Annotated in this window: 49 protein-coding genes (1 of these 49 cut by a window edge); 15 read left to right on the top strand and 34 right to left on the bottom strand. The window is 62.0% G+C overall.

Annotated elements, in window-relative coordinates; translation table 11 throughout:
• Window positions 1-9: 9 nt before the first annotated feature.
• From JFN91_RS13275 to JFN91_RS13260, 4 genes are all read left to right on the top strand, one after another.
• Window positions 10-576, top strand: coding sequence for a tetratricopeptide repeat protein (locus JFN91_RS13275; RefSeq protein WP_199389674.1), 567 nt, complete (start codon window positions 10-12; stop codon window positions 574-576).
• A 12-nt stretch (window positions 577-588) separates the two neighbouring features.
• On the top strand, window positions 589-2,019 hold the full coding sequence (locus JFN91_RS13270) for a nicotinate phosphoribosyltransferase (protein ID WP_199389673.1): 1,431 nt from the start codon (window positions 589-591) through the stop codon (window positions 2,017-2,019).
• A 46-nt stretch (window positions 2,020-2,065) separates the two neighbouring features.
• Entirely contained in the window at window positions 2,066-2,698 is a 633-nt protein-coding gene (locus JFN91_RS13265; protein ID WP_199389672.1) for a nicotinamidase, read from the top strand.
• A 151-nt stretch (window positions 2,699-2,849) separates the two neighbouring features.
• Entirely contained in the window at window positions 2,850-3,917 is a 1,068-nt protein-coding gene (locus tag JFN91_RS13260) for a 3-deoxy-7-phosphoheptulonate synthase (protein ID WP_199389671.1), read from the top strand.
• 169 nt (window positions 3,918-4,086) lie between these two features.
• Here the strand turns inward: JFN91_RS13260 and serA are convergent, their stop codons facing one another.
• The 10 genes from serA to trpE all read right to left on the bottom strand — a co-directional run bounded on the left by serA (window position 4,087) and on the right by trpE (window position 17,434).
• On the bottom strand, window positions 4,087-5,685 hold the full coding sequence (gene serA / locus JFN91_RS13255) for a phosphoglycerate dehydrogenase (protein WP_199389670.1): 1,599 nt from the start codon (window positions 5,683-5,685) through the stop codon (window positions 4,087-4,089).
• Between the two features lie 112 nt (window positions 5,686-5,797).
• On the bottom strand, window positions 5,798-6,418 hold the full coding sequence (locus JFN91_RS13250; protein WP_199389669.1) for a phosphoribosylanthranilate isomerase: 621 nt from the start codon (window positions 6,416-6,418) through the stop codon (window positions 5,798-5,800).
• A gap of 51 nt (window positions 6,419-6,469) precedes the next feature.
• Window positions 6,470-7,825 carry a TrpB-like pyridoxal phosphate-dependent enzyme gene (locus JFN91_RS13245; RefSeq protein ID WP_199389668.1) on the bottom strand — a complete coding sequence of 452 codons (1,356 nt, stop codon included), beginning with the start codon at window positions 7,823-7,825 and terminating at the stop codon, window positions 6,470-6,472.
• Window positions 7,826-8,121: 296 nt separating this feature from the next.
• Window positions 8,122-8,922, bottom strand: a complete 801-nt coding sequence (trpC, locus tag JFN91_RS13240; RefSeq protein WP_199389667.1) for an indole-3-glycerol phosphate synthase TrpC — start codon at window positions 8,920-8,922, stop codon at window positions 8,122-8,124.
• Window positions 8,923-8,925: 3 nt separating this feature from the next.
• A complete protein-coding gene (trpD, locus tag JFN91_RS13235) occupies window positions 8,926-9,984 on the bottom strand; it encodes an anthranilate phosphoribosyltransferase (protein ID WP_199389666.1) in 1,059 nt (352 codons plus the stop codon).
• Between the two features lie 149 nt (window positions 9,985-10,133).
• Entirely contained in the window at window positions 10,134-10,706 is a 573-nt protein-coding gene (locus tag JFN91_RS13230; protein ID WP_199389665.1) for an anthranilate synthase component II, read from the bottom strand.
• 233 nt (window positions 10,707-10,939) lie between these two features.
• Window positions 10,940-11,386, bottom strand: coding sequence for a response regulator (locus JFN91_RS13225; RefSeq protein ID WP_199389664.1), 447 nt, complete (start codon window positions 11,384-11,386; stop codon window positions 10,940-10,942).
• 115 nt (window positions 11,387-11,501) lie between these two features.
• The gene (locus JFN91_RS13220; protein ID WP_199389663.1) at window positions 11,502-13,388 is read right to left on the bottom strand and encodes an ATP-binding protein; all 1,887 of its coding nucleotides are present in this window, start codon (window positions 13,386-13,388) and stop codon (window positions 11,502-11,504) included.
• A 133-nt stretch (window positions 13,389-13,521) separates the two neighbouring features.
• Entirely contained in the window at window positions 13,522-15,567 is a 2,046-nt protein-coding gene (locus JFN91_RS13215) for a response regulator (RefSeq protein ID WP_199389662.1), read from the bottom strand.
• Between the two features lie 391 nt (window positions 15,568-15,958).
• Window positions 15,959-17,434 (bottom strand): anthranilate synthase component I, encoded by a 1,476-nt coding sequence (trpE, locus tag JFN91_RS13210; protein WP_199389661.1) that lies wholly within the window; start codon window positions 17,432-17,434, stop codon window positions 15,959-15,961.
• Window positions 17,435-17,567: 133 nt separating this feature from the next.
• Between trpE and JFN91_RS13205 the strand changes: the two genes are divergently transcribed.
• The 3 genes from JFN91_RS13205 (at window position 17,568) to JFN91_RS13195 (ending at window position 21,494) form a co-directional block, all read left to right on the top strand.
• Window positions 17,568-18,629, top strand: a complete 1,062-nt coding sequence (locus JFN91_RS13205; protein WP_199389660.1) for a 3'-5' exonuclease family protein — start codon at window positions 17,568-17,570, stop codon at window positions 18,627-18,629.
• 231 nt (window positions 18,630-18,860) lie between these two features.
• On the top strand, window positions 18,861-20,795 hold the full coding sequence (htpG, locus tag JFN91_RS13200; protein WP_199389659.1) for a molecular chaperone HtpG: 1,935 nt from the start codon (window positions 18,861-18,863) through the stop codon (window positions 20,793-20,795).
• Window positions 20,796-21,005: 210 nt separating this feature from the next.
• Window positions 21,006-21,494: a hypothetical protein gene (locus JFN91_RS13195; RefSeq protein WP_199389658.1), complete on the top strand. Its 489-nt coding sequence runs from the start codon at window positions 21,006-21,008 to the stop codon at window positions 21,492-21,494.
• Window positions 21,495-21,748: 254 nt separating this feature from the next.
• Here the strand turns inward: JFN91_RS13195 and JFN91_RS13190 are convergent, their stop codons facing one another.
• From JFN91_RS13190 to JFN91_RS13160, 7 genes are all read right to left on the bottom strand, one after another.
• On the bottom strand, window positions 21,749-23,995 hold the full coding sequence (locus tag JFN91_RS13190) for a PAS domain-containing hybrid sensor histidine kinase/response regulator (protein ID WP_236015128.1): 2,247 nt from the start codon (window positions 23,993-23,995) through the stop codon (window positions 21,749-21,751).
• 227 nt (window positions 23,996-24,222) lie between these two features.
• Window positions 24,223-25,101 carry a response regulator gene (locus tag JFN91_RS13185; RefSeq protein ID WP_199389656.1) on the bottom strand — a complete coding sequence of 293 codons (879 nt, stop codon included), beginning with the start codon at window positions 25,099-25,101 and terminating at the stop codon, window positions 24,223-24,225.
• A gap of 191 nt (window positions 25,102-25,292) precedes the next feature.
• On the bottom strand, window positions 25,293-25,940 hold the full coding sequence (locus JFN91_RS13180) for a TPM domain-containing protein (protein ID WP_199389655.1): 648 nt from the start codon (window positions 25,938-25,940) through the stop codon (window positions 25,293-25,295).
• Window positions 25,941-26,816, bottom strand: a complete 876-nt coding sequence (locus JFN91_RS13175; protein ID WP_199389654.1) for a TPM domain-containing protein — start codon at window positions 26,814-26,816, stop codon at window positions 25,941-25,943.
• A gap of 117 nt (window positions 26,817-26,933) precedes the next feature.
• Window positions 26,934-27,518, bottom strand: a complete 585-nt coding sequence (locus tag JFN91_RS13170; RefSeq protein WP_199389653.1) for a LemA family protein — start codon at window positions 27,516-27,518, stop codon at window positions 26,934-26,936.
• Window positions 27,519-27,745: 227 nt separating this feature from the next.
• Entirely contained in the window at window positions 27,746-28,966 is a 1,221-nt protein-coding gene (locus JFN91_RS13165; protein WP_328746992.1) for an amylo-alpha-1,6-glucosidase, read from the bottom strand.
• A complete protein-coding gene (locus tag JFN91_RS13160) occupies window positions 28,963-29,670 on the bottom strand; it encodes a metallophosphoesterase family protein (protein WP_236015127.1) in 708 nt (235 codons plus the stop codon). The genes JFN91_RS13165 and JFN91_RS13160 overlap by 4 nt, the downstream gene beginning before the upstream one ends.
• A 76-nt stretch (window positions 29,671-29,746) precedes the next feature.
• On the opposite strand from JFN91_RS13160, the gene JFN91_RS13155 reads away from it, so the two are divergent.
• Window positions 29,747-30,028 (top strand): hypothetical protein, encoded by a 282-nt coding sequence (locus JFN91_RS13155; protein WP_199389720.1) that lies wholly within the window; start codon window positions 29,747-29,749, stop codon window positions 30,026-30,028.
• Window positions 30,029-30,068: 40 nt separating this feature from the next.
• Here JFN91_RS13155 and JFN91_RS13150 read toward each other — a convergent pair whose 3' ends face one another.
• The 12 genes from JFN91_RS13150 to JFN91_RS13100 all read right to left on the bottom strand — a co-directional run bounded on the left by JFN91_RS13150 (window position 30,069) and on the right by JFN91_RS13100 (window position 42,800).
• The gene (locus JFN91_RS13150; RefSeq protein WP_199389651.1) at window positions 30,069-31,463 is read right to left on the bottom strand and encodes a serine hydrolase domain-containing protein; all 1,395 of its coding nucleotides are present in this window, start codon (window positions 31,461-31,463) and stop codon (window positions 30,069-30,071) included.
• A gap of 338 nt (window positions 31,464-31,801) precedes the next feature.
• Window positions 31,802-31,930 (bottom strand): hypothetical protein, encoded by a 129-nt coding sequence (locus JFN91_RS22295; RefSeq protein ID WP_268898705.1) that lies wholly within the window; start codon window positions 31,928-31,930, stop codon window positions 31,802-31,804.
• A gap of 209 nt (window positions 31,931-32,139) precedes the next feature.
• The gene (locus JFN91_RS13145) at window positions 32,140-32,976 is read right to left on the bottom strand and encodes a cytochrome c3 family protein (RefSeq protein WP_236015125.1); all 837 of its coding nucleotides are present in this window, start codon (window positions 32,974-32,976) and stop codon (window positions 32,140-32,142) included.
• A gap of 144 nt (window positions 32,977-33,120) precedes the next feature.
• On the bottom strand, window positions 33,121-34,020 hold the full coding sequence (locus JFN91_RS13140; RefSeq protein WP_199389649.1) for a cation diffusion facilitator family transporter: 900 nt from the start codon (window positions 34,018-34,020) through the stop codon (window positions 33,121-33,123).
• The gene (recJ, locus tag JFN91_RS13135; protein WP_199389648.1) at window positions 34,014-35,729 is read right to left on the bottom strand and encodes a single-stranded-DNA-specific exonuclease RecJ; all 1,716 of its coding nucleotides are present in this window, start codon (window positions 35,727-35,729) and stop codon (window positions 34,014-34,016) included. Before recJ ends, JFN91_RS13140 begins: the two co-directional genes overlap by 7 nt.
• Window positions 35,730-35,996: 267 nt before the next feature.
• Window positions 35,997-36,572, bottom strand: coding sequence for a tetratricopeptide repeat protein (locus JFN91_RS13130; protein ID WP_199389647.1), 576 nt, complete (start codon window positions 36,570-36,572; stop codon window positions 35,997-35,999).
• Between the two features lie 9 nt (window positions 36,573-36,581).
• Window positions 36,582-37,490: a protein translocase subunit SecF gene (gene secF, locus JFN91_RS13125; RefSeq protein ID WP_199389646.1), complete on the bottom strand. Its 909-nt coding sequence runs from the start codon at window positions 37,488-37,490 to the stop codon at window positions 36,582-36,584.
• 12 nt (window positions 37,491-37,502) lie between these two features.
• The gene (gene secD, locus JFN91_RS13120; protein WP_199389645.1) at window positions 37,503-39,101 is read right to left on the bottom strand and encodes a protein translocase subunit SecD; all 1,599 of its coding nucleotides are present in this window, start codon (window positions 39,099-39,101) and stop codon (window positions 37,503-37,505) included.
• A 36-nt stretch (window positions 39,102-39,137) separates the two neighbouring features.
• Window positions 39,138-39,464 carry a preprotein translocase subunit YajC gene (gene yajC / locus JFN91_RS13115; RefSeq protein WP_183347036.1) on the bottom strand — a complete coding sequence of 109 codons (327 nt, stop codon included), beginning with the start codon at window positions 39,462-39,464 and terminating at the stop codon, window positions 39,138-39,140.
• Window positions 39,465-39,541: 77 nt separating this feature from the next.
• Window positions 39,542-40,657, bottom strand: a complete 1,116-nt coding sequence (gene tgt, locus JFN91_RS13110; protein WP_199389644.1) for a tRNA guanosine(34) transglycosylase Tgt — start codon at window positions 40,655-40,657, stop codon at window positions 39,542-39,544.
• A gap of 9 nt (window positions 40,658-40,666) precedes the next feature.
• On the bottom strand, window positions 40,667-41,692 hold the full coding sequence (queA, locus tag JFN91_RS13105; protein ID WP_199389643.1) for a tRNA preQ1(34) S-adenosylmethionine ribosyltransferase-isomerase QueA: 1,026 nt from the start codon (window positions 41,690-41,692) through the stop codon (window positions 40,667-40,669).
• Window position 41,693: 1 nt separating this feature from the next.
• Window positions 41,694-42,800: a SpoIID/LytB domain-containing protein gene (locus tag JFN91_RS13100; protein WP_199389642.1), complete on the bottom strand. Its 1,107-nt coding sequence runs from the start codon at window positions 42,798-42,800 to the stop codon at window positions 41,694-41,696.
• A 343-nt stretch (window positions 42,801-43,143) separates the two neighbouring features.
• Here JFN91_RS13100 and JFN91_RS13095 point away from each other — a divergent pair, with 343 nt between their 5' ends.
• From JFN91_RS13095 to JFN91_RS13080, 4 genes are all read left to right on the top strand, one after another.
• The gene (locus JFN91_RS13095; RefSeq protein WP_199389641.1) at window positions 43,144-45,255 is read left to right on the top strand and encodes an HD domain-containing phosphohydrolase; all 2,112 of its coding nucleotides are present in this window, start codon (window positions 43,144-43,146) and stop codon (window positions 45,253-45,255) included.
• 91 nt (window positions 45,256-45,346) lie between these two features.
• A complete protein-coding gene (locus JFN91_RS13090) occupies window positions 45,347-46,309 on the top strand; it encodes an ABC transporter ATP-binding protein (RefSeq protein WP_199389640.1) in 963 nt (320 codons plus the stop codon).
• The gene (locus JFN91_RS13085; RefSeq protein WP_199389639.1) at window positions 46,306-47,292 is read left to right on the top strand and encodes an ABC transporter ATP-binding protein; all 987 of its coding nucleotides are present in this window, start codon (window positions 46,306-46,308) and stop codon (window positions 47,290-47,292) included. Before JFN91_RS13090 ends, JFN91_RS13085 begins: the two co-directional genes overlap by 4 nt.
• Before the next feature lie 63 nt (window positions 47,293-47,355).
• Window positions 47,356-47,640 (top strand): ArsR/SmtB family transcription factor, encoded by a 285-nt coding sequence (locus JFN91_RS13080; protein WP_199389638.1) that lies wholly within the window; start codon window positions 47,356-47,358, stop codon window positions 47,638-47,640.
• 42 nt (window positions 47,641-47,682) lie between these two features.
• On the opposite strand, the gene JFN91_RS13075 is transcribed toward JFN91_RS13080, so the two are convergent.
• From JFN91_RS13075 to JFN91_RS13060, 4 genes are all read right to left on the bottom strand, one after another.
• Window positions 47,683-49,023 carry a TldD/PmbA family protein gene (locus tag JFN91_RS13075; RefSeq protein ID WP_199389637.1) on the bottom strand — a complete coding sequence of 447 codons (1,341 nt, stop codon included), beginning with the start codon at window positions 49,021-49,023 and terminating at the stop codon, window positions 47,683-47,685.
• Between the two features lie 103 nt (window positions 49,024-49,126).
• The gene (locus JFN91_RS13070) at window positions 49,127-49,576 is read right to left on the bottom strand and encodes an N-acetyltransferase (RefSeq protein ID WP_199389636.1); all 450 of its coding nucleotides are present in this window, start codon (window positions 49,574-49,576) and stop codon (window positions 49,127-49,129) included.
• Entirely contained in the window at window positions 49,573-51,234 is a 1,662-nt protein-coding gene (gene recN / locus JFN91_RS13065) for a DNA repair protein RecN (RefSeq protein ID WP_199389635.1), read from the bottom strand. The genes JFN91_RS13070 and recN overlap by 4 nt, the downstream gene beginning before the upstream one ends.
• Window positions 51,235-52,101 (bottom strand): NAD(+)/NADH kinase, encoded by an 867-nt coding sequence (locus JFN91_RS13060; RefSeq protein ID WP_199389634.1) that lies wholly within the window; start codon window positions 52,099-52,101, stop codon window positions 51,235-51,237.
• 137 nt (window positions 52,102-52,238) lie between these two features.
• On the opposite strand from JFN91_RS13060, the gene JFN91_RS13055 reads away from it, so the two are divergent.
• From JFN91_RS13055 to pfkA, 3 genes are all read left to right on the top strand, one after another.
• The gene (locus tag JFN91_RS13055; protein WP_199389633.1) at window positions 52,239-54,734 is read left to right on the top strand and encodes a glycogen/starch/alpha-glucan phosphorylase; all 2,496 of its coding nucleotides are present in this window, start codon (window positions 52,239-52,241) and stop codon (window positions 54,732-54,734) included.
• 51 nt (window positions 54,735-54,785) lie between these two features.
• The gene (locus tag JFN91_RS13050) at window positions 54,786-56,054 is read left to right on the top strand and encodes a replication-associated recombination protein A (protein WP_236015136.1); all 1,269 of its coding nucleotides are present in this window, start codon (window positions 54,786-54,788) and stop codon (window positions 56,052-56,054) included.
• A 99-nt stretch (window positions 56,055-56,153) separates the two neighbouring features.
• Complete coding sequence (gene pfkA, locus JFN91_RS13045) at window positions 56,154-57,113, top strand: 6-phosphofructokinase (RefSeq protein WP_199389631.1); 960 nt, start codon at window positions 56,154-56,156, stop codon at window positions 57,111-57,113.
• Between the two features lie 231 nt (window positions 57,114-57,344).
• On the opposite strand, the gene JFN91_RS13040 is transcribed toward pfkA, so the two are convergent.
• Window positions 57,345-57,671 carry the 3' portion of a VOC family protein gene (locus tag JFN91_RS13040; RefSeq protein ID WP_199389630.1) on the bottom strand. The gene runs 54 nt beyond the window's last position, so the window shows 327 of its 381 coding nt (coding positions 55-381); its start codon lies off the right edge, out of view; its stop codon occupies window positions 57,345-57,347.

Here is a 57,671-nt window from a genome sequence, read left to right as displayed (position 1 = left end):
AGGAACGCCATGAGATACCGCGCCGGCACCTGCGTTGCACTGTTGCTGTTCACAGGATTGGCCACCGGTGGACTGATCCCCAAGCAGCAGTCTATCCACATCGAACAGGAGGAATACCTCGATGCCGATGACTGGTTCCAGGCCGGGGTGGAACTCAACAGCGAGGGGAACTACCAGGAGTCGACCGAGGCATTCAGCAGGAGCGTTGCCTTGGCCCCCAGTAACGCCCTGGCCTGGCTTAACCTGGGCACATCGCAGGCCCTGACTGGTGACTACAAGCGTGCCATCGACTCACTCAAGAAATCCATACGGCTCGACAAATCTCTGGCACTCGCGTATTCCAACCTCGCTGAAGTCTGTTTCAGGGCGGACCGCTACCAGGAAGCTGCCGATGCTTACAGCTCTTTGCTGAAACTGTGGCCGGGCAATGCCAATGCGCTGTACAAGCTGGGCCTGACACATCTGCTGCTCAATGAGACAGAAAAGGCCCAGGGAGAATACCTATCCCTCAAAATAGTGGACCCCGAACTGGCGGAAAAACTGCATCATGCGATAATTCAGGGTGCTGGTAATTGAAAGGAGGGCACCATGACTTATTCGGCGTTGCTGACCGACCTGTACGAACTGACCATGCTGGCGGGCTACCACGACCAGGGGATGCACGAGCGACCCGCGGCCTTCGATCTTTTCTTTCGCCACAACCCGTTTCGCGGCGGCTACGCGGTGTTCGCCGGACTCGATACAGCCCTTTCCTTCCTGGAAGAGCTTTCCTTCAGCCACGAGGAACTTGCCTACCTCGACAGCCTCAAGATCTTCAAACCCGCCTTTCTCAACTACCTCTCTGAGTTCCGCTTCACAGGCAACGTCACCGCGCCGCCTGAGGGGACCGTCGTCTTCGGCGGAGAACCGCTGCTCACCGTGGAGGGCGGGCTCGCCGAGGCGCAGTTCGTGGAGACGGCACTTTTGAACATCATCAACTTCCAGACCCTGGCTGCGACCAAGGCGGCCCGCATCACGGTCGCGGCGGGCGCCGCCACCGTGCTCGAATTCGGGTTGCGCCGCGCACAGGGTCCCGACGGTGGACTTTCCGGAGCCAGGGCCGCCTTTATCGGCGGGGTGCGCTCCACCAGCAACGTGCTGGCCGGGATGCGCTACGGCATCCCGGTACGTGGCACACATGCCCACAGCTGGATCATGGCCTTCCCTGACGAGCTCACCGCCTTTCGAACCTACGCCAAGGAGTTCCCGGACAGCTGTGTCCTTTTGATCGACACCTACGACACCCTGAAGAGCGGCCTCCCCAACGCCCTCATCGTGGCGCGCGAGTTGAAGGAGCGCGGCCACGACCTCGTCGGCGTCCGTATCGACTCGGGCGACCTCGCCTACCTCTCCCGCCAGGTCCGCGCCGCCTTCGACGACGCCGGCTTCCCCGGGGTGAAGATCGTCGCCTCCAACGAACTGGACGAGCACGTGATCGAATCTATGCGCCGGGAAGGAAGCAGGATCGACATCTACGGAGTCGGCACCCGCCTGTCCACCTGCGCCGGCGAGGGGGGAGGCGCCTTGGGCGGCGTCTACAAGCTCGTCTCCATGGACGGGGAAGCCAAACTGAAACTCACCAGCGACGTGGCCAAGGCCACCCTCCCCGACCGGAAAAAGGTGCTGCGCGCCATCGCCCCGGACGGCTCCTTCATCCTGGACCTGATCGCGTTGCAGGACGAGGAAATCCTCCCCGGCGCGCTGGCCTTCGATCCCGCCAACCCGGTACAGCACGTCAGGATTCCGGACCAGGCGCGACTGGTAGACCTGCGCCACGTGGTGATGAAAAACGGCAGCAGGTGCGCACCGTCGCCGGACCTGGCCAGCAGCGCCGACCTCGCCTCGGCCCAGCTACAACTGCTGCCGGAAGGCTGCCTGCGCCTGGTGAACCCGCATATCTACAAGGTATCCATCAGCGCCGGCGTCAACACGCTGCGCCTGAAGCTGATGAACCAGGTCCAGAGCAAATACCGCAATTAGCGCCGGTCGGCAGCTGCGCCGAGGTAACCGGCAAAGGAGGTACGCGATGCAACGCAGAGCCGCCCTGCTCGTGGTCGACGTACAACTCGACTTCTGCCCGGGAGGCGCACTCCCGGTGCCCGACGGTGACCAGGTGGTGCCGGTCCTCAACCTCTACCTCGAACTCTTCAACATGAGGAGCGTGCCGGTCTTCGCGTCCCGGGACTGGCACCCGCAGCAGAGTAAGCACTTCAAGGCACAGGGCGGGATCTGGCCACCCCACTGCGTGCAGGGCGCTCCGGGGGCCGACTTCCATCCCGGATTGAGGCTGCCGGAAGGGACCATCGTCATCTCCAAGGGAATGTCCAGTTGGGACAACGGCTACTCGGCCATGCAGGGAACCACCGAGAACGGCACCCCCTTCGCCATGCTGCTGCGCCGCATGGAACTGGACCGGCTCTATGTCGGAGGGCTGGCGACGGATTACTGCGTGAAGGAGTCCGTGCTGGAAGCGCTCAAGGAGGGGTTTGCGGTGACGGTACTGACCGATGCCATCCGCGGCGTAGAGATGAAACCCGGGGACTCGGACCGGGCGTTGCAGGAGATGATGGCAGCCGGCGCCGACCAGGCGACCTTCCCCACGGTCCGGAGCACCCTGCTCGCCGACGGTGAGGCGCGCCCTCCTGCCAGGACGGGGTGAAGTACCCAGTTCCTCTCAGCTTTTTATACCTGCACCATACAAAAATATGCTCCCGGCAAAATTCAGTGCCGCCGGGGCATTTTTTTTTGACAGCGTGCCGGAAACGCGCTAGATTACGCCACATTAAAAACTGCTAGCGCGGGAGCATACCATGATTAAGACGAACAACCTCAAGGTAAAAAGCATCACCCCGATCATTGCACCGACCGATCTGAGGCAGGTTTTCCCGATCTCCGAGCAGTCCGGGACCTGCGTGAGCGAAAGCCGGGCGGCCATCGCCAAGATACTCAGGGGCGAGGACAAACGGCTCATGGTTGTGGTGGGCCCCTGCTCCATCCACGACCCCAAGGGTGCCCTGGAGTATGCCGAGAAACTCGCGGCCCTGTCCAAGGAAGTTTCCGAGGAACTGCTCCTGATCATGCGCGTTTATTTCGAAAAGCCGCGTACCACCATCGGCTGGAAAGGTCTCATCAACGACCCGGGCATGGACGGCACGCACCTCATCTCCAAGGGGCTGGGCATCGCCCGCGGCCTTCTGTGCAAGGTGACCGAGATGGGGCTCCCCGTCGCCACCGAGATGCTCGATCCCATCACGCCGGAATACCTGGCCGACCTCCTCTCCTGGGGCGCCATCGGCGCAAGGACCACCGAGTCCCAGACCCACCGCGAGATGGCCAGCGGCCTCTCCTTCCCGATCGGCTTCAAAAACGGCACCGACGGCAACCTCCAGATCGCCATCGACGCCATGAAGGCCGCGCTGCACCCGCACAGCTTCCTGGGCATCAACCGAGACGGACTCACCTCGATTCTGCAGACCACGGGCAACCCTGACGTCCACATCGTCCTGCGCGGCGGCAACAAAAAGCCCAACTATTCGCCGGAGGATATCGCCAAATCCGAGGAGATGCTCGCCAAGGCCGGCCTCAACCCGACCCTGATGGTAGACTGCAGCCACGGCAACTCGGAGAAGAAGTTCGAGCGCCAGACCGAGGTGCTGAAATGCGTGGTCGACCAGATCGTCGCCGGCAACCGCTCCATCTCCGGGGTGATGATCGAGAGCTACCTCAAGGAAGGAAACCAGCCGATGCCGAAGAACCTTACGGACCTCACCTACGGCGTTTCCATCACCGACAGCTGCATCAGCTGGGAAACCACCGAGAAGGCGCTGCGCGAAGCGCACCAGAGGTTGAAGGCGTGCGGCGGGAGAAAGATCGCGTAAGAGCAAATCCCCCCTGCCCCCCATTTATCAAGGGGGGACGCTTTAGCACGTTCAGCAATTGATTGGCAAACGTCCTCATTGTTCCATGGGTCGTGCTGCTGATCCCTAAAAAAGAAAAGGCCCCCGAGCTTGCGCCGGGGGCCTTTTTGGTTCCTGCTTTAGACCCGCCTTACTTCGCGGTGATCAGGTAGAGCGGCTTGACGAAGGTCGCGTCGGTGGCTGCCCTCACCTCTTCCACCACGTCCGCGGGGACGGCGGAGTCGAGGGAGAGGATGACCATCGCCTCGCCCTTCTTCTCGCGACGGCCGAGGTTCATGGCGGCGATGTTGATCTCGTGCTTGCCGAGGATGGTGCCGATCTTGCCGATGATGCCCGGACGGTCGCCGTAGGCCAGGAGCAGCATGTGCTCTTCGGGACGGAAGTCCATCTGGTAGTCACGCAGCTTGACGATGCGCGGTACCCCTTCGAAGACGGTGCCGGAGATCAGGCGCTTCTCGCCCGGGCCTTCGATGGTCACGGTGATCATGTTGGAGAAGTCTTCGGAGTGGGTGGACTTCACCTCTTCAACCACGATGCCCATGTTGTCGGCCACGAGCTGCGCGTTGACCATGTTCACTTCCTGCTCGACCCTGCGGTTCAGCAGAGAAGCGAGGCCGCAGACGGTGATCGGGGTGCAGTCGTACTGCGCCAGGCCGCCGGTGTAGGTGAAGGTGATCTTGTTCAGGTTGGTGTCGACCAGCTGGATGATGAAGTCGGCCAGCACGTTCACCAGGTTCAGATAGGGACGCATCTGCCCCATGAGGGAGGCGTCGAACTTGGGGATGTTGATGGCGTTCTCGATGGGCTGCTCGTCCATGTAACGCAGGATTTCCTTGGCCACGTCGACCGCAACATTGACCTGCGCCTCGAAGGTGTTGGCGCCCAGGTGCGGGGTGACCACCATCTTCTCGTGGCCGATCAGCTTCTTGAGGATCTCGGAGTCGGGCGGCTCCTGGCTCCAGACGTCGAAGGCGGCGCCGGCGACGCGGCCGGAGTCGAGCGCTTCCAGCATCGCCTCTTCGTTGATGATGCCGCCGCGGGCTGCGTTGATGATGATGACGCCGTCCTTCATGGCGGCCAGTTCCTTCTTGCCGATCATGTTGTGGGTCTCGCTGGTGAGCGGGGTGTGGACGGTGATGATGTCGCAGTTCTTGATGATCTCGTCAAGGGTGACCAGCTTGACGCCGAGGTCATGGGCGCGCTTCTCGGCGATGTACGGGTCGCAGGCGAGGACTTCGCATTCGAAGGCCTTGAGGCGGGTGGCGACGCGGCCACCGACCTTGCCCAGACCGATGACGCCGGCGGTCCTCCCCTTCAGCTCGTAGCCGGTGAAAGGAGCGCGTTTCCAGGCGCCACCCTTGAGGGAGCCGTTGGCCTTGGTTACGTTGCGGCAGAAAGAAAGCAAAAGCGCCATGGCGTGCTCGGCCGCGCTGTTGGTGTTGCCGAAAGGTGCATTGACCACGATGACGCCTTTGGCGGAGGCGTAGTCCACGTCGACGTTGTCGACGCCGACGCCGGCACGGGCGACGAGCTTCAGGTTGGTCGCATGATCGAGCAGGGGCTTGTCCACGGTGGTGCCGCTTCTGGTGATGATAACGTCGTAATCACCAATGATCGAGTAAAGCTCCTCCTTCTTCAGTCCCAGCTTGATGTCCATCTGCACGCGCGGGTCGCGCTGCAAAATCGCCAGTCCTTCCTGAGCCACCTCATCGGTTACGATAATCTTCATTGCCACTCCTTTTTTTGGGTTGGAAACCGGTTCTGCGTTCAACGTTCACCGTTGTACGTACTCATTTACTATGGGCCTGCTATGTCTTTGTTACTGATCCTTTTGATATGTATCAGACCGGGTGCGGGTGCTTCGCCAACTGGATGAAGCGGCGCACCTTGCCGGGATCCTTCTTACCGGGAGACGCCTCGACGCCGCTGGAGACGTCCACCCCGTAAGGGCGCACCCGCGTCACCGCTTCCGCGATGTTGTCGGGGGTAAGCCCGCCGGCCAGCACTATGCGCCCCTGCCCTTTTGCGGTAATGGCACACTCCCAGTCGAACACTTCGCCGGTCCCGCCGTAGGCGTTGGGCGAATAGGCGTCGAGCAGGTAGGCGGAGACGTGGTACTCGGCGAGCGGGGTCAGACTCTCGGGCCCGCGCACGCGGAACGCCTTCATCACCCTACGGTTCACCAAGCGGCAGTATTCGGGGCTCTCCTCACCGTGCAACTGGATGATGTCGAGACCGCAGCAGTCGGCGGTGCTGTTGACCACATCGATATCGGCGTTGACGAAAAGGCCGACCACCTGGATGAAAGGAGGGAGCTTCGCGATGATCTTCTGGGCGGCCGCCGCTCCGATGAAGCGGGGGGACTTGTCGAAGAACACGAAGCCCAGCGCATCAGCCCCGGCATCGACGGCCATCAGAGCATCGTCCTCCGATGTTATGCCACAAATCTTTACCTTTGTCATGCGCGTATACCCTTAGAATTACTCAACTTACCTAAACCAAAACCATTGGCGTTACAGGCTCACATTGGGGAGCCGCTCCAGGGATTGACGGATCGATTCCTCCGGATACTCGTAGTCTTCGAGCCGGCCGGAGAGGTAGGCGTCGTAGGCGCCCATGTCGAGCTGGCCGTGCCCGGAAAGCCCGAAGAGAATGGTCTTCTCCTTCCCCTCTTCCTTGGCAAGCACCGCCTCGTCGATGGCGGCACGCAGCGCGTGAGAGGATTCCGGTGCGGGCACGATGCCTTCGGTCCTGGCGAACAGAAGCGCTCCCTCGAAGCAGGCGTTCTGCCTGTACGACTTCGCCTCGATCTCACCGGCGTGGTAAAGCTGCGAGATGAGCGCGGACTCGCCGTGGTAACGGAGGCCGCCGGCGTGGATCCCCGGCGGCATGAAGTCGTGCCCCAGGGTGTACATCTTGGTGATGGGCGCAAGCTTCGCGGTGTCGCCGTAGTCGAAGGCATAGACCCCCTTGGTGAGGGTCGGACAGGAGGCGGGCTCCACGGCCAGGCAGCGCACCTTCTTGCCGTTGGCGCGGTCCATCAGGAACGGGAAGGCAAGCCCGGCGAAGTTGGAACCGCCGCCACAGCAGGCGATGACCACGTCCGGGTAGTCCTGGGCCAGCGCCATCTGTTCCTTCGCCTCGAGACCGATCACGGTCTGGTGCAGGCAGACGTGGTTCAAGACACTCCCCAGCGCATAGTTGGTGTCGTCGTGGGTGGCCGCGTCCTCGACCGCCTCGGAAATGGCGATGCCCAGGCTGCCAAGGTTGTCCGGGTCGTGCGCCAGGATGCCGCGCCCGGCATTGGTGAACTCCGACGGGGACGGGATAACGGTGGCGCCCCAAAGCTGCATCATGCTCTTGCGGTACGGCTTCTGCGTGCAGGAGACCTTGACCATGTAGATGGTGCACTCCAGGCCGAACATGGAACAGGCTAGGGCAAGGGAACTCCCCCACTGCCCGGCGCCGGTTTCGGTGGCCAGCCTGCGGATGCCGGCTTGCTTGTTGTACCACGCCTGCGGGATGGCGCTGTTGGGCTTGTGGGAACCCGCCGGCGAAACGCCCTCGTACTTGTAGTAGATCTTTGCCGGCGTCTGCAGCGCCTGCTCCAGTCTGTGCGCCCTGAACATCGGTGACGGCCGCCAGATCCGGTACTTCTCGCGCACCTCTTCCGGGATGTCGATCCAGCGCTGGTTGGACATCTCCTGCTCGATGAGGGACATCGGGAAGATCGGGGTCATGTCCTCAGGCGTGACCGGCTTCAGGGTGGCCGGGTTGATCACCGGCTCCAGCGGCCCCGGCATGTCGGGGATGATGTTGTACCACTGTTTCGGGATGCGGGACTCGTCAAGCAAGAACTTGGTATTCATAGCCACTCCTTTGTCAGTTGGAACATTTCAATTCAAATCATTTACCTTGGCTGGAGAAGCAAATCCCCCTGCCCCCCCTTTCACAAGGGGGGAACGCTGGGGCGCGTGCAGCGCGTTGCGGGCTATCTTTTCCTGGTTCCCATGCTCCAGCTTTTCCTGGTTCCCAAGCTCCAGCTTGGGAACCTCATATGGCGCAAAGCTCCAGCTTTTGCATCCGAGGGAAGTTGGAGCTTCGGAGAGGCTTTGCGTTCCCAAGGCGGACCTTGGGAACGAGATCACTCCCTGCCCCCAGCCATTTACCCCAGCAGCTCCGACAGCTTCGCACCGACGTCGGGTTCGCGCATCATGGATTCGCCGATCAGGAAGGCATGCAGGCCTTTCTCGGTGAGACGCACGATCTCGGGGCGGGTGTTGATGCCGCTCTCGGCGACGATGATCCGACCGGCGGGAATCTGGGCCGCCAGGCGCTCGGAGGTCGCGATATCGACCTGGAAGGTGCGCAGGTCGCGATTGTTGATACCGATCATGCTGCAGTCGGTCTGCAGCGCCATCTCCAGCTCCTTCTCGTCGTGCACCTCGAGGAGCACGTCCATGGAGAGTTCCTTGGCGAGACTATGGAAGTCGCGCAACTGCGGCACGTCGAGCATGGCGGCGATAAGGAGGATGGCGTCGGCGCCGGCGGCGCGGGCCTGGTAGATCTGGTACGGATCGAAGATGAAGTCCTTGCGCAAAAGCGGCAGCGAGACCTGCTCACGGATCAGCGCGAGGTAGCTCAAATGCCCCATGAAGAAGTGCTCGTCGGTGAGAACCGACAGGCAGGTGGCGCCGTTGTCCTGGTAGGTAATGGCGATCTGAAGCGGGTCGAAGTCGGCGCGGATCAGCCCCTTTGATGGGGAGCCCTTCTTGACCTCGGCGATGATGGGGGTCCAACCGGAACCAAGCGAGTTGAGGATGGCGTTCTGGAAACCGCGGGGGGTGTCTTCGAGGTCGGCCAGGCGGTCCATGATCTCGTTGAGCGGGACCGCCCGCATGGCCTCATCGAGCTCGCCCTGCTTGTAGTCGACTATCTTCCTGAGTACGTCGGGTACCTGGGTCATCTGCTATTGAACCTCGTTGGTGAGCGCTACCAGCCGCTCCAGTTGTTCCAGCCCGCGCCCGGAATCGATGGTTTCGGCAGCGAGCCGGATCCCCTCTTCTACGCTGACAACCTTGCCGGTGGCCACCAGGGCGAAGGCGGCGTTCAGCAGGACGATACGGCGCTTGGCTCCATCCTTGCCGGCCAGGATATCCCTAACGATGACGGCATTGCCCTGGGCGTCGCCGCCGTGCAGTTCGGTGAGCGGGGCACGCTCCAGGCCGAACTGCTCCGGGGTGATCTTGTAGACCTTGACGCCGTCGGGGCCGACCTCACCGATGGTGCTCTCGCCGGTCAGGGTTACCTCGTCCATACCGTCGCTGCCGTGCACCACGTAGCCGCGGCGGCAGCCGAGCTTTTTGAGGACCAGGGCCAGCTTCTCGACCAGTTCCTCCCGGTAGACGCCGAGCACCTGACAATCGGCGTTGGCAGGATTGGTGAGCGGCCCCAGGATGTTGAAGATGGTACGGACGCCGATCTCGCGGCGGGGTCCGATGGCGTGCTTCATGGCACCATGCAGCGCGGGGGCGAACAGGAAGCCGATGCCGATCTCGGAGATGCAGCGTTCCACCGTTTCCGGGGTCACGTCGAGGTTGACGCCCAGCGCCTCGAGAACGTCGGCGGAGCCGCAGGAGGAGGATACGGCACGGTTGCCGTGCTTGGCGACCTTGACGCCGCAGGCGGAAACGATGAAGGCGACGGTAGTGGAGATATTGAAGGAGTTGGTGCCGGAACCGCCGGTGCCGCAGGTGTCGAGGATGGTCTCACGGTCGAGGTTGATGTCGTCGCGGTCGATGCCGAGGACGCTCTTCCCGACCCGGATGGGAAGGGCCCGGTCGCGCATGACCCGCGCTGCGCCGGTAATCTCGTCGACTGTCTCGCCTTTCATCCTGAGAGCGGTGATGAAGGCCGCGATCTGGGCCGGGGTGGCCCCGCCGGACATGATCTGGTCCATGACCTCGATCATATCGGCCTCGCTGAGATTCTCCCGCTCCACAACACGTGCAATGGCCCTACGAATCATAGCAGCTCCTTCCAAACGGAATTCAAAGACACAAAAAGCTAAAAGCTCACCACAGAGGACTCAGAGGTGCTCAGAGGTACACAGAGTAAAACCTTGAGGATTTTCCCTCTGAGACCTCTGTGGACCTCAGTGACATCTGTGTTCCGGGTTTACAGCCTGGACATTTTCAAGAAGTTGCGCAAGAGATCCATGCCGCCCTCGGTGAGGATGGACTCGGGATGGAACTGCACCCCCCAAATCGGCAGCGTGCGGTGGCGCATCCCCATGATCTCACCCTCGGCGACCCAGGCGGTGATCTCCAGCTCGGCCGGCAGCGTGTCGCGCTCCACGATCAGGGAGTGGTAGCGGGTCGCAGCGAACGGGTTGGGGAGCCCCTCGAAAAGCCCCTTGCCGTCGTGCAGGATCGGCGATGTTTTGCCGTGCATCAGCGTGGCGCTCTTGATGATGTTGCCGCCGAAGGCGTAACCGATGGACTGGTGGCCGAGGCAAACACCAAGGATCGGAATCTTGCCGGCGAAGTGGCGAATCACCTCGACCGAGATGCCTGCCTCAGCAGGTGAGCAGGGACCGGGGGAGATCACGATGCGATCAGGCGCAAGCGCCTCGATCTGGGCGATGCTGATCTTGTCGTTGCGGTGAACCTTCACCTCCTCACCCAACTCGCCAAGGTACTGGACGATGTTGTAGGTAAAGGAGTCGTAATTGTCGATCATCAGGAGCATAGCTGGCAACCCGCTGGCAACGGGCGGATGGCGCGAAAAGCGACTCGAACCCCACCCGTTTGCTGTTAATTGGAAAGGAGGAAATATATAGGTTTTGCGGCAAAAACTCAAGAAAATCCGACAGGAAAAGCGCAAAAAGAGAGGAGATAAACAGGCCGTCGGGGGCAAAAACGCCATTACCCCAGTGGCAGGGGAGGGAATATTTACCCTCCCTAAAAGATTATTTACCGAGGCTAGCTCGTGGGGCGCCTGTTCCAGGCAAGCCAGTAGAAGCCGAGGTCACGCAGCAGGTTGCTGAAGGAGTCGAAATCGACGGGCTTGGTGAGGTAGCTGTTGGCGTAGTGGTTGTAGGCCTGGGCTAGATCGCGCTCGGCGGCAGAGGTGGTCAGAATCACGACTGGGATGGCCTTCAGTTGATCCGATGCCTTCACCTGTTTGAGAACTTCGATACCGTCCACCTTGGGCAGGCGCAGGTCGAGCAGCACCAGGTGCGGGCGCGGGTAGGCGCTTTGGTCCGCGAAACGGCCGCGGTTGTTGAGGTAATCCAGGGCAGCCTCGCCGTCCTCGACGTGGAACAGGTGGTTGACCAGCCCGGCATCGGTCAGGTTGCGGATCGCCAGTTCGGCGTGATCAGGGTTGTCCTCGACCAGCAGGATGCACAGTGGTTCGCCTTCTATCATGGTTCACTCCTTTCAAGCCAAATCAAACACCCAAAAAGCGTTTAACAGGGATAACTGCGGATAAAAGGGATGGTTAAAACAAAGCGATAAAAGGTCGTTATCCCTTTTATCCCTTTTATCCCTGTTCGATTTGAACCGTTTCGGGTGGCCGGGTGCCCAGCGTGAAACAGAAGGTACTCCCCTGCCTTATCCCCTCGGACTCGACCCAAAGTTTGCCGCCGTGGAATTCCACGATACGCCGCGCCAGTGCCAGACCGATTCCGGTCCCATCGGAACGGGCGTCCAACTGGTTGAACAAACCGAAGATGGTCTCCTGGTACTGCGCTGGGACCCCGATACCGTTGTCGCGCACCGTGAAAACCGCCCTATCCGCGTCCTGGCGCATGCCGATCTCGATGCGAGGCTGTTGCTGCTCACCCTTGTACTTGATGGCGTTTTCCACCAGGTTCTGCAGCACCTCGCCGATGCGAGGCTGATCCCCCCACACCGTGGCAAGACCCGGCTGTAGCGACACCTCCACACCGGCCTGCTGGATAGGACCGGAAAGCTGGCCGAGCACGTCTTTGGCCAGCATGTTCATGTCGATCAGCGACGGTGCGTTGACGATGCGGCCGATGCGGGAGAGTTCCAGCAGATCGCTCAAAAGAGACGACATCTTGTCGGCGGCTCCCATGATGCGGCGCACGTCGCCGTCCAGCCGCTGCAGGTTGCCCCCTTCGATGTCCTTGAGCACCGCACCGGCAAACCCCTTGATGGTGATGAGCGGGCTTTTCAGGTCGTGGGATACGGTGTAGGTGAAACGTTCCAATTCCGCGTTCTTCGCCTCCAGCTCTGTCTCGCGTTCCATGCGCTCGCGCACTTCCTTCTCGAGGAGCACCGCCTGCTCGCGCAGGGCCTGGTTGGCAAGTTTTCGGTCGGTGATGTCGCGGTTGCTGCCCCGGATGCCGTTCTCGGCGCCGCTGGCGGTATATACCAGCCGGCAGATATGGGCGATCCAGCGAACCTCGCCATCCTTTCGGACAATGCGGAAATCGATCGGCCTTGGGGTGCCGTGAAAAGAGTCCCGGACGTGGCTCTCGTAGTACGCCCGGTCTTCCGGGTGCACGATGCGGTGCAAAAGCTCGGGATCTGCGTAAAACTCCTCCCGGCTGTAGCCGGAAAGCTCAAGACAGGAGGGAGAGACGTACCGGAAAGAATGATCCGGTCCCTGCCAGTATTCCCACCCCTCCGTGTAGTCCGCCACGGTGCGGTAACGGTCCTCGCGCTCCTCGATGGCGCGTGCGCTGCGGCCGAGAACGCGCGCGCCGGTACCAATGAGCCCGACTCCCAGCAGCCAGATAAAGCCGTGGCTTACCGCCGCACCGGTGATGACGTCATCCATCACGGCTGAATCGATGTCCAGTGGCACCGAAGCGCTAACCCCGCCCCGGATGTCGCCGACGCGATATCCCTGGGCGGCGTGACACTTCAGACAGGGAGGCTCGGTGACAAACGGGCGCATCAGCCGCATGTAAGGGCGGCCGTCCATGACCTGGACCTCGCTCACCTCTTTCACCCCGCTTTCAAACCGCTTTAGGGCCTGGGCTTCCCACGGATCGGGTTTATTTTCGGGCCGGATCGGTTTGAGACTGGTGATGTGACCGCGTACCAGGTTGTGCTGGCTGTCGGCGAGTTCGAACACCTGCCGGGTCATATACGCCGGATTGACCAGCGTCAGCGCCTTTCCGGAGGCTGTGGTGACGTCCCGCTCCGGAATGCGCTTCAGGTACGGGTTGGGAGGGCTCAGCTGCGATGCGGGAACATAGACGCCGCCATGCCGGGTCGCCCAGCGCCGGTACAGCGTATCTTTCTCGAAGGTGGCGCGCGCCTCGGCGCGGCCGATGGCCAGCACCGTTTGCTGCTCGCCCCGGTAGAACCAGTAAAAGGAGAAGGCGATGCCTGCGCTCCAGAACAGGACCAGGACCAAGGCAAAGCGCCGAATTTTGTGAACCTGCGTGACCATGCCAGCAACCTCTTTAGAGGGCAGACTAAGACTTAGACTAAGACTGAGATTAAGACTAGGACTAGGACTTAGAAAAATCGTGCCCTTAATCTTTGTCCCAATATTTATCTGCTTCACTCCATCTTTATCTGCTTCACTCCCGGTCCAGCATCTCCCGCACCTTCTTCAGCAGCACCATCGGTTTTACCGGCTTCATGACCAGCTCGGCCCCTTCCTCCAGGTCGCTTCTGCTGCGGATGATGTCGGCCGTGTAGCCGCTGGTAAAGAGAATCCTGGCATCGGGCTGGTCTTCAAGGATGGTCTCGGCGGCTTCCTTACCATTCATGACCGGCATGATGATATCCATGAGCACTAGTTTTATGTCCGGGTTTTCCTTGAAGCGCTGCACCGCCTCCAGCCCGTTGGCGGCATGGATGATGGAGTAGCCGTACTGCTTGAGGATGGAGGAAACCAGGTCGAGGACGTGCAGATCGTCCTCCGCAACCAGAATGGTCTCGGTGCCGCGCACCTCCGGTTCCGCTGCCTGAACGCTTTTTTCCGGTTCCGCGGCGTTGATGGCGGGAAGGTAGATCCTAAAGGTAGTGCCGATGCCGGGCTCGCTGTAGACGTTCACGAACCCCTTGTGCTGGGCGATGATGCCGTAGACGATGGCAAGGCCAAGCCCGGTCCCCTTGCCCACCACCTTGGTGGTGAAGAAGGGATCGAAGATCTTCTTGCGGGTGCCCTCGTCCATCCCCTGGCCGGTATCGGAGATGGTAAGCAGGGCGTACTGACCGGGGATGCCGAAGCCGTGGGCGTGCACGAAGGCGGCGTCGATCTCTTGGCGCTCGGTCTCCACGAAGAGCCTCCCCCCCTTGGGCATGGCGTCGCGGGCGTTCGCCGCCAGGTTCATCAGCACCTGTTCGATCTGCCCGCTGTCCACCACGGCCCATAGTGCCCCCTCGCCGAATGAGGTGGTCAGGGCGACATCTTCGCCGATGATCCGCTGCAGGAACTTCTCGACCCCCTTGACGATGTCGTTGAGGTTGGCTGGAGCGGCCTTCACCTCGCCCTTGCGGCTGAAGGCGAGCAGGCTGCGGGTCAGGTTGGCGGCCCGGTCCGCGGCCGCCGAGATCTGCATGACTTTGTCGCGGGCGGGGTTGTCCTCGGGGAGGTCCAGTTTGAGCAGTTCGCAATAGCCGCCGATGACGGTGAGTATGTTGTTGAAGTCGTGGGCGACCCCGCCAGCCAGCACGCCTACCGCCTCGAGCTTTTGCGAGTGGCGCAACTGTTCTTCGAGCTTCATCCTCTCGGTGATGTCGAGGGCTATGGCCAGCAGGCGCTCGCACCCGTCCACGGTGATCCGCTGGCAGTAGTATTCCCCCTTCAGGGTCCTGCCGTCCTTCGCGTGCAGGGTCACCACGGTCCCGGCCACGCGTCCTTCCTCTTCGAGCTTGTCGAGCAGCGCCTTCCGGTCGACGGGGTTGATCCACCCCAGCGAAGTGGAGGTGCGCCCCAGCACTTCATCGCGGTTGTAGCCCGAAAGCTCCACGAACTTGCGGTTCACATCGAGGAATATGCCCTCTTCGATGTCGGTGATCACCATGATGAGTGGCGCGCTGTCGAACGCCTTGTGGAATTTCTCCTCGCTCAGGCGCAAGGTTTCCTGGGCCAACTGGCGCTCGGCTATCTCCTTTTTCAACAGCTGCGCCTGTTCCAGGAGGGCCTCCTGGGCCAACTGGCGCTCGGCCACCTCGTGTTCGAGCCGGTGGCTTTGCAGCTTGAGCGCCTCCTCCGCCCGCTTGTGCTCGAGCATGTGGTCCCACTCCCGCAGGGCGCGTTCCACGATGCGCGGCATGGCGTCGAAGATCTCGGGCATCTTCACGACGTAGTCGATGGCGCCGGATTTCATCACTTCAACCGCGACCTGCTCGTTGCCGTGCGAGGTCATCATCACTACCGGCGCAATACCGGCCGACTGCGCCACCAGGTCGCCGCCTTTGCCGTCGGGCAGGAGGTAGTCGGTGAGCACGATGTCGTAATTCCTGCTGCGGATGCGGTCCACCGCCTCCTTGACCGTGGCGGCGACGGTCAACTCGTACTGGCCGGACAGGTCGCTGAATCCCCGCCGGATCAACTCCGCGTGGGCATCATCGTCCTCAACAACGAGGATCTTCTTGATGGGACTAGACGAGGCCATTCTCTCAGCTCCTGCTCTTTGTTCCAGAAAAGCTCTCATAGCAATTCATCAAACCAAGGCCTCCATGCTCTTGCATCGAGTGGGATCAAACATTTGATCGGGAAAATTTTACAATATTTTTGCCGTTAGTCTGTTTCTTGATAGACATTTTAAAATTAAATTTAACCAACAATGCATTGCATTTTGGATATCATGTCCTTCACTGACAGTAGGTACGATCTACATTGAGGACAAACTAGCCATAAAAACGACGGTTGTTTGCATTGGAATGGTTCTATGAGTACACGGGGGGGGAGAGGTAAAGAGAAGACAGAGCAACAAAAAGGGCGCCCGGAAAATCCGGGCGCCCTCATCACGGCGATGTTGTTAGCGGTACTTGGTAAAGCGCGGTTCAGTCGAGCCCGCGCTCGGCCATTTCGATGGCCTTCACAACGGCCTTGGCCTTGTTGACGGTCTCCACGTACTCGGCAGCGGGGTCGGAGTCGGCCACGATGCCGGCGCCGGCCTGCAGGTGCACCTTGCCGTCCTTGATCACCAGGGTCCTGATGGCGATGGCCATGTCCATGTTGCCGGAGAAGGAGAAGTATCCCACCGCGCCGCCGTACACCTCGCGCCGCACCCCTTCCAGTTCGTCGATGATCTCCATCGCCCTCACCTTGGGGGCCCCGGAAAGGGTCCCCGCCGGGAAGGTTGCGCGCACCACGTCGAAGGCGTCGTGCCCGGGCGCCAGTTCCCCCTGCACGTTGGAAACGATGTGCATCACGTGCGAGTAACGCTCGACCACCATGAGTTCGGAAACCTTGACGCTGCCGATCTCGCAGACGCGCCCCAGGTCGTTTCTGCCCAGATCGACCAGCATGACGTGCTCGGCGCGCTCCTTGGGGTCGGCCAACAGGTCCTGCGCCAGTTCCTCGTCGGCGGCGGGAGTCGCCCCGCGCGGGCGGGTGCCGGCGATGGGGCGCAACTCGACCAGCTCACCCTCCTTACGCACCATGACCTCCGGCGAGGCGCCCACCACCATGGTCTCGTCCAGGCGCAGGAAGAACATGTACGGGGACGGGTTCAAAGTCCGCAGCACGCGGTAGATATCGAAAGGGTCCACGGTGAGATCACCGGAGAAGCGCTGGGAGAGCACCACCTGGATGATGTCGCCGCTTCTGACGTACTCCTTGGCGCGGGTCACCCACGACTCGAACTCCTCGCGCTTCACGTTGGAGGTAAGTTGCACCTTCCCCTGCGCGGGTTTTTTCTCGCCGGCCGGCAGCGGCTTCTTGAGGCGCTCGATCAGCCCCTCGATCTTGCCCACCGCCTCGGCGTAGGCGGCCTCGGGGGTGGTGCTGCCGTCCAGGTGCGCGTTGGACACCACCTTGATCTTCTGGCTCAGGCTGTCGAAGATGACCATGGTGTCGGTGATGATGAAGTAGGCGTCGTAGGTGTTGATGAGGCTCGGGTTCTGGTCCGGCAGGGTTTCGAAGTGACGCACCGCGTCGTAACCCAGGTACCCCACCGCGCCGCCGAAGAACCTCGGGATGCCCGCGACCTCGACCGGTTGGTAGCGTGCCATGTAGTCCCGGACGTAGTGCAAGGGATCCGACACCTCCACGCGGCGCACCTCGCCCCCCTCCACGATCTCGACCCAGTTGTCCTTGCCGCGGATGACCACCGCCGGGGAGGAGCCCAGGAAGGTGTAGCGTCCCCATTTCTCGCCACCCTCGATACTCTCCAGCAGGAATCCGAAGCGGCCGTCGTCGATCTTCTTGAAGGCCCCCACAGGGGTATCCAGGTCGGCCAGGATTTCCCGGTAGACCGGGATCAGGTTGCCTTGTGCGGACAGGGTCTGGAACGTCGCGAAATCGGGGCAGTACATGAGGCTCCTTTGATTGGCGTGCGAGGTGTGGGGTAGGCTATCCCCTTGCAGGGAAACGAGTTTTGGCCCGACCTTAGTAACATAACGATGAAAAGGTGTCAAGGAAGGGGGAGTCTGGTAGAATCTTGTGCTAATGAAAACACCCAAGACACTGGTCATATTAAGAGAGCGCTACTTCGCCTTCGCATTGAAGGTGGTGGACCTGATCGTCCGTTTCAAGCGGACCACAGAGAAGATGTTCCTCTCCTGGGAAAAGTGGGTGAAACCGGAGGGGGACATCGCGCTCGAGAAGCTGGTCTCCCGTTTCCCGCGTTACCTCACCCCTCCCTCCGGCAGCGTGCGCTGCGGTCCCGGCTGGTATCCGCTGGTGTGGGACCTCTGCACCGCCATCGAGGCCATGGAACACCTTGCCATGCCCAAGATCGGCCATTTCAAGGCGGAGGAGAGGCTCGGCGGCCTCTTCGTGAGGGTCGGATCCCGCTCTTCGATCGTCAAGGAACTGGCCAAAGACGTTGAGCACAAGGCAACGGCCATCTGCTCCGAGTGCGGGGCCCAGGGATCGCTGCAACTCGGCCACGGCTTCGCCAAGACCCTCTGCCCCGCCCACGCGAAAAAGCGCAAACCGCAGAAGGCGAAGCAGGTCCCCATCTCGCCGGAACTTGCCGCAGGGGAACCGATGCTGCTGTTCCTGGACACCGAGTTCACCGACTTCGACTACCCGCAGTTGATCAGCATCGCGCTGGTCTCCGAGAGTGGAGAGAGTTTCTACGCCGAGCTTGCCAACGGCTGGAGTCACGAGGGATGCTCCCCCTTCGTCACCGCCAACGTGCTGCCGCAGTTGACCGGCGGCGAATTTTTCCAGGAGCGGAGCTACGCCAGGCGCAGGCTGGCCGATTGGGTCGCCTCCTTCGGCGTTCCGGTGCGAGTGGTGTGCGACGCGCCAGGGTTTGACTGGGTCCTCATGGTGGATCTGCTGCACGACGCCTTCCCGAAGAACCTCTACCCCGCCCCGATCCACTACTACTCCGAGAGTTTTCCCGGTCTGTTCGAACTGCTGCAGAAGGCCCATGCCGAAGCCTACAACGAGTTCCCGCCCCACCACGCCCTGCACGACGCCGAGGCCCTGCGCGAGGCCTGGGAGGTCATGAAGGAGCACCTGCACCCCGCGATACTGAAGCAGTACCTGAAGTTGTAAGGCGTAACCCAAAAGCTGATCACAGAGGACACAGAGGAAAAGCCAAAGCGGTCACAGAGAAAAACGCAAGAAGGTTTTAAACCTTTTGGTCTATTCTCTGTGCCCTCTGTGGACCTCCGCGTCCTCTGTGGTGAGGCTTTTAGTCTTTTTCTTCCCTCCCCCTTGAAATCCTCCCCTGCAGTGATTATGTTCCCCGGACCATTCACTAAGACCAAAGGAGACCACCCAGACATGGCTAAAACCGTCAAGAAGTTCGAGACCGAGGTCCAGCAGCTTTTGGACCTGGTGATCCACTCCCTCTATTCCAACAAGGAAATCTTCCTCAGGGAGCTCATCTCCAACGCGTCTGACGCCATTGACAAGATAAAGTTCGAGTCCCACTCCAACATGGAACTGCTGGAAGGGAACGCCGACTGGAAGATCAAGCTGCACGCAGACAAGGAAGCGGGCACCCTCACCATCACCGATAACGGCATCGGCATGAGCATGGACGAGGTGGCCGACAACATCGGCACCATCGCCAAGTCGGGCACCAAGAACTTCGTGGCCGCCCTCAAGGAGCAGAACCTCGCCGACAACCCGGAGCTGATCGGCCAGTTCGGCGTCGGCTTCTACGCCTCGTTCATGGTGGCGGACAAGGTGGTCCTCACCACCCGCCGCGCGGGCGACAAGCAGTACGGCTGCCGCTGGGAGTCCACCGGCGACGGCTCCTACTCCATCGAGGAGTGCGAGAAGGAGACCCGCGGCACCGAGATCGTGCTGCACCTGAAAGACGACATGAAGGAGTTCCTGGACGAGTGGAAGATCCGCTCCATCGTCAAGAAGTACTCCGATTACGTGCAGTACCCCATCGTGATGGACATCACCCGCAGCGAACCCGTCAAGGACGCCGAGGGGAAAGTCATCGAGGGTGGCGGCACCATCGACAAGACCACCGAGGAAACCCTGAACTCGATGAAGGCGATCTGGACCCGCCCCAAGAGCGAGATCACCGAAGAGGAGTACGAGGAGTTCTACAAGCACATCTCGCACGACTACGACAAGCCGCTTTCCACCATCCACTACTCCGCGGAAGGCGTCAGCGAGTTCAAGGCCATCGTCTACATCCCGTCCCACAAGCCGTTCGACCTGTTCCTGCGCGACCACAAAAAGGGCGTGCACCTCTACGTGAAGCGGGTCTACATCACCGATAACTGCGAGGCGCTGCTGCCGGACTACCTGCGCTTCATCAAGGGCGTGGTGGACTCCTCCGACCTGCCGCTCAACGTCTCCCGCGAGATCCTGCAGGAAGACGTGCAGATCAAGCGCATCCAGAAGTCGCTGGTGGGCAAGGTCCTCTCCACCCTCGCCGAGATGAAGGAGAAGAACCCCGACGACTACCTGAAGTTCTACGGCGAGTTCGGTCCGGTCCTGAAGGAAGGGATCCACTTCGACTACGCCAACAAGGAGAAGCTGCAGGACCTGCTCCTGTTCGAGAGCTCCAAGACCGAGAAAGGGAAGTTCGTGTCGCTCAAGGAGTACGTCGAGCGCATGCCCGAGGGGCAAAAGGAGATCTACTTCATCACCGGCATGTCGCGCGAGTCGGTTGAAAACTCCCCCTACATGGAGGCGCTGCACAAGAAGGACTACGAGGTCCTCTACATGACCGACCCGGTCGACGAGTGGGTGGTGCAGGCTATCCACGAATACCAGGAGAAGCACCTGAAGGCGATCGACAGGGGCGACCTGGAGCTCGACACCGAGGAGGAAAAGAAGGAGAAGGAGGCCAAGAAGGAGGAGGCCAAGAAGGAGTTCGGCGGCGTCATGGAGTACATCCAGGAAACCCTGAAGGACCGCGTGAAGGAAGTGCGGTTATCTTCCCGTCTGACCGAGAGCGCCTGCTGCCTCGTGGCCGACGAGATGGGACTCAACGCCAACATGGAGAAGATCCTGAAGGCGATGAACCAGGAAGTACCGGAAGGAAAGCGCATCCTCGAGCTCAACCCGGAGCACCAGATCATGCAGGTCATGACGGCCATGTTCGAGAAGGACAAGACCAACCCGAAGCTCGCCGACTACAGCGAACTCCTCTTCGACCAGGCCCTCCTGACCGAAGGTTCCCCGATCAAGGACCCGCTGCGCTTCACCAGGCTGGTCAGCGAACTGATGGTGGCAGGCGGTAAATAACGCCACTTCAGACACATGAAAAAAGCCGGGAGGTTCCGCGACCTCCCGGCTTTTTTGTGTTTAGGCTCACAAAATCAACACTTTTCAGCATGTTAATTAGTTTTTGTAATTTACACACCTACAATTTTAATTTATATATTCCTACACCAACATGGGAAAACCCGTGTGGATATGCTATGGCAACGCTTTGCATGCACAAGGAGGACTCAGATGACGAAAAGACTTTTCGCCCCCGTGGCGGCCTTACTGCTCGTTTTGGTAGCTTCCACCGTCGTTCTCGCCCAGGATCTTAACACCCGCTACGGCAAGATCTCCATCGTCGCTTATGACCGCAACGGCAACCTCATCATGGACGACGGCACCAAGACGAACTACAAGAGGATCCAGTACCTGCTGAACGACAAGCTCATCCATGAAGAGGTGGACGAGTCTGTCGCCAAACCGGTTCCCGAACTGGTCCGGGTATTCCAACAGAGCCAGTCCGACGCCGTGCTGGTACTGACCGACACCGGCGAAACCACCGGTACCGGCGCCATCCGCTTCATCGACGTGACCGACGCGGGAGCCAAACTCTCCAACGTCTTCGCCGACTGTAAGGGGGAGCCCCGCTACTCCCGTAAGGGTGATGTGATCCGGGTCTTCTTCAAGGAGGCCAAACCGCTCAAGGTCGCGACCTACAGCAACGGCTACATCCGCTAAATCTGCTGCACAAGAATTAACGAGAGGGGCGCCCGCAAGGGTGCCCCTTTTTTTGCTCTGTTAGCGAATGCTGTTGGGATCTCCTGGTTCCCAAGCTCCAGCTTTTCCTGGTTCTCAAGCTCCAGCTTGGGAACCCCATATGGCGCAAAGCTCCAGCTTTGCATCCGAGGGAAGTTGGTGCTTCGGAGCGGCTTTGCGTTCCCAGGCGGACCTTGGGAACGAGATCAAAGGGAGGTGGCCGGGGGGCGCTCCTCTCATCCACCAAGCACTTCAGACAGCTTCCTGCTCATCTCGGCCACCTTGTACGGCTTCTGAATGAAACCTGACAGTCCCGCCCCCGCCAGTTTAAGGCTCACCTCCTGCTCGTTGTAGCCGCTGGACATGATCACCTTCACGTCGGGTTTCAGGGCCCGCAGCGCCCGGAAGGTCTGCTCGCCGTCCAGGTTGGGCATGGTCAGGTCGAGCAGAACGCAGACGATGTCGTCCATCCCCGCCTCGAACAGCTCCAGCGCCTCGCGGCCGTCGCTGGCCAGCCTCACGTCGAAGCCAAGAGCCTGGAGCATGTCGCTGCCGAGCAACCGGATGCTTTCCTCGTCATCGGCCAGCAGGACGGTGCCGCTGCCACGCCAAAGCTCCTGCGGCACAGGAGGCTCCGGACAATCTGCCGCGCCGGCGATGCAAGGCAGCAGCAGCCTGAAGCTACTCCCCTTCCCTTTCTCGCTGTAGACCTTGATGGCTCCCTTGTGCGCCCGTACGATGCCGAGGACAGCGGCCATGCCCAGACCGCGCCCGGTGAACTTGGTGGTGAAGAAGGGGTCGAAGATCTTCGGGATGATGTCGCGGTCGATGCCGCAGCCGGTGTCGGAGACCTCGAGCACCACGTAGCATCCCTCCGGGAGCCGGTCGTCGATCCAGGACTCCGAGAGGTAGGTACGGTCGCACTGCATGTGCTTGGTGCTGATGGAAATCCTGCCCATCCCCTCCTCCATCGCCTCGGAGGCGTTGATGACGAGGTTAAGGATCACCTGGCGCAACTGCGTCGCGTCGCCGCTGATGGCCGGCAGTCCAGAGGTGAAGTCGTAGCACAGCTGCGCCTTCTTAGAAATGGAAACCTCGAGCATAGGGGCCATGTCCTGCACGATCCGGTTCAGGTCGAGGTTCTCTATAACGAAGGTACCCTTGCCTGAGTAGGCAAGCATCTGCCGCGCCAGGTCCGCCGCCCGGCTGGCAGCCTGCTCGATCTGGACCAGGTTTTCGCAGGCCGGTGAATCCGGCGGTACCCGCAGCATCGCCAGATCCGCGTTCCCCAGCACCACCATGAGAATGTTGTTGAAGTCGTGCGCGATGCCGCCTGCCAGCACCCCGAGGCTCTCCAGCTTCTGCACGTGGAGCATCTGGGCCTCCATCAGGCGCTTCTCCTGCTCCAGTCGTTTACGCTCGGACATGTCCACTACGATGATCATCAGGTGATGCGTTCCCTCCACATCGAACCGCGACAGGAAGCACTCGGTCTCCAGGTTGGCGCCGAACGACGAGGCGCCCGATGCCTGCATGCTCCGGGTCTGCCCGTCGGCCAGCACCTGTTCTGCAATCTGGCGGACTCCCATTGCCTCCCAGGAGGGAAGGTGCCGGAAATTCTGCACGAGCATCTGGTCGACAGTGGCACCTACCATGTCTGCCACGGCCTGATTGGCCTTGACGCAGACGCCGGTCTCGCCATCGTAGACCAGGATGCCGGTCGGCGACGAGGCCAGCAGCGATTCCAGCATCGCCAGTGCGCGGTCGCGCGCCTCCTCGATCCTCTTTCTCTCGGTGATGTTGTCGTACACACCGAGCACGCCAACCACGGCGCCGCTGTCGTCGCACAGGGGTACCTTGGTGGTATCCACCCAGTGGCGCTCGCCGCTGGCCTGCTGTTGCTGCTCGATGATGTGGTACTTGGCGGTGTTGCTGTCCATGACGCTACGGTCATCGGCCCGGTAGGCGTCACTCTCCTGCCGTAGCCAGGGCAGATCATAATCACTTTTACCGCGAATCTGCTCGGTCCCCTCCAGGCCCGCCGCCTTGGCGAAGACTATGTTGCACCCCTCGTAGATGCTGTTTCTGTCCTTCCAGAAGACGAACTGCGGGATAGTGTCGACGATCTGCGCAAGCATGTTGCGCCCCTGCCGCAGTTCCTCCTCTACCCGCTCACGTTCCGCCAGTTCCTGCTTCAACTGTTCGTTGGCGTGGTGCAGCGCCTCGGTTCTCTCGGCAACCCGCTGCTCGAGTTCGTCTTTGGCGCGACGCAACTCCTCCTCAACCTGGGCCTGTCTGCGGGCCTTGACCTGGACCATCCTTCCCAGTACCAGCGCAATCAGCGCAAAGACGGCTCCCACCACTGCCAGCTGCAGCCAGTCACCCTGCCAGTGGGATCCTCCGGGCACCAGCGCGGCAGCAAAAGCGGGAGACAGACGCCGGCAGGTGGGACGTCCACTGCTTATTTGTGTCAGGTGTTGCATCTGTTCTCCTGCCGCCTGGGGACGGCTCGCGCCGGTCGGGCGCCGTCGCGGCGGTTGCAGCATGACGTGGAATGAAGGGAGAAGCGGAATGTAGCTCTCTTTTCGGCATTGAACCGCTGGTTCATGAGGGAAAAGCGGAATCGAGGGCGGATGAAGGAAAGGATGGTCGGGGCGGCCGCACCAATGGTGGCAGCGGCCGACCGCATCGGTATGGAGGGATGGTGCCGTCAGGCGGTCTTGCCGTAGAGGGCTTCCCTGCTGGCGAAAGCCCGCTTCACCCTGGTGAGGAGACCGATTTCCTTGACCGGCTTGAGCACGAAATCGAAGAATCCCTTTTCCAGGGCCTCCTTCTCCTCGTCGGGGGTGGCGGCTGCCGTCATCAGGATCACGGGCATGTAGCGGAACTCGGGGATGTTCTTGATGGCGAACAGGAACTCGTACCCCCCCAGCTTGGGCATGACCTTGTCGGTGATCACCAGCTTGGGCTTCAGGGTGAAGATCTTGCTGAACGCGTCCATGCCGTCTATGGCGGTCTCCACGGCATACCCCTGGCGGATCAGGATCTTGGCCACCATCTCGCGGGATAGTTGGTCGTCCTCGACCAGCAGGATCGACTTGCTGGCAGGACCGGCGATGGTCTGCCCGAGGTAGTGGCGCGCTATGGCCCGGTTGATCTCGAGGCGTGTGGAGACGTAGAGCACCAGCTTCACGTTGTGCTGGGCCGCGATGGCGGCAAAAAGATCTTCAGTGGTCGGGTCGGCCACGGCGAGTCCCAGTCGGCCATCGTCGAGCTTCAGGGGGAAGATGCTGTGCTTTACCGCCATCTCGAGCGGGATCAGCTTGAGCACGTTGGCTGGGTAGCTGTACTTGGCGAAATCGACAATCTTCCGGACCCGGTACTGTATGGCGAGCGCCTCTGCGAGTTCCTCCGGGGTGACCAGGCCGATCACCTCCAGCAGTTCGCCCAGGCGGATGTTCTTGCTCTTGGCGTGGGCGATCAGCCGGTCGACGGAGGCCCGGGTCAACAGGCCGCGTTCGACGAAGATCTCCCCGAGGGGTTTGCGGGTTGGTTGCGGTGCGGCTATCGGTTTGATATCTGCGGTCATGCGATCCTTCTCCTGCGGACGGTGCGGGACGGTCCGCAATTGCTGCGTTGCTTCGGCAAGGTAAGCTATGCTGCCAGGGACGCCTCGACCCGGAATGGGGACCGATACGGCGCACGGTACCGAATGTCAATAATGAGAGCGGAACAGGTTGAAAGTCAATGACTTTATCGGCAGGACCGGCAAAAAGATGATCAGGAAATGATGATGTCGTCGGAAAGTTCGTTGCGGTCGTCCTCACGGCGCGGGAAATGACGTTGCAGTTCGCTGCCGCAGGCCTCAACCACCTCGCAGACCGCCTGCGCACCGCGCCCAGTCCGCAGCCCCTGGGCCAGTTGCTCGGCGAGGGTCTTCCAGTACCCCGGCGGTATCTTGGCGTTGATGCCCCGGTCGCCCACGATCCAAACCTTGCGCTCCAAAAGGGAGATGAAGATCAGCACTCCGGTCTCCATGCGGGTCCGGTACAGCCCCTGCTGGTAGAAGGCCACCAGCGCCCGTTCGCTGACCGCCTCGGCCAGGCGCCTGGGCCCCACGAAAGAGAGCTTCAGGTGCGGAAAGCGGCGCAAAAAGAGGAGCACCGGGAAATAGAGCAGGAACACCACGGGGATATAGGTCCAGATGGTGACGTGATGCAACAGCACGGCGACCACCACGCCGACGAAGCCGGAGAGAAGCAGCGCACCGAGCGCTTCGGCCTCACGATAGCGATCGCTCTCGGACACCACCATGGTGGCGATCTCGCCGCTGGACAGGGCCTCGGCGCGGGCCACCGCCTGCTTGATGGCCTCCTTGTCGGCCTCGCTGAAGAAGTCGTGAGCTACGGATTTGTGCGAAAGGTCCATTTACCAGTCTCCCGAGGCACCGCCACCGCCGAAGTCGCCACCACCGCCGGAGAAGCCGCCTCCGCCACCTCCACCGCCGCCAAAACCGCCGAAGCCCCCTCCCCCGAAACCACCGAAGAAGGGAGGCCCTCCCATGAAACCGCCGCGCCCTCCCGAGGAAAAGAGGAAGGCGATGAAGAGGCCGGCCAGGAAGCCGACCACCGCCAGCACACCCAACAGCAGCATGGAGAGGCCGGAGAAGGAGATGAAGGCGGCAATGGGGAGGCCGATCGCGCCGGCAACCCCGCCGAGGAAGCGGGAGATGCCGCCCAGGAACACCGAGGCGACCAGGACGAAGAGGAGCAGTGTCAGGATCGGAGGAGCCCCCTTCTTGCCGTGGCGGAGGTCGGTAGCTTGGGCCTGGTACTCGCCCCGCACCGTCGCCATGATGGCGTCCACGCCGCGGGAGATTCCCTGGTCAAAGTCGCCGCGTTTGAAGGCGGGCGTGATCTCGTTGCGGATGATGCGTCCGGACATGAGATCGGTCAGCTTCCCTTCCAGCCCACGCCCTACTTCGATACGGATCTTGCGGTCGTTTTTGACCACCAGCAGCAGTGCACCGTTGTCCTTCCCCTTCTGGCCCAGCTGCCACTTTTCCACCACCTTGATGGCATACTGCTCCAGCACATCACCTTCCAGGCTCGGGATGGTGAGGATGACGATCTGGGTCGAGTCGCTGCGCTCGAAGGCAGTCAGTTCCGATTCCAGTTGCTGCGCCATTTGCGGCGAAAGCATCGAGGCGTAGTCGTTCACGTGGCTGCGCAGCGGAGGAACCTCCGCCGCCGCACAGACCTGGACCGTCAGCAAGAATGTGAGGAGCAAAAACAGCTTTTTCATGGGCGACCCATAGGCAGATTCAGATAAAGACTAAGATTAAGAAATGACGTAACCTGAACCTCTCAGTCTTAACCTCATTCTTAGTCTCAATCTAAATCTTTGTCTTAATCTGCTTTTCTAGAACTTGATCTTGGGCGCCACCTTGGCACCTTCTTCCGCCTTGAACGGCTCCTTGCGCTGCAGGTGCAGCATCATGGAGTTGGTGAGCGAGTTCGGGAAGGTCCTGATGGTGGTGTTGAAATCCTGCACCGCCTGGTTGTAGCGCACGCGCGCCACGTTGATGCGGTTCTCGGTTCCCTCCAGTTGGTTCTGCAGGTCCATGAAGTTCTGGTTCGCCTTCAGGTTCGGGTAGCGCTCGACCACGACCATGAGGCGGGACAGCGCGCCGCTCAACTGCGACTGGGCCTGCTGGAAGTTCTGCATGGTCTTGGGATCGTTGATGGCATCCTTGGAAACCTGCATGGAGCCCACCTTGGCGCGGGCCTCGGTGACCGCCTTGAGGGTATCTGCCTCGTGCTTGGCGTACCCTTTGACGACCTCGACCAGGTTGGGCACCAGATCGGCGCGGCGCTGGTAGGAAGCCTCGACGTCGCCCCAAGCGGCGAAGACGGCCTCTTCCTTGGCCTGCATGGTGTTGTAGCCGCAGCCGGAAAGTGCGGTAAGGGTGAGCAACGACAGCAACAGTAACGTCAAGCGTTTCATGATCTAATCCTCCTTGAATGGCATAAGCACAATAATAATCACCACTATCGCAAATGTCACCCTTGAAAGGATAAAAAGGAATAAAAGTCAAAAGCAGTTACGCAAATAACTCAAAGGTGGCGCGAAGTACGTCATGAAAGTCTTCAAAACAAAAGAAGTCTTTCTCTACCCCCTTTGCGGATTCATAGCGTGCTTTGCGTAACTGCTTCCAGGTTTTGAATCTGTCTTTAAGCGAAGATGCGGGCACCGCATAGGACGGTGCGATAGGCGAGAATATAGACAGCGGCATTCCATGACTGCCTGGGCATCCCCATCGGCTCGCCTGTTTGTCCCTGAAACCACTCGTTGAACTCCCAACCGTTAACCCGGCAACTGAGCGCGAGTTTCACCAATTCGGCATGGGCCAGGGATCGCTCGCCAAGCGTCGCCAGCAGGATAACCCAGAAGCCACCTACAAAAGGCCAGGCACCGCCGTTGTGGTATTGCCAGGGAAGGTTTTGCCGGTGACGCTGCATGTACGGGCGCCAGCGAGGCGAGCCCATCTCTATGGGGCTCCCCACCACGCGCACCGGGTGCGGGTCGTTGGCGTTCAGGGCGGTCACGCCCGCCACCATCTTGCAGGCCTCGGAAGCGGTCCCAAGGCCGGTAAGGTAGGCGAGGATGTTGCCGAAGATGTCGATCTCCTCTCCCCAGAAGGAGAAGTTCACGTAGCTCAGCAGGAAAGGCTCGGGGCGGCAGCGATTGCGGATGTAATGGCGCATGAGCCGGATCCGCTTCTGATCCGGGACCGCATTGTCGAAGGGGTTGAAGAGCAGACGGCCAAAGCGCTGCGTCTCCCTGGCGGTGGGGAGATCGTAGAGTCGCTTGACCCAGTACCAGAGGGCGTTGCTGTAGAGAACGAAGCCGCTCCTGGGCATGATGTCGGCCCAGTCGGAACAGTCGTTTTGCTGCAGCAGGAACCATCCCTGGTGTTCCTGGCATTCCAGCCAGTTCAGCGCGCGCACCACGTTGGCGGCGACTTTCGTTGCCAGGCCGAGATGCGGCGCCATCCTCTCTACGAGGTGGACGGCAATCAGCCACCAGATGGTTGCGTCAACGCAGCCGGCATACCAGAAGTCGACTTCGGCCAACTCCGGCTTGACGAACTTCGGAATCTGCCCGTTGCGGGCCTGGTGGCGCGCCAGGGTGAGCAGTCCCGCCTCGGCCGACTGAAGCAGCTCCAGGTCGCCGGAAATGGCCATGCCCAGTGCGCAGATAGCTGCGTCGCGACCGAAGATGGAGTCGTAGTTGCGCCCGGATGACTTCGGGTTGCGCGCCGAGGCAAGCACGCCCGCCGGCGTCGAGTTCTCCCGCAACAGGCGCAGGGCTTCCCGGTAGCACTCCGCCAGCAAAAGGTCCTCGTTCTCCCGCGTCGCGGGAAAGACCGCTTTGCAGCGATCGGAGGTCACTTGAGTTGCACCATCTGGTAGCTCACCTGTCCCTTGCTGACCCTGACCACGAGGATGTGGTTGACCCTTTCGCCGTAACGGCTCATCCAGACCAGTGGTGCACCGGCGCCGCCGGAAATGAAGGCGGGCACGCCGCCGAAGACGCTCGCGTCGAAGAGATGGGAATGGGCGAAGAAGAGGCCGCGCACAGTGGGCGCCGCGGCTACCATCTGCTCCAGTTCAGCCGCTCCCTTGGTGAAGGTATGGCCGCGCCAGCGCTTGGTTTGAGGGGGGACATGCATGGCAACGAAGGTGGCGCCGGGGGCGGAGGGGAGCTGGCGCTTGAGGTAGTCCAGATCCGTGGACTCCAGTCTGCCCTGCGAGTTGTCCAAGGCTACCACCTTCAGCCCGAGGCGGGGTACGGAAACAGCAAAGCGCGGCGGACCGATGGCTTTGTCGAAGACCTTGGGGTTCTCGTGGTTGCCCGGCACCACGAACACCGGGATGCCGCTGGCGTTTTTCTCAACCATGGTCAGGAAGTTGGCGGTTTCCTCCTCACCCCCCTCGGTGGAATAGTCCCCGCCGTGCAGGATGAAGAGCGGATCGAACCCGGCTGCGGTGCGCAGTGCCAGTTTGAATATGGCGTCGTTGGAGCGGCTGTCCCCCATCACCACGAAGCAGTAGTCGTCGACCTGGGTGCGGCGGGCTTTCTCTTCCAGTTGCATGGTGGAGCGCTGGAACAGGGTATCGGCGCAGGAGACAGAGGTAACTAGAAACAGGCAGAAGAGAAGCAGGAGGCCGATGAGTGGCCCCCTGCCCTGGGTGGAGGTTTTAGCTGTTGACGACATACTGCTTGTTGCTCTCGATGCAGAGCTTGCACAATTTCTCAATGCTGGCTACCTGGCTGTCAGTGAGTCCGGTCGTGTCCGGCAGACGAAAGGTGCGGCAATCACAGCAACAGCAGAGAATACCAAGGTCCAGTCCGAGATCCATATCAAGCATCACTGCGCCCCCGATAAAGATTTGGATGAGCTAATGTTGCCGGATGCTATCACATATGCTGAGAGCAAGCAACATCTTTAAGCCAAGCCACAGAGGACTGATAGTGAGTCGGGCAACTTGGTCAGCTTCTGGACAGGGAGCGATGCTTTTTCGATGCGGAACGAATCTTACCGGCATCGTTTCGTGCGACCTTGGTAATCTTGGCACCGCGATGCGCGGCGCGGGCCTGCAGCGTGCGGCGGCCGGGCTTGACGGAGCACTTGGCGGCGTGACGGTCATGACGCAGCTTCAGGGAGGCGAACCGAGCGGTGGGTTCGCTGATGGCGGCAACGGTAACGACCTGTGCCTTGACCTTCTGCTCCTCGGCTACGGGGGCCAACTCGCCGGCGATACCCTTGAGGTCGGCTGCAGCGTAGGAGGAGACATTCCTGCGCAACTGGTTGAAGTTGTGTACGTTGTGGTAGTCGAGCCGCCTGGTCAGCATGATGACGAACATGTCCTGCTGGGGATCGATCCAGATCGAGGAACCGCTGTAGCCGGTATGACCGAAGGAGGCCTCCGAGAAGTAGCTCCCCTTGGGCGCGGAGAACGGGGATGCCACGTCCCAGCCCAGGGCACGCTTGATCCTGCCGTTGTTACAGGCGTAAGGGGTGGTCATCTGGGTTACCGCCTGCTCGGAGAGGATGCGGGTGCCGTCGAGCGTGCCACGCCCGAGGATGAGCCGGGCGTAGCGGGCCAGGTCGTAAGCGGAGCTGAAGAGCCCGGCATGGCCTGCAACTCCTCCCAGCCTCCGGGCGTTCTCGTCCTGTACCACGCCACCCTGGGTGCCGGAGGTTGGGGCGATTTCGTTGCCGTCCCGGGACGGGAGGAAGGAGGTCTCGCGGGTCCCCAGCGGCTCGTAGATCTGTTCGCGGCAGAACTTGTCCAGCCGCTCCCCGGTAACCCGGTGCACCAGTTCCCCGAGCAGGATGAAGTTGATGTCGGCGTACTCGAAGCCCGTGCCGGCACCGCGGAACCGTTGGGTGGCGACCTTGTGCACCAGCCCCTCTATCGTGCCCCCCTGCCCCACCATGACATCGGAGAGCCCGGAGGTATGGGTCATCAGGTGCAGGATGGTGATGTTCCCCTTGTCGGTGCCGGCAAGCTCCGGATAAAAGCGCGAGAGCGTGTCGGTAAGGGAGATGCGCCCTTCGTCGAGGAGCTTGATGATCGCCGGTGTGGTGGCGATGACCTTGGTGAGCGAGGCGACGTCGAACTGGGTACGATCCGTGATGGCCGGTGCCCCGGCGCTGCCGCTGACCTGGCCGCGGGCGGCGGTGGCGATGATCCCCTCGTGGTTGCCGACAACAACTACGCCGCCGGCAATGAGGTTCTCTGACATGGCCCGCTCCAGGAGGAGGTCCAGGTTGGCGGTGGATAGGGTCGCCGAGGGGGCGGGATCAACCATGGCCTGGGCTTTGACGGGGGACAGGGACACAAGCGGGATCAACAGGAGTATCAGGAGAATAACGCGCACGAGCTTCCTTTTAAGATCTGTGCTGCCACAGATTTTCAGTTAGGACTGCGGTTGATGTTCTTGGTGAGCAGCCGGTGTGGAAGGGGCTGACGTTGCCGTCGGTAATCACGACAGGAGCTAGGATACAGGAGAGGCCGGGTAACTTTTGTGACCGAGGTCACCATTTTGCAAGCCAAACCCGCGATCCACCGTGATAATTCCGCGACGACCTCAGGCAGTTTACTTTGTCTGTGGGAAAGGATGCAAGAGATCTTTGTTGAACCAGCAGAGAGGAGGACGCGGCAGAAGGGACTGGCTCCGTCAGGTGCCTGTCCCTCTAGCGGAACGCTCCTTTCAGCTCAGCCACCTTTGATCTCGTTCCCAAGATCCGCCTTGATCTCGTTCCCAAGGTCCGCCTTGATCTCGTTCCCAAGGTCCGCCTTGATCTCGTTCCCAAGGTCCGCCTTGATCTCGTTCCCAAGGTCCACCTTGGGAACGCAAAGCCTCTCCGAAGCTCCAACTTCCCTCGGATGCAAAGCTGGAGCTTTGCGCCATATGGGGTTCCCAAGCTGGAGCTTGGGAACCAGGGAAGCAAGGGGACAGGCACCTGGCGGAGCCAGTCCCCTCCAACGAAAAAAGGCCCCAGGGATGATCCCCGGGGCCTTTTCGGTGCAGATGGTTACAGCAGGTGGTGCGCTTACTTCATGCTGGGCAGGTCGTGGACGTCGAGGTGGCAGCCCAGGCAGTTCGGGAAGCGGGTCAGGATCGACGCCGGATGCGGAGCCTTGTGGCACTCGGTGCACTGCGGGATGTAGCCGTGCTTCGCCTTGTGGCAGGAAGCGCAGGCGACCTTGGAGTGACGTGCCTTGGAGTTGAACAGCTTCGCGGCAACCTTGCTGTGGCAGGAAGCGCAGGTCTGGTTCCAGTCGGTGCCCTGGTAGGTTACCTGCTTCGGCTTGTGGACCGAGTGGCACTTGGCGCAGGCTTCGATCGGCTGATCCTTGAAGTGCGGCTTGTGGCACATGAAGCAGGACGGCTTGAAGCCGTGCGAGGTATGGCAACGGTCACAGGAGACGTTGGTGTGCTTGCTCGGGAACTTGACCAGTTCGGCCTTCTCGTCGGCATGGCAGGTAGCGCAGGTGGTGGCCAGACGCTGGGTCATGGCAACCTTACGCGGGGTGTGCGGGTTGTTGTGGCAGCTCGCGCAATCCTTGTTGGCCGGCCCGTGGATATCGGTGTGGCAGGAGGCACACTTCGGCATCACTTCGTCGTAGTTGGCCTTCTTCGGGTTGTAGGCGTGGATTACGGTGTGGCAGGCCTGGCAGTCGAAACGGTGCTTGCCGCCGGCGGTCTTGAGCCCGTTGAACGCGCCGGTGTGGCACTGGGCACATTGCTGCGGGGTGAGCGCAGCCGGTGCAGTCGCGTACATCTCCGGCTTTTCCGGGATGTCCACGGTCGCCATCTTGGCGGCAAAGGCCGTGGAAGCGACGAGAATCAAGGTCGCAACGAAGAGCGACAGGGTACTCTTTTTCATCATTCCTCCCCAAATAACAGTGTATTCACTACAGTCGACTGGTCTTAATACTACCTATGGCGACTGTCTGTCAAGAAAAGATGTGATTAAAATCACGGGTGATGGAAGAGTTGGCGCGGCGAGAGGAAGGATCAAAGGGATGTGCTAAAGGCGGATCAGGTCTTCGTGCGGTTCATCGGAGGGGTTTATGTGTATCATGACATCGCCCACGTTGCTGAAATGGTCGAAGATGCGGCGTTTGACCTCGGTGGCTATGTCGTGGGACCGTTTCACTGTCATCTCCGGTGGCATGTCGAGCTTCAGGTCCACAATGAGATATTGCCCGGAGTGGCGCGCCCTGATCTCGTGCACCTGGTCCACCCCCTCAACGCTGCGGGCGATGCGCGAGATCGCGTCCAAAAGGGACTGCTCGGGCTGGCCGTCCATGAGTTCGTGCGCCGAGGTGCGGAAAGTGTGGTAACCGATGTGAAAGATGAAGAACGAAGTGAGACCGGCGGCGATCGGGTCCATGATGCTGACGCCAAAGTAGGCCCCCCCGACGCCGACCAGCGTGGCGACCGAGGTGATGGCGTCTTTTCTGTGGTCCTTGGCGATGGCGAGTAGCGCCGGGCTTCCCAGGCTCCCCCCTACCTTCATGGAGTACCGGTACAGCGCCTCTTTGGCCACGATGGTGCCTGCCGCTGCCAAAACGGCCACCAGCGCCGGGGTGGCGTAATGCCCTTCCAGCATGGTAGTGGCGGCGCCGTAGAGAATCCAGGCGCCGGTGGCGGCGATGACCAGGGAGACGAAGATGGCGGAGAGGCTTTCCACCTTCCCGTGGCCGTACGGGTGGTCCGAGTCGTACGGTTTGCGGCCGACCTTGAGGGCGATCAGGGTCATGCCGATGGCGATGAAGTCGCAGGCGCTTTCGACGCCGTCGGCAAAGACGGCGTCGGAATGGCCGTAATGGCCGGCGGCGAGCTTCAACACCATCAAAACGGCGTTGGCCCAAAAGCCGATGCGGATGACGCGATCGGCCTTATTGAAGCGATCGCTCCTCAGCACGTTCCCTCCGGCCGCAGGTCCTTCACGGTAAGCTGCAGCGAACTCCTGCCGTTCCAGACGTTGATCCCCGGGGAAAAGAGGACGTCCACATTGCCCTGCGGCACGCCCGCCTCGGCAAGGCCGAAGCCGATGGCATCGAAGCTCCTCCCCCCCTGCCCTACTTTCAGTTTCAGGTGCCCCCCCTTGAGCACGCGGCTATCCAGCACCTGGGCCCCCTTGAGCACGAAGAGCGGCTCGGGGTTCCCCATGCCGAAGGGCTTCATCTGCTCCAGCTGCCGCACCAGGTCAGCGGTGATCTCATCGCCGTCCAGTTCCAGGTCGAAAGGGAGCGTGGGGGTAAGTGCGTCGGCGTCGAGTTCCTGGGCCGCCTCGTCGAAACGCAAGGCAAAGCGCTCCAGTTCCTCCTGCGCGATGGAGAGGCCGGCAGCGTGGCTGTGGCCGCCGAAGCGCAGCAGGTGGTCGGCGCACTCCTTGATGGCGTCCAACAGGTGAAAGCGGGAGATGCTGCGTCCCGACCCCCTCCCCGTTGCGCCGTCGAAGGCGAACAGGATCACCGGCCGGTGGAAAAGCTCCACGATGCGCGAGGCGACAATGCCGATCACGCCCGGATGCCACTCCTCAGAGCCGAGCACGATGCTCTTGCGACCGCTGCAGGCACCCTGCTCCAGCATGGCGCGCGCCTCCTCGAACGTGGCCCGCTCCAGGGCCTGGCGCTCGGCATTGGCCTCGTCCAGTTCGCGGGCGATGTCGCGGGCGCGCTGGGGGTCGCGGCAGAGCAGCAGTTCGAGACCCAGCGCCGCGTCCTCGAGCCTCCCCGCCGCGTTGATGCGCGGAGCGAGCCTGAAGCCGACCGCTCCGCAGCCGACCTCCCCCGTGATCCCGGCCACTTCCTTGAGGGCCTCGACGCCAACCCGGGTGCCGGCGCAGAGCTGCTTGAGGCCGTAGGTGACCAGCACCCGGTTGATCCCAAGGAGCGGCACCACGTCGGCGATGGTGCCCAGGGCGACCAGGTCGAGGTACTCCTTAAGATCGGGTTCGGCGCCGGGCTTGAAGCAGCCGTCTGCGCGCAGACGGGCGCGCAGCGCCACCACCAGGTGGAAGGCGACGCCGACGCCGGCCAGGGACTTGAACGGGAACGGGCAGCCGGGCTGCAGCGGGTTGATCACGGCGCAGGCATCCGGGAGTTCTTCGCCGGGGGAGTGGTGGTCGGTGACGATGAGGTCGACGCCGGCCTCGCGGCACAGCCTCGCCTCGTTGACGGCGGTGATGCCGCAGTCGACGGTGACCAGCACGGTCGCGCCGGCACGGGTGGCCGCGGTCACTCCCTGCTCGGAAAGGCCGTACCCCTCGGTGAGGCGCTTGGGAATGTAGTGGCAGCAGTCGAGACCGATCTTCTGGAAGAAGCTGATAAGGACGGCGCAGGAGGTGACGCCGTCGACATCGTAGTCGCCGTGCACGCAGACCCGCTCTCCGGCCTTGAGCGCCTGGACCAGCCGCGCCACCGCCTGCTCCATTCCCGTCATGAGCATCGGATCGTGCAGCCGGGACAGTACCGGGTTCAGGTAGGCGTCGGCGTCATCGGGAGCGCAGACGCCGCGGTGGGCAAGAAGGCGCGCGAGAAGCGGAGCGACGCCGGCTCGGGTCAGGCCGCATACCGCCTCGGCATCGGCCTCCCTGGCCCGCCAGCTTCTATGGGTGACAGGTTTCATCCCTCCTCCAATGGAAAAAAATCAGGGTGCAATCATAACATAAGGAACAGCCGGTTGCGCGGTTAATGTGACGGCAAGTCCTTCGACGGCGGCCGAAGGGACTGGCTCCGTGAGGTGCCTGTCCCTTTAGCGCAACGCTCCTTTCGGCCCGGCCAGCTTCAACAAACTAAGGGGACAGGCACCTGGCGGAGCCAGTCCCCTACCAAAAAAAAACCCGCCGTGTAGGCGGGTTTTTTCTTCATCTATATCTCTATCTTCGTCTTCTGTTTACTTCTTGAACGAGGTCGGCATCTGGTTCATCGCGGCCATGTCGTTCTTGATCTGCTGTGCCGTGGGGCTGGTCGAGTCAAACTGCAGGTACTTGGTCCAGATCTCCTTGGCCTTCTCCGGCTGCTTCAGGTCCTGGAGGTAGACCACGCCCAGGTTGTACAGGCTCTGCAGATGCTTGGGGTCGATCGACTGCGCCTTCTCGAAGTTTGCAATCGCCTTGTCATACCAGCCGATCTTTCTGTACATGATGCCCTGGTCGGTCATCACGTTCAGGTTGTTGGGATCGAGCTCCAGCACCTTACCGTAGGCATTGACCGCCTTCTGCGCCTGATCGGTGTCGAAGTAGTCGTTGCCGAGCTGGATCCAGGCCTGCAGGTTCTTGGGATCAGCAGCCACGATCTTCTCGGCCTCGACGATGCGACGCTGGTAGTCGGTCGGCGAACCGGCCCCCTGCGGCACGCTCATGGCGACCTCGGGTGCCTTATTCTGGCCGGCGATGTTGAAGATCAGGTAGCCTCCCAGAAGCCCCACGATCAGCGCTACCACTATGGTAAGTACGTTCTCCTTGTTCACAGAACCTCCTTAGGCGGCCTCGGCCTTGGTCTCGACCGCGTGCTCTTCCCACAGTGCAACGATCGGGCTCGCCACGAAGATGGACGAATAGGTGGCGACCACGACGCCCACGACCAGGGCAAAGGCGAAGTCGTGGATCACCTCGCCACCGAACAGGAACAGCGACACGGCGGCAAGGAAGGTGGTCACCGAGGTGATGATGGTACGGGACAGCGTCTCGTTGATGCTCTTGTTGAAGATGGTGATCATCGGGTCCTTGAGGCTCTTATGCATGTTCTCGCGGATACGGTCGAAGACGACGACGGTATCGGTGAGCGAGTAACCGGCGATGGTCAGGACCGCGGTGATGAACAGGATGTTGACCTCGCGGTGCATCACGTAGAACACGGCGATCATGGCGAGCACGTCGTGCATGGTGGCGACCACCGCACCCACGCCGAACTTGAAGTCGAAGCGCCAGGCGATGTAGAGGATGATGCCCAGCATGGAGAGCGCCACGGCCACCAGGGTGTCCTGCTTCAGCTTCTCGCCGATGGACGGGCCGATCTCGGTGGAGCTTTCCACGGTGAAAGTGTTGCCCGGGATGCCGGCTTTCAGCGCGTCGGCGACCTGGTCGGCGGACTTGCCGGTGGACTTGTGCATCTTCACCAGCACCTGGTTGCCGCCGGTGATCTCCTGCAGTTCCACTTCCTTGACGCCAGCCTTGGCAAGGGCGTCACGGATGGACTGGGTGGTGGCAGCCTGTGCGAACTTGATCTGCATCTCGGTGCCGCCGGAGAAGTCGATGCCCATGTTGGCGGTGCCGCGGGCGATGGCGATGATGCCGAGGATGCCGATGATGGCCATGATGCCGGAGGCGATGAAGGAGATCTTCCTCATCCCGATGAAATCTATGTTGGTCTTCTTGAGCAGTTCCATTGGTCCCTCCCCTTATACGCTGAGTCGCTTCACGTGTACGCGGTCCAGGAAGGCGTCAAAGAGCACCTTGGTGGCCACAAGCGACGTGAACAGGTTGATGATGATACCGAGGCTCAGCGAGACGGCGAAGCCCTTGACCGGGCCGGTGCCGAACTGGAACAGCACCGCAGCGGTGATGAGGGCGGTCACGTGTGAGTCCATGATGGTGAGAAACGCCTTGTCGTAGCCGGCGTCGAGCGCGGCGTGCGGCGTCTTGCCCAGGCGCAGTTCCTCGCGGATCCTCTCGAAGATGAGGACGTTGGAGTCAACCGACATACCGACCAGCAGGACGATAGCGGCAATGCCCGGCAGGGTCAGCGTCGCACCCAGCGCGGAAAGCGCACCCATCAGGAACAGGATGTTGAGCACCATCCCGAGGTTGGCCACCATGCCGGAGATCTTGTAGTACATCGCCATGAAGGAGACGACCAGCACCACGCCGATCAGACCGGCCATGAGCCCCTTGTGAATGGAGTCGCGACCCAGGGAAGGTCCGACGGTGACGTTCTGCAGGATCTTGACCGGAGCGGGGAGCGAACCGGCACGCAGCACGATGGCCAGGTCGGCGGCTTCCTTCTCGGTGAAGGAACCGGAGATCTGCGCGGAACCGCCCGAGATCCGCTCGCGGATCACCGGCGCCGAGTAGATGTTGTTGTCCAGCACGATGGCGAAGCGCTTGCCCACGTTGGCCGCGGTGACCTGGTCGAACAGGCGCGCGCCGGTGGAGTTGAACTCGATGGCAACGTAAGGCTGGTTGTACTGGGAGTCGATCCTGATCTGTGCGTCGGTCAGAAGCTCGCCGGTGATGATGGCCTTCTTCTTCACGACCAGCGGCGTTTCGGAGACTGCGCCGGTCTGGGGATCGGTCCTCTTCTCGGTGAGGAGCTCGTCGTCCTCGGGGAGCGAACCGGCGGTCGCGGTAGCCGGGTTCACGGTCTCGTCAACCAGCTTGAACTCGAGGCGAGCGGTCTTGCCGATCAGCTCGATGGCGCGCTTGGGGTCCTTGATGCCGGGGAGCTGCACGACGATGTTGTTCAAGCCTTCGCGCTGGATCACCGGCTCGGAAACGCCGAACTGGTCAATCCTGTTGCGGATGGTCTCCAGGGCCTGGGCCACGGCACGGTCCTTCCTGACCTGGGCCTCTTTCTCGTTGATGCGCAGCTGCATGTTGACGAAGCCGCCCTCGTCGAAGACCGGCAGGGCCTCGAGGTCCGGGTACTTCTTCTTGATGAGCGACTGCACCTTGTCGGCCGAACCGCGATCGTACAGGGTGAGCTGCACCTTGTCGCCGCCGAGGCGTGCGATCTTTTTGAAGCGCAGGTTCTGCGCGGTGAGGGAGTCCTCGAGGTCGGTGGCGATCAGGTCCAGGGACCCTTCCACGGCCTTCTGGGTCTCGACCTCCATGACCAGGTGGGTGCCCCCCTGCAGGTCAAGACCCAAGTGGATCTTGTCCTTGGGAAGCAGGCCGCTCCACCACTTGGGGAGCGTGTCGACCAAGGTCGGCGTCAGGTAGACGCACGAGGCGATGATGAAAATGAGGATAAGAGAAATGCGCCAGGTATAACCCTTCATGGGAAAAGCTCCTTTCGGAAAAATTCGATCAATGCACTAGTCCTGCTTAACAGACGCAATGTACCCCTTGTTGATCCTGACGTTGACGCCGGGAGCGATCTCCAGGGTAACCACCTGGTCATCCAGTGCGGTCACCTTGCCGTGCATGCCGCCGGCGGTGACGACCTGATCGCCTTTCTTGAGCGCGTCCAGAAGCGCCCTGTGCTCCTTGGCCTTTTTCTGCTGCGGCCTGATGAGCAGGAAGTAGAAGATGGCGAACATGAACACCAGGGGGATCAGCCCCTGGAACTGCGCCATCATCCCTCCGCCCGCCGGCGCGCCGCCCTGCGCGGGAGCAGCCATTGCAAACGCCAAACCTAACATTTAGTTACCTCCTGGGTTGTATTTCCATCACTTTGAGACAGTGAAAAACTTTCTGGAACAGCTTCAACTCGGTGTGTCTAACATGCTGTCCTGGCAGCGTAGAAGTCCTGCCTGAACTTGACGAACTCGCCCCTGCCGATCGCTTCCCGCACCTCTTTCATCAGGTCCAGGTAGAAGTGCAGGTTGTGCCAGCTGTTCAGCCGCGAGGCCAGGATCTCCTGGCTGCGGTACAGGTGCCTCAGATAGGCCCTGGAGTAGTTGCGGCAGACATAGCAGTCGCAGGCGGGATCGATGGGACCCTGGTCCTCGGCGTAGATGGCCGCCTTGATGTTGATCCTGCCGAAACTGGTGAACAGTGCACCGTTCCTGGCATTCCTGGTGGGCATGACGCAGTCGAACATGTCGAAGCCGTTGTAGACCGCCTCGACCAGGTCCTCGGGCGCCCCGATCCCCATGATGTAGCGCGGCGAATCTTCCGGCAGGATGTCGCTGCACTCCTGCATCATGCCGTGCATCACTTCCTTCTCCTCGCCCACCGACAGCCCCCCCAGCGCGTAGCCGTCGAAGCCGATGTCGGTGATCTGGCGGGCGCTTTCGCGGCGCAGGTCCGGGTGCATCCCCCCCTGCACGATGCCGAAGAGCGCCTGGTCGGGACGGCTGTGCGCATCCTTGCAGCGCCTGGCCCAGCGCGTGGTCAACTCCAGCGACTTTTGCACGTAGGAGCGTTCGGCCGGATAGGGAGGGCACTCGTCGAAGCACATGGCGATGTCGGCGCCCAGCGCCTCCTGGATGGCGATGGAGACCTCGGGGGAGATGAAGTGCTTGGAACCGTCGATGTGGGAGCGGAACTTCACCCCCTCCTCGGAGATCTTCCTGAGTTCCCCCAGCGAGAAGACCTGGAATCCCCCGGAGTCCGTCAGCATGGGGCGGTCCCAGTGCATGAAGCGGTGCAGGCCACCCAGTCTTCCCACCAGCTCGTGGCCGGGGCGCAGGTAGAGGTGGTAGGTGTTAGCGAGGATGATCTGCGACCCCACCTCGACCAGTTCCTCGGGCGTCATGGCCTTGACCGTCGCCTGGGTGCCGACCGGCATGAAAATCGGGGTTTCGATCTTGCCGTGCGTGGTTGTCAGAGAGCCTAAACGGGCCGCGCAGCCCGGGTCTTTCTTGATCAGTTCAAACGATATAGCTGACAAAATAATCCTTTATCCGATAAACATCGCGTCGCCGTAGCTGAAGAACCGGAAGCGGCGCTGTACCGCCTCGCGGTAGGCGTTCAACATGAACTCTTTGCCGGCGAAAGCGCACACTAACATAAATAGAGTCGATTTGGGGAGATGAAAATTCGTTATCAACGCATCAACCACCCGGAAACGGTATCCCGGCAGGATGAAGATGTCCGCCTCGCGCTCCCCAGCCTCCAACTCTCCCGATGCCGCCGCATGCTCCAGGGCACGCATCGACGTGGTCCCGAGCGCGATCACCCTCCCCCCGGCCTCCTTGGTGCGGCGGATGGCCTCGGCGGTTTCGTGCGGGATCCGGTACAGCTCCCGGTGCATGGTGTGCTGGGACAGGTCCTCGACCCGCACCGGCATGAAGGTCCCCAGCCCGACGTGCAGGGTAAGGGGCGCGATCTCCACGCCGCGACCCCGGATCTCAGCCAGGATCTCCGGGGTGAAGTGCAGTCCTGCGGTGGGGGCGGCCACGGCCCCCTTCTCGCGTGCGAACACGGTCTGGTAGCGCTCCAGGTCCTCCCCTTCGGGCGCGCGCTTGATGTAGGGAGGCAGCGGCATGCTGCCGGCCCCTTCCAGCCACGACATGAAGTCGTCGCTTCCCTCGAAGCGGACCTGCCACTCCCCGGCCTCGCGGGCCACCACCGTGGCCGTGACACCGGCGGGAAGGATGATGCGGGTGCCGGGGCCGGGAGACTTGGAGGCCTTGATCAGGCAGCTCCATACCTCGTCCACGCCGGGAACGCGGCGCACCAGGAATACCTCTACTGCGCCGCCGCTTTCCTTGTGCCCATTGAGACGGGCCGGGATGACGCGGGTGTCGTTCAGGACCAGGAGATCGCCGGGGCGGAACTCGGCGGCGATGGCGGCCACCGTGCTCTCCCCCACCGCGCCGGTGGCGCGCTCGAGGGTCAAGAGCCGGGAGGCGTCCCTGCGGCTGGCCGGGTGCTGAGCGATCAGCTCCGGCGGGAGTTCGTAATCAAAATCTGAAAGGCGCATGCTAACGACCGTACCCGCCGGAAAGCTTCACGCCCGGATAATAGTAATTAAGGATCTCGCGGTAATCGAACCCCTCGTTGGCGCGCCCCTTGGCGCCCCACTGGCACAGCCCGACGCCATGCCCGGAGCCGGTGCCGCTCACCTGGAGATCGTCGCGCTGGCTGCGCAGTTCGAAGTTGGTGCTCTTCACGGTGCCGTAGCCCAGGGCTTTCCTGAAGGCGACGCCCGGGATGATGACGCTCCCCCGGGAGCATTCAGCGACCACGTCCTGCACCCTGCCGCTTGCGTTCCTGCCGCGCACCCGCAGTTCCCTGAGGCCCGCCACCTGGAAGCCGGCGGCCTTGAGCGAGTTCTCCACCTTCCTCAGGGGAAGGTTCAACTCCCAGCGGATCGGGTTGGACTCTCCGCAGTAACGGCAGGAAACGCCCTGAAGGTAAGGGATCGAGAGTCCCCAGACGTTCTTGGAATTCTCGGTGTGGCCGGCGCAATTGGAATGGTAGAAGGCCTGGATGGTCTTGCCGTTGTAGGTGAGCACCTCTCCAGCGGTCTCGCGCACGCCGTAGGCGGCGCGGCTATCCTCTACGTCCGCCCCCTCGTACACCTGGTCCATCACGCTGGACTCGAGCTGGTAGCTCTGGCCGCGGCGGGCCTGCATCTGGTACACCGCGTAGGAACGGGCGATGACCGCCTGCGCCTTGATGGCCTCAATGGGCCAGGCGGAACTGATCTCGCAGTTGATGAGGCCGACCAGGTACTCCTCGAGCGGCAGTTCGTTCACCACCAGCAGGCCCTTGTCAGCCGGCGACACCTCGATCAAGGCCCGATACCCCTTGCCATTCACCGAGATACGCGAAAACGCAGAAGCAACCAGGCGGTTCACCGGCCTGCCGTTGACGCTGAGACCGCTCCCCGAGCGACGTACCTCCAGGGGCATCTCCACCCTGAGCGGTTCACGGCCGTCGGTAAGAAGCACGCCATCGCCGTCGATCCTGAGGGTTTCCGCCCCCTTGAACAGGGCCACCCGCACCATCTCCGGCCGCATCGCCGCGGCACTACCCCCGGCGGCGAGGCAGATGAGTAATATGATCAACGTCCTGAAGCAGCTCATCAATTCCATTTACACATGGGTTTAACTGTCCCCGCAAAAGCCTTAGATATAAACCATGGAACCGTCCGTAAAGTCAATAATTTTGTGGCTCTAATCAGAGGGTTTTCAGTTTAATGAGTTGGCAAGCGATTTGCTTTCTTTCTCATTAAGTCTGGAGTTCACAGGGTCGTCACCTGTGGGGTCCGGCAGTAACCGGTAAAGCTAAGATGTCGAGATCAGTAGGTTTGACGGCAGCGAAGCGGAACTGGAAATCCCAAATAAGTGTTGCCAGAAGTACAAAAAAAGGCTATATCGCTGTTGGACATAGTCATTTAGCGTGATCTGCACCACCGTTCGGAGCTGTATGCGCGTCTCCCTGAAGATCAAAATCCTCACCCTGGTCACCGCGATCCTGGTCATCGTCATCTCCACCGTTGCCTATCATAACTACAGGCAGCAAAAGGAGATGTTGCACGAGATTGCCAACCGGAACACCTCGGTCCTGATCGAGACTATCAAGAGTTCCGTCGCCAACGCCATGCTTTCCGGCCGCTCGGACGAGGTGGCCAACATCTTCGCCCGGATCAAATCCCGCGAGTTCGTCAAGTCCATCCGGATCGTTGACGCGGAAGGCAAGATCCTCAATTCCGCAGACCGCGACGAGATCGGCAAGCAGGTCCCGGAACAGGGCCGCAGCAAGCTCCCCAACCGCAACCTCTCCCTGCTCCCCGAAGAGGGTGTCTTCCTCTCTTACGCACGCATCTTCAACGCGCCGCAATGCTATAAGTGTCACCCCGCCCGCAATGAGACCCTGGGTCTGCTCGAGATCAAGCTCTCCCTCGGCTACATGAACGGTTTCATCTCCCGCGAACGCGAGATCGCCATCTTCTCCGCCATCCTCCTGGTCCTGCTGACGGTTGCTACCATATTCACCTTCCTGGTCATCTACGTGGAGCACCCCCTGCGCAAGCTGATGCGCTACATGGAGAAGGTGGAGCAAGGGGACTTCTCCCAGGAGATCAACCTCACCTCCAGCCGCGAGATGCGCTCGCTGGGCAACAGCTTCAACCACATGGTCGGCACCATCGCCAACCTGATGGAGTCGACCGTAAAACACGAGCGCGAACTGGCCCGGGCCCAGGAAAAGCTGGCGCACCACCGCGAGACCCACCTGATGAACGGCCGCCTCGAAGAGCAGATCCGTGAGATAGAAAACCTCAACGTGACCCTCGAGGAGCGCATCGAGGAGATCGAGGAGGCCAACTACAAGATCGCCGACCTGGCCGGTGAACTGGAAGACAAGAACACCAACCTGGAAAAAGCGGTCGCCAAGCTCTCCACCCTGTACCGCCTCGGGCTGGCCATCAACTCCATCATCGAGGTGGAGGACCTGTACCGGCTGGTGGTGAAGACCACCATGGACACGCTGCAGGCCCAGGTCGGCTACGTGGTCCTGTACGACGCCGGACACGGCGAACTGCGCGTCACCAACCTGGTCGGCTACCGCGACCCGAACCCGCAGCACCTGCGCGTCCCCATGAAGCCCTCCAGCGTTTCCAGCTGGGTCATTCAGAACAGCAAGCCGCTTTTGATCGCCGACATCGCCCAGACCCCCGAATTCGACCGCGTCAGCCCGCTGGGCTTCGAGAGAAAGACCCTGATCTGCGCGCCGCTCATGGTGAAGGACGAGATCATCGGCACCCTCACCGTGGTCAACAAGCTCAACAACACGGTTTACAACCACGAGGAGCTGGAACTCCTGTCCACCATCGCGGCCCAGGCTTCCATCGCCATCAAGAACGCCATGCTCTACGACGAGCAGCAGAAGACCTACCTGAACACGATCCAGGCCCTGGTCTCCGCCATCGAGGCGTCCGACAGCTACACCCGCGGCCATTCCGAGCGCGTTACCCGCTTCTCGCTGGCCCTGGCCAGAAAACTCGAGCTCCCCGCCAACCGCCTCAAGGTGATCGAGCGCGCCGCCATCCTGCACGACATCGGCAAGATCGGCATCGACCTTTCCCTGCTGCACAAGGAGGCGACCCTCACCCGGGACGACGTGGCCGAGCTGCAGCAGCACCCCACCATCGGCATGAAGATCCTGGAGCCGATCGAGTTCCTGCACGACGTGCGCCTGTGCATCGGTCAGCACCACGAGCGCTACGACGGCAAAGGCTACCCCAACCGCCTGACCGGGCAGGAACTCCTGTTGGAGTCCCGCATCCTCGCCATCGCGGACAGCTTCGACGCCATGACCTCGGACCGCCCCTACCGCAAGGCGCTCAAGCTCGAGGTTGCCATCCAGGAGCTGGCCGAGAACGCCGGCACCCAGTTCGACCCGGAACTGGTTCCCATCTTCATCAAGCTCCTGAAGACGCCCAATTTCCTGCCGCAGCGCGAGGAATACCCGGGGCTGCACGTGGTCCCCACCCCGCAGAAGAGCGGTAACGCATCTCACTCCTTCATTGCCCAGTAATTCAAATAATGGTATAAGATAAAACTTTGTAGCGCGGCCGGCAGAGCCGGTCCGCGCCTTTTTGTGCCCCTCGCGGGCACCGGGAGCCCTTGTGCCGGCACTTCTAGAGATCACAGGACTGCGTACCGAATTCCGCCTGAAGAGCGGCGTACTGAAGGCCGTGCGCGGGGTCGACCTGACCGTCGAGCCGGGCGAGACGCTGGCCCTGGTGGGCGAGTCCGGCTGCGGCAAGAGCATCACGGCCGCCTCGGTATTGAGGCTGGTCCCCCCGCCGGGCCGCATCGTCGCAGGCTCCATCCGCTTCAAGGGCGAGGACCTGTTGGCACTCTCCGAGGAGCGCATGCGCGAGATCCGCGGCAACCGGATCGCCATGGTGTTCCAGGACCCGATGACCTCGCTGAACCCGGTCTTTACCGTCGGCTTCCAGGTCGCCGAGGGGCTCAGGATCCACCGCGGCCTCAGCGCACAGGGCGCCGAGCGCGAAGCGGTCGAGCTGTTGACCCAGGTCGGCATCCCCGCTGCCACGGACCGGGTCAAGGACTACCCGCACCAGCTTTCCGGTGGGATGCGCCAGCGCGTCATGATCGCCATGGCGCTTGCCTGCGGCCCGGAACTGGTCATCGCCGACGAGCCGACCACGGCGCTCGACGTGACCATCCAGGCGCAGATACTGGAACTTTTGGACCGGCTCATGGCGGAAAAGCAGATGGGCCTGATCCTGATCACCCACAACCTCGGCATCGTGGCCGAGCGCGCCCACCGGACCGCCATCATGTACGCCGGCGAGATCGTGGAGAGCGCCGCCACCGCGGAGCTGTTCGCCAACCCCTTGCACCCCTACACCAAGGGGCTGCTCGCCTCGCTCCCCGAGTTCGGCACGCCCGGCGAGAAGCTGGCCACCTTCGCCGGCGGTGTCCCCGACCTGCGCGGCGACCTGGCCGGCTGCCCGTTCCGGGAGCGCTGCCCCATCGGCGACGACGCCTGCAGCAGGGAAACCATCCAGATGAGGGAGGTGGCGCCGGGACACCTGGTGCGCTGCCGGAAGGTATCATGACGCCGCTTCTGACCGCAGAAAACCTGGTGAAGCAGTATCCCGTGCGCGGCGGCATGTTCGCCGAAAAACGCATCCTCACCGCCGTCGCCGGCATCGACCTGGAGCTGTACCCGGGCGAGACGCTGGGGCTTGCGGGCGAATCGGGATGCGGCAAATCCACCGTAGCCCGGCTTTTGACCGGCCTCACCCCGCCCACCTCGGGGAGCATCAAGTACGAAGGGCGTGAGCTGGCGCGCATGAGCAAGGCGGAGCTGGCCCAGTACCGCAAGGAAGTGCAGATGGTGTTCCAGGACCCGTTCTCGTCGCTGAACCCGCGCATGCGGGTCGCCGAGATCCTGGGCGAGCCCCTGGAGATCCACCGCATCGGCGACGCCGCCGGGCGGCGGGACAAGGTGGCGGAACTGCTCAGACGGGTGGGACTCTCCCCCGAGCACATGATGCGCTTCCCGCACGAGTTCTCCGGCGGGCAGCGCCAGCGTATCGGCATCGCGCGCGCCCTGGCCGTGTCGCCGCGCCTCATCATCGCCGACGAACCGGTATCGGCCCTGGACCTCTCCATCCAGGCGCAGATCATCAACCTCTTGCAGGACGTGAAGAAGGACCTGGGGCTCTCCTTCCTGTTCATCACCCACGACCTCTCCGTGCTGCGGCACTTAAGCGACCGGGTGGCGATCATGTACCTGGGGCGCATCGTTGAGACCGGCAGCCGCGATCAGGTGCTGAACCGTCCCCTGCATCCCTACACGGAGGCACTCCTCTCCGCGATACCGAGCCTCGATCCCAAGAAGAGGACCCGGCACGTGATCGCCAAGGGGGAGCTCCCCTCTCCCGTTGCCCCGCCGAGCGGCTGTCCCTTCCACCCACGCTGCCCGTACGCGCAGCCGGTGTGCAGCGAGAAACGACCGGAACTTTTGGAAAAAGTACCCGGGCAACGGGCGGCCTGCCACTTCAGCGAGGAAATCTTCCTCAAGGAAGCAAAGTAATTCAGTTGACAATTGCAATTAGCATATATAGATTATCTTTAGCTCAAACCGGAGGATACCAAGTTGGCATTTGACAAGACCAGAGAGTTTGGAAAAGAAGCGGAGATGCTGAAGGTGCTCGGGCACCCGATCCGCCTGAAGATAGTGGCAGGGCTGTGCACCCAGGAGTGCAACGTGAAGCACATCTGGGAATGCCTGGGGCTTCCCCAGGCGACCGTGTCGCAGCACCTGGCGCTTTTGAAGAATAAGGGGATCATCGAGGGGACCCGCGACGGGGTCGAGGTGCACTACGCTGTGGTGAGCCCGTTCGTGCGCAGGCTGATCGAGATCCTGGACGCAGCGGGGTAACAAAGTAAGCCGATTGAAGGACCGCACCCGCCCGGGGCGGTCCTAGGTTCCGCTGACGTCGAGTTCGGCAATCCCCAGCGAGGGGGCCCCTGCCGAGCCGAAGAAACGCAGGTCGCTGCCGACCTGGTCCACCCTTCCGAACATTTCCAGCAGGTTACCTGCCAGGGCCAGCCCCTTGACGGGATACCTGACCTCCCCACCTTCCACGTAAAAACCGGCTGCACCCACCGAGAAGTCACCGGAGATGGGATTTGCCGTATGCATGCCCATCACCTCCGTGATGAACACACCTTTGCGCACCCCCGCCAGCAGTGTTGCCGGATCGGCCTTGCCCGGTTCGATATGGATATTGTGAACACCGACCTTGGGCGGGGTCTTGATGCTGCTGCGCACCGCGCTGCCGGTCGAGCGCGCCCCCAGGCGCCTGCCCCAATAGCTGTCGTAGAGAAATCCCTGCAGCACGCCCCCCTGCACCAGCGCGTTGTCCTGCTGCGGCACACCCTCGCCATCTGAAGGCGCGCTTCCCAGGGCGCCGGGGAGGAGGCCGTTGTCACGCACGGAGACCAGTTCCGAAAAAAGGCGCTCCCCTACCCTGCCGGCCAAAAGCGATTTCCCCTTGTGCACGTTTTCTGCGAGGAAGGAGCCGGACAGGACATCGAGCAGGTCGGCGGCGACGCGGTTATCGAGGACGGCTTGGCAGTGCATGGTGGCCAGCGTGCGCGCTCCCAAGAGCCCGGTTGCCTTGCGCCCGGCGCCGGCCGCGACCGCAGCCAGATCGATGCCGGCGAAGGAAGGCGAGAAGCCGTAATCCCAGCCGGTCTGGGCGTCGCCGTCGGACTCCGCCACCGCGGAGACGCTGCAGGAGTTGTAGGTGCCGCTGTAGGCGGCATCAAGGCCCAGTGAGTTGCGCACGATGGAGTGGTAGGTCGATTCGCCGTAGCTGCATTTGCGCACCCGTTTCACGCGAGGATCGAATGCGAGCACCAGGCGCTCCAGTTCCAGGGCGCGGGCAACCTTGACCGATTCGTCGACGGAGGCAAGCGACGGATCGAAGAGCCAGGGGGTGTCGGGGTAGGAGGCGGCGGCTTCCGCGAAGGTGAAGTGCTCGTCCGGGGTCTGCACCCGGGCCGCGACCAGCGCCCCCTCCACCATGCTTTCCAGCGAGGCCTCGTCGAGGGCGGTCGAATAGGAGAAGCCCATCCCCTGCCCCACCAGCAGCCGCAGGGAAACGCCCAACGGTTCGGCCACGCGGAAGGCGTCCACCTTCCCCTGTTTCACCTCGATGGCAAGGTCACGCGAGCCGGAGACGGCGATCTCGTAGCCGTCGATCTGGCGCCCCTTGAGCAGGCGTTGCACCGCATCGGCGTGTTGTGTCAGGTCCATCCAAAACCTCGAAAGCAGGGGCTAGGGGCTGGGGACTAGGGACTAGGAACCCCCAAAAGCAGTACTAGCCCCTAGCCCCTAGCCCCTAGCCCCGCCTTTGCCTTTACAGCTCCAGAATCATCGCGATCTCATCGCAGTCCGGGAACTTGACGCACTTAATGCAGTCGCCCCACACCTTGTGCGGCAGCTCGGACTTGTCGGCAACCTTGAAGCCGAACTTGGCGAAGAAGTCGGGCTTGTAGGTGAGGCAGAAGAGCTTCTTGAGCCCCAGGCTACGGGCCTCATCGATGCAGGCACCCACCACCTGGCTGCCGATGCCGCGCCGCCCGACGCTCTCGGCGACGGCGACGGAACGGACCTCGGCCAGGTCCTCCCACACGATGTGCAGGGCGGAGGTGCCCAGCAACTGGCCGTCCTCCTCGAAAACATAGAAGTCGCGCAACGCCTCGTACAGCTCGGAAAGCGAGCGGGAGAGCATTTCCCCGCGGCTCGCGAAGTTGGTCAAAAGTTTCTGAATGTCTTTTACGTCGCCAATCCTGGCCTTTCTGATCATCTCACTGCCTCCTGAATCAACTCCCTGGCGTGTTCCAGGGTCTTTTCCGTGACGCGCGCGCCGGAAAGCATGCGCGCCACCTCGGCCACCCGCTCCTCCCCTTCCAGGAGTTCCACGCCGGTGGCGGTGCGCCCGTCGGCGACCTTCTTCTCGACCTTCAAGTGCTGGTCGGCGAAAGCCGCCACCTGCGGCAGGTGGGTGATGGCCAGCACCTGCTGTTCACGGGCCACCCGCTTCAGCTTCTCCCCCACCAGCGCACTGGTCGCCCCGCCGATACCGGTATCCACCTCGTCGAAGATGAGGGTGGGCACCTCGGAGTCGGGGTGTAGCTGCTTCAGCGCCAGCATGAGACGGGAGAGTTCGCCGCCGGAAGCGATCTTGGCCAAGGGCTTCGGGGGTTCGCCCGGGTTCGGGGAGAACAGGAACTCGGCCCGCTCGAAGCCGTAGCTCTTTGCCTCGGCGCTCTGCTCGAAAGAGGTCTCGAACACCGCGTGCTTCATGGCCAGTTCCCCGAGTTCGTGCTCCATCCCCTGCTTGAGCTTCTTCGCGCCGTCCTGGCGCGCCTTGGTCAGCTTGGCTCCCAGCGTCGCCAGTTCCTGCTCCAGCTGCGCGATGCGCTGCTGCAGTTCGCTCCGGACCCCTTCGATGTTGGAGAGCACCGACAGCTCCTGATCCACCTGGCGCTGGTACTCGAGGATCTCCTCGATGCTGGCGCCGTACTTCTTCTTGAGGCGGCCGATGGCGTCGAGCCGGTCCTCGATCTCCTCCAGCCGTGCCGGGTCGGACTCGACGCGGGCGGCGTAGTCGCGCAGGGTGAGGGAGGCGTCTTCGAGCTGCGCATAAGCCGCCTCGAGCGTCTCGGTAACCGGAGTCAGCGCCGGGTCGATGCGCCCTGCGTCGGCGACACCTGCGATGATGCCGGAGAGGGTCCCCAACAGCGTTGCCTCGCCACCGTAGAGGGCGTCGAAGGCGCCCTGCGATGCGCCCATCAGTTTCTCGCTGTGCGCCAGCCTGGCGCGTTCCTCGGCGAGTTCCTCTTCCTCACCCGCGGTGAGCTTCGCCTCGGCGATCTCGTTGCTCTGGAACGCGAGCAGGTCGAGCCGGCGCGCAGCCTCGCGCTCCCCCGCCTCGAGCGCCTGCAGTTCGTGTTTCGCCGCCTGGCACTGCTCGAAGCGCGCGGCGAAATCTGCGCGCAGGGAAATGGCCCCGCAATAGCCGTCCAGAAGAAGCAGGTGCTGCTCGGTCTTCAAAAGGCTCTGCGCGTCGTGCTGGCCGTAGATGTTGATCAGGTTGCGGCAGATCTCCGAAAGAAGCGAGGTGGTGGCCAGCCCACCGCCGATGAAGACGCGGCTCTTGCCGCCGGCAGCGACCACGCGCCGCACCAGCAGCTCGCCGTCGCATTCGATGCCGGCTGTCGCCAATGCCTCCAGCAGCGCCTCGCGGCCGGAGAGGTCGAAGACGGCCTCCACCGAGGCCTCCTTGGCGCCGGCGCGGATCAGGTCGGCGCTGCCGCGCCCGCCGAGGATCAGGTTCACCGCGTCGATGATGATGGACTTGCCCGCGCCGGTCTCGCCGGTCAGGATGTTGAGCCCGGGGCTGAACTCAACGTGCAGCTTGTCGATGATGGCAAGGTTGGTTATCTGGAGCTCTCTGAGCACTTAGCGTTCACCCCATTTAAGCTTGGTGCGGAGCACCTCGAAGTAGTCCTTGCTGCGGGACTGGATCAGGCGGGTCACGTGGGGGGCCTTCCGGATCTGCACCACGTCGCCAGAGAGGAGCTTCATCCCCACCTGGCCGTCCAGAGTGAGGAACACGGACTCGTCCGGGGCGTAGTTCAGCTTGATGGCTATCTGGGCCTGCGCGTCCACCACCAGCGGCCGGTTGGTCAGTGTGTGCGGGCAGATCGGGGTGATCGAGATGCACTCCAGCTCCGGGTGCAGGATCGGGCCATTGGCGGACAGCGAGTAACCGGTCGAGCCGGTCGGGGTCGATATGATCAGGCCGTCGGCCTTGAAGGTGGTCAGGTAGCGCCCGGTCACCGAGGTTTCCATGTCGATGATCCTGGCCAGGGCCCCCTTGTTGATGACCACGTCGTTCAGCACGCGATGCAGCTCTACCACTTCGCCCGCGCGCTCGACGCTCGCCAGGAGCATCATGCGCTCGGTGGTCTCGAAGTCGCCGGCCAGGCAGCGCTCCATCGACGGGTAAAGCTCGTCCAGGGTGATCTCGGTGAGGAAACCGAGGCTCCCCAGGTTGACCGCCAGGATCGGGACATCGCACTCGCCGATGAGACGGGCAGCGGCGATCAGGGTGCCGTCCCCCCCGAGCACCACCACGAGGTCGGCGTCGCGCGCGATTTCGGAGCTCTCCGAGCTCTCGGCGAGCGTGGTACGCCTGAGCCTGCGCGAGAGGTGTTCCTCGACATGAGCGGTAACACCCCGTGCCGCCAGCCACTCGATCAGCTCTTCGGCAACCCCCAGGCAACGCGGATCGTGCACTTTCGCGAAAATGGCGATTTTTTTCATCACGAGCCCTTTACTTGTACTGTAATCTAGGATTTACTAGCACAGTTGGTGTATCATGTCCAACGGAAAACTGGCGCACCCCAAGTAGTCCCGCAGAGACTTTCCCACAATAACTACGTGCAGATGCAGGGTGACTCATGACCGACGAGCAGATAGGCGTGAACGAAGAGCTTGACAAGCAGATGCTCATTATCAAGTCCTTTCTCGAACATCTCGAATACACACTGGGAAAGGACAAATACTCCGCCACTCCTTATGACAGGTTCAACGCCCTCGCCTATGCCGTGCGGGATTACCTCGTTGAGCGCTGGCTCGACACCCAGCAAGCGTACTACAACTCCGACAACAAGAGAGTCTACTACATGTCCATGGAGTTCCTGATGGGGAGAACCCTCAGCAACAGCCTGATCAACCTCGGGATTTGGGAGGACTTCAAGGACGCCATCACCTCGCTGGGCAACGACTTCGACCAGATCGTCAACGAGGAGCAGGACGCGGGCCTCGGCAACGGCGGCCTGGGGCGGCTCGCCGCCTGCTTCCTCGACTCCATGGCCACCATGTCCATCCCCGCCTACGGCTACGGCATCCGCTACGAGTACGGCATCTTCCGCCAGCACATCATCGACGGCGCCCAGGTGGAGATACCGGACAACTGGCTGCGCTACCGCAACCCCTGGGAACTGGACCGGCAGGAGCACCTGCACACGGTGAAGTTCTACGGCCGGGTCATCTCGACCTTCGACGCAAACGGCAAGCTGGTGCGCGAGTGGGTCGACACGGACGACGTCATGGCCATGGCCTACGACACCCCGATCCCGGGCTACCAGACCCACAGCGTCAACACGCTCAGGCTCTGGAGCGCCAAGTCCAGCCGCGAATTCGACCTCAAGTTCTTCAACGAGGGGAACTACATCCGCGCGGTGGAAAAGAAGATGCAGTCGGAGACCATCTCCAAGGTGCTCTATCCCGCCGACAACGTGGTGGAGGGGAAGGAGCTCCGCTTCAAGCAGGAGTACTTCCTCGCCTCGGCCACCGTGCACGACGTCATCTACCGCTTCAAGAAGAAGCACCAGGACATGAGGCTTTTGCCGGACAAGGTGGCCATCCAGTTGAACGACACCCACCCCACCCTCGCCATTCCCGAACTGATGCGCGTGCTCATGGACGTGGAGGGGGTCGAGTGGGAGGACGCCTGGGAGATCACCAAGAAGACCTTCGCCTACACCAACCACACCATCCTCCCCGAGGCGCTGGAGCAGTGGCCGGTCTGGTTCTTCGAGCAGATCCTGCCCAGGCACCTGCAGATCATCTACGAGATCAACGAGCGCTTCCTGAAGGAGATCCGGGAGCGCTTCCCCGACGAGCCCAACCGCCTGGCGCGGATGTCCATCGTCGAGGAACACTGGGAGAGAAAGATCCGCATGGCGCACCTGGCCATCGTGGGGAGCCACTCGGTCAACGGCGTCGCCGCGCTGCACACCGAGATCCTCAAGAACGAGCTGTTCCACGACTTCTACGAGATGTACCCGGAGCGCTTCAACAACAAGACCAACGGCATCACCCAGCGGCGCTGGCTCAAGATGTCCAACCCCGCCCTCTCCGGCCTGATCGACGAGTACATCGGCGACGGCTGGACCACGAACCTGTACGAGCTGGAGAAGTTGCGTGCCATAGCGGCAGACCCTGAGTTCATCGCTCGCTGGCGCCAGGTGAAACGGAGCAACAAGGAGGGGCTGTGCCGCTACATCAAGCAGCACAACGACCTCGACGTCGACCCCGACTCGCTCTTCGACGTGCAGGTGAAACGGCTGCACGAGTACAAGCGGCAGCTGCTGAACGTGCTGCACATCATCACGCTCTTCAATAGGATCAAGGACAACCCGGGAGCCTACGTGGTGCCGCGCACCTTCATCTTCGCGGGCAAAGCGGCGCCGGCCTACGCAACCGCCAAACTGATCATCCGGCTCATCAACGCTGTGGCCGCCGTGGTCAACCACGACCCGGACGTGGCGGGACGGATCAAGGTGGTCTTCCTGGCCAACTACAGCGTGTCGCTGGCGGAAAAGATATTCCCCGCCTCCGACCTCTCCGAGCAGATCTCCACCGCCGGCACCGAGGCTTCCGGCACCGGCAACATGAAGTTCGCACTGAACGGCGCCCTCACCATCGGGACGCTCGACGGCGCCAACATCGAGATCATGGAAGAGGTGGGACGCGAAAACATCTTCATCTTCGGCATGACCGCGGCCGAGGTGTCGCAGCTGCGCGCGCGTGGCTACAATCCGCGGGAATACTACAACGGCAACCGGGAACTGAAGCGGGTACTGGACATGATCGCCTCGGGGTTCTTCTCCCCGTGGGCTCCCGAACTGTTCACGCCGCTCACCGACTCGCTTTTGAACCTCGGGGACCATTACATGCTCCTGGCCGACTACGCGTCTTACGTAGCCTGCCAGGAACAGGTCGCCCAGTTGTTCAAGCAGCCCGACGAATGGGGCCGGCGCGCGATACTCAACTGCGGCGGTATGGGCAAATTCTCCAGTGACAGGACCATCGACCAGTACGCCCGCGAAATCTGGGGCATCAAGCCGGTGGACATCCTTCCGGGAGCCGTGGAACTACAGAGGCATTGATTGGATCTTTTCAACGGAACTGACGAACGATTCGCGCCGCTTGCCGAACGCATGCGGCCCCGCACCATCTCCGAATACCTGGGACAGGGGCACCTTCTGGGCGAAGGAAAGCTCCTGAGAAGCCTGATCGAAACCGATCGGGTCACCTCCCTCATCTTCTGGGGCCCTCCGGGCTCCGGCAAGACCACCCTGGCCCGCATCATCGCGGGCGCCACCAAGAGCCACTTCATCTTCTTCTCGGCCATCATGAGCGGCATCAAGGAGATCCGCGAGGTGGTCAAGGAAGCCGAGGACATCCTCAAGTTCCAGGGCAAGCGCACCATCCTCTTCGTGGACGAGATCCACCGCTTCAACAAGAGCCAGCAGGACGCCTTCCTCCCCTACGTTGAGCGCGGCACCTTCACCATGATCGGCGCCACGACCGAGAATCCGTCCTTCGAGGTGATCGCGCCGCTTTTGTCGCGCTGCAAGGTGCTGGTTTTGAACCCGCTTGCCGACGAGGACATCCGGCAGATCCTGGTCAACGCGCTGACCGACCGCGAACGCGGACTCGGGGAATTCGAGCTGACCGCCTCCGAGGACGCCCTCTCCTTCATGGCCGAGCAGGCCGGCGGCGACGCCCGCATCGCGCTCAACACCCTGGAGACCGCGGCGAGGCTGGCGCGCGAGGGCGAGATCTCTCTCGATATCGCTCGCGAGGCGACGCAGAAGAAGCCCCTGCTCTACGACAAGGGGGGCGAGGAGCACTACAACGTCATCTCCGCCTTCATCAAGTCGATGCGGGGCTCAGATCCGGACGCCGCGCTCTACTGGCTGGCGCGGATGATCGAGGCGGGAGAAGACCCCATCTTCATCCTGCGCCGCATGGTCATCTTCGCCTCCGAGGACGTGGGCAACGCCGACCCGCGCGGGCTGCAGATGGCGGTCTCGGCGCTGGAGGCTTTCCGGCTGGTGGGGATGCCCGAGGGAAGGATCATCCTGGGGCAGGCCGTCACATACCTCGCCACCGCTCCAAAATCCAACGCGAGCTACATGGGGATCAACGAAGCGCTGGCCGAGGTAAGGAAGTCCGGCGGCCTTCCGGTCCCCATGCAGATCAGAAACGCCCCCACCAAGCTCATGAAGGGGCTGGGCTACGGCAAGGGTTACCTCTACCCGCACGACTACCGGGACGGCGTCGTGGCGCAGGGCTACCTCCCGGAGCAACTCTCGGGACGGCGCTTCTACGCACCCAAGGAGAGCGGCTACGAGAAAAGCATCCGCGAGCGCATGGCATGGATCAGGGGACAGCGGGAAAAGACGAACGATCCCGAGCGGTAAGGCCTTGTTGAAAATGCAACACCCCATGATATATTCAAGCTTGCTTTGCCCGGGGCGGACCAGCCCCCTCGGCACACTAACCTCCAGCGGAGTCAGAGCATGAAGAAGATCGGGATACTCACCAGCGGCGGAGACTGCTCCGGCATGAACGCGGCGATCAGGAGCGCAACGCGCACGGCGCTGGGACACGGGGTGCAGGTGGTCGGTTTCAGGAAGGGGTACGCGGGCCTGCTGAAGGGCGACCTCTTGGAAATGACCACCAGGGACGTAGCCGGGATTCTGCACCGCGGCGGCACCTTCCTGCAGTCGGCTCGCAGCGAGGAATTCCGCACCGTACTGGGCCGGGAAAAGGCGGTCCGACACCTGCAGGACCTGGGGGTCGAGGGGCTGGTGGTGATCGGCGGCGACGGCTCGCTGAACGGGGCGCTCGCCCTGCACCGCATGGGGGTGCCGGTGATGGGGATCCCGGCCAGCATCGACAACGACATCGCCTTCACCGACATGGCGCTCGGCGTCGACACGGCGCTCAACAACATCATCTACGCCGTCGACTGCATCAAGGACACCGCCAGCTCGCACGACCGCGCCTTCGTCATCGAGGTGATGGGAAGAAACTCCGGTTACCTGGCCAGCATGAGCGCCATCGCCACCGGCGCGGAGTACGCCATCATCCCGGAGGTTGAGTGCGACATAGCCGACCTGTGCAACCAGCTCAGGCAGCGCTACGAGGAAGGGCGCAGCAACGCCATCATCATCCTCGCCGAAGGTGCCGGCCGCGCCCAGAACATCGCCGACAACATCAAGGACGCCATCGGTTTCGAGACCCGGGTCACCGTGCTCGGGCACTACCAGCGCGGCGGCGCGCCTTCCGTGTTCGACCGCCTCTTGGGGAGCCGCTTCGGCCATGCCGCGGTCGAGCAGTTGCTGGCCGGGGAGAAGGGTAAGATGGTGGGGCTTTGCTGCGGCGAGATCTGCTGTACGGCGCTGGAGACGGTGGTGGTGAGCGAGAAGACCCAGCAGGATCAACTGCACGATCTTTCCATGATCCTCGGCATTTAGAACGAACAGACTGCACGTGCTTTCGCAGCGGGAGGACCGACTCCCCCTCACTAGCCCTCCCCCTCCGGGGGCGGGGACCTCACCGGTGGTTCTTACAGATCGGCTCCTCCCCCCGGAGGGGGGAGGTTGGGAGGGGGGAAAAAAACGGGACGCTGCCCTTAGGAACCATGAGACAAAAAAAAGGCCGCGCACCGGATTCCGGGCGCGGCCTTTGACGTTATGTGAGATCCGCTACGGGCGGCAGTAGGTGATGGCGCTCACCACCGCCCCCTGCGGATCCTGGAGCACGCAGAAGCGCCCCACCCTCGGGATGTCGGTGGGGGGAACCAGCACCGTCCCTCCCAGCTCCTCGGCCTTGGCCGCGGTCTGGTCCACATCGGTCACCGTGACATACACGCCCCAGCCCAGCGGCTTGCGGTGCCCCGGTCCGGCGGGAGCCATCCCCCCGACCTCCTTGCCGGCAACCTTGATCAGGGTGTAATCCCCTTCCCCGTCCCAGCGCTCCATACTCCAGCCGAAAACCCTGCCGTAAAAGGACTGGGCGGCGGCAACGTCATC

The sequence above is a fragment of the Geomonas anaerohicana genome, assembly GCF_016458305.1.
In the GTDB taxonomy this organism is placed as follows: domain Bacteria; phylum Desulfobacterota; class Desulfuromonadia; order Geobacterales; family Geobacteraceae; genus Geomonas; species Geomonas anaerohicana.
Note: the sequence above shows the minus strand (reverse complement) of the source record. Positions and strands in the feature narration are given on the sequence as shown.

Excerpts from the sequence above, each read along its gene's own strand:
- JFN91_RS13275 (WP_199389674.1), top strand. The coding sequence starts at position 10 with ATGAGATACCGCGCCGGCACCTGCGTTGCACTGTTGCTGTTCACAGGA.
- JFN91_RS13270 (WP_199389673.1), top strand. The coding sequence starts at position 589 with ATGACTTATTCGGCGTTGCTGACCGACCTGTACGAACTGACCATGCTG.
- JFN91_RS13265 (WP_199389672.1), top strand. The coding sequence starts at position 2,066 with ATGCAACGCAGAGCCGCCCTGCTCGTGGTCGACGTACAACTCGACTTC.
- JFN91_RS13260 (WP_199389671.1), top strand. The coding sequence starts at position 2,850 with ATGATTAAGACGAACAACCTCAAGGTAAAAAGCATCACCCCGATCATT.
- serA (WP_199389670.1), bottom strand. The coding sequence starts at position 5,685 with ATGAAGATTATCGTAACCGATGAGGTGGCTCAGGAAGGACTGGCGATT.
- JFN91_RS13250 (WP_199389669.1), bottom strand. The coding sequence starts at position 6,418 with ATGACAAAGGTAAAGATTTGTGGCATAACATCGGAGGACGATGCTCTG.
- JFN91_RS13245 (WP_199389668.1), bottom strand. The coding sequence starts at position 7,825 with ATGAATACCAAGTTCTTGCTTGACGAGTCCCGCATCCCGAAACAGTGG.
- trpC (WP_199389667.1), bottom strand. The coding sequence starts at position 8,922 with ATGACCCAGGTACCCGACGTACTCAGGAAGATAGTCGACTACAAGCAG.
- trpD (WP_199389666.1), bottom strand. The coding sequence starts at position 9,984 with ATGATTCGTAGGGCCATTGCACGTGTTGTGGAGCGGGAGAATCTCAGC.
- JFN91_RS13230 (WP_199389665.1), bottom strand. The coding sequence starts at position 10,706 with ATGCTCCTGATGATCGACAATTACGACTCCTTTACCTACAACATCGTC.
- JFN91_RS13225 (WP_199389664.1), bottom strand. The coding sequence starts at position 11,386 with ATGATAGAAGGCGAACCACTGTGCATCCTGCTGGTCGAGGACAACCCT.
- JFN91_RS13220 (WP_199389663.1), bottom strand. The coding sequence starts at position 13,388 with ATGGTCACGCAGGTTCACAAAATTCGGCGCTTTGCCTTGGTCCTGGTC.
- JFN91_RS13215 (WP_199389662.1), bottom strand. The coding sequence starts at position 15,567 with ATGGCCTCGTCTAGTCCCATCAAGAAGATCCTCGTTGTTGAGGACGAT.
- trpE (WP_199389661.1), bottom strand. The coding sequence starts at position 17,434 with ATGTACTGCCCCGATTTCGCGACGTTCCAGACCCTGTCCGCACAAGGC.
- JFN91_RS13205 (WP_199389660.1), top strand. The coding sequence starts at position 17,568 with ATGAAAACACCCAAGACACTGGTCATATTAAGAGAGCGCTACTTCGCC.
- htpG (WP_199389659.1), top strand. The coding sequence starts at position 18,861 with ATGGCTAAAACCGTCAAGAAGTTCGAGACCGAGGTCCAGCAGCTTTTG.
- JFN91_RS13195 (WP_199389658.1), top strand. The coding sequence starts at position 21,006 with ATGACGAAAAGACTTTTCGCCCCCGTGGCGGCCTTACTGCTCGTTTTG.
- JFN91_RS13190 (WP_236015128.1), bottom strand. The coding sequence starts at position 23,995 with ATGCAACACCTGACACAAATAAGCAGTGGACGTCCCACCTGCCGGCGT.
- JFN91_RS13185 (WP_199389656.1), bottom strand. The coding sequence starts at position 25,101 with ATGACCGCAGATATCAAACCGATAGCCGCACCGCAACCAACCCGCAAA.
- JFN91_RS13180 (WP_199389655.1), bottom strand. The coding sequence starts at position 25,940 with ATGGACCTTTCGCACAAATCCGTAGCTCACGACTTCTTCAGCGAGGCC.
- JFN91_RS13175 (WP_199389654.1), bottom strand. The coding sequence starts at position 26,816 with ATGAAAAAGCTGTTTTTGCTCCTCACATTCTTGCTGACGGTCCAGGTC.
- JFN91_RS13170 (WP_199389653.1), bottom strand. The coding sequence starts at position 27,518 with ATGAAACGCTTGACGTTACTGTTGCTGTCGTTGCTCACCCTTACCGCA.
- JFN91_RS13160 (WP_236015127.1), bottom strand. The coding sequence starts at position 29,670 with ATGCAACTGGAAGAGAAAGCCCGCCGCACCCAGGTCGACGACTACTGC.
- JFN91_RS13155 (WP_199389720.1), top strand. The coding sequence starts at position 29,747 with ATGAGTGGCCCCCTGCCCTGGGTGGAGGTTTTAGCTGTTGACGACATA.
- JFN91_RS13145 (WP_236015125.1), bottom strand. The coding sequence starts at position 32,976 with ATGAAAAAGAGTACCCTGTCGCTCTTCGTTGCGACCTTGATTCTCGTC.
- recJ (WP_199389648.1), bottom strand. The coding sequence starts at position 35,729 with ATGAAACCTGTCACCCATAGAAGCTGGCGGGCCAGGGAGGCCGATGCC.
- secF (WP_199389646.1), bottom strand. The coding sequence starts at position 37,490 with ATGGAACTGCTCAAGAAGACCAACATAGATTTCATCGGGATGAGGAAG.
- secD (WP_199389645.1), bottom strand. The coding sequence starts at position 39,101 with ATGAAGGGTTATACCTGGCGCATTTCTCTTATCCTCATTTTCATCATC.
- yajC (WP_183347036.1), bottom strand. The coding sequence starts at position 39,464 with ATGTTAGGTTTGGCGTTTGCAATGGCTGCTCCCGCGCAGGGCGGCGCG.
- queA (WP_199389643.1), bottom strand. The coding sequence starts at position 41,692 with ATGCGCCTTTCAGATTTTGATTACGAACTCCCGCCGGAGCTGATCGCT.
- JFN91_RS13100 (WP_199389642.1), bottom strand. The coding sequence starts at position 42,800 with ATGAGCTGCTTCAGGACGTTGATCATATTACTCATCTGCCTCGCCGCC.
- JFN91_RS13095 (WP_199389641.1), top strand. The coding sequence starts at position 43,144 with ATGCGCGTCTCCCTGAAGATCAAAATCCTCACCCTGGTCACCGCGATC.
- JFN91_RS13085 (WP_199389639.1), top strand. The coding sequence starts at position 46,306 with ATGACGCCGCTTCTGACCGCAGAAAACCTGGTGAAGCAGTATCCCGTG.
- JFN91_RS13075 (WP_199389637.1), bottom strand. The coding sequence starts at position 49,023 with ATGGACCTGACACAACACGCCGATGCGGTGCAACGCCTGCTCAAGGGG.
- JFN91_RS13070 (WP_199389636.1), bottom strand. The coding sequence starts at position 49,576 with ATGATCAGAAAGGCCAGGATTGGCGACGTAAAAGACATTCAGAAACTT.
- JFN91_RS13060 (WP_199389634.1), bottom strand. The coding sequence starts at position 52,101 with ATGAAAAAAATCGCCATTTTCGCGAAAGTGCACGATCCGCGTTGCCTG.
- JFN91_RS13055 (WP_199389633.1), top strand. The coding sequence starts at position 52,239 with ATGACCGACGAGCAGATAGGCGTGAACGAAGAGCTTGACAAGCAGATG.
- JFN91_RS13050 (WP_236015136.1), top strand. The coding sequence starts at position 54,786 with ATGCGGCCCCGCACCATCTCCGAATACCTGGGACAGGGGCACCTTCTG.
- pfkA (WP_199389631.1), top strand. The coding sequence starts at position 56,154 with ATGAAGAAGATCGGGATACTCACCAGCGGCGGAGACTGCTCCGGCATG.